Annotated in this window: 44 protein-coding genes and 1 pseudogene (1 of these 45 running past the window's edge); 37 read left to right on the top strand and 8 right to left on the bottom strand. The window is 43.7% G+C overall.

Going from position 1 to position 57671, the window contains the following annotated elements; genetic code table 11:
* From ACJAT7_RS01335 to ACJAT7_RS01300, 8 genes are all read left to right on the top strand, one after another.
* A protein-coding gene (locus ACJAT7_RS01335) for a type IV pilin protein (protein ID WP_415224992.1) crosses the window boundary here: on the top strand, window positions 1–136 show its final stretch. 251 nt of this gene lie to the left of the window's left edge; only the last 136 of its 387 coding nucleotides appear in the window; its start codon lies off the left edge, out of view; its stop codon occupies window positions 134–136.
* An 18-nt stretch (window positions 137–154) separates the two neighbouring features.
* A complete protein-coding gene (locus tag ACJAT7_RS01330) occupies window positions 155–4570 on the top strand; it encodes a pilus assembly protein (protein ID WP_415224991.1) in 4416 nt (1471 codons plus the stop codon).
* A 356-nt stretch (window positions 4571–4926) separates the two neighbouring features.
* Window positions 4927–5499: a type IV pilus modification protein PilV gene (pilV, locus tag ACJAT7_RS01325; protein ID WP_415224990.1), complete on the top strand. Its 573-nt coding sequence runs from the start codon at window positions 4927–4929 to the stop codon at window positions 5497–5499.
* On the top strand, window positions 5496–6506 hold the full coding sequence (locus tag ACJAT7_RS01320; protein WP_415224989.1) for a PilW family protein: 1011 nt from the start codon (window positions 5496–5498) through the stop codon (window positions 6504–6506). The genes pilV and ACJAT7_RS01320 overlap by 4 nt, the downstream gene beginning before the upstream one ends.
* Window positions 6499–6945, top strand: coding sequence for a hypothetical protein (locus ACJAT7_RS01315; RefSeq protein WP_415224988.1), 447 nt, complete (start codon window positions 6499–6501; stop codon window positions 6943–6945). The genes ACJAT7_RS01320 and ACJAT7_RS01315 overlap by 8 nt, the downstream gene beginning before the upstream one ends.
* Window positions 6946–6999: 54 nt before the next feature.
* Entirely contained in the window at window positions 7000–10389 is a 3390-nt protein-coding gene (locus tag ACJAT7_RS01310) for a pilus assembly protein (protein ID WP_415224987.1), read from the top strand.
* A gap of 89 nt (window positions 10390–10478) precedes the next feature.
* Window positions 10479–10880 (top strand): type IV pilin protein, encoded by a 402-nt coding sequence (locus ACJAT7_RS01305; RefSeq protein ID WP_415224986.1) that lies wholly within the window; start codon window positions 10479–10481, stop codon window positions 10878–10880.
* A gap of 27 nt (window positions 10881–10907) precedes the next feature.
* Window positions 10908–11228 (top strand): TapY2 family type IVa secretion system protein, encoded by a 321-nt coding sequence (locus tag ACJAT7_RS01300; protein ID WP_415224985.1) that lies wholly within the window; start codon window positions 10908–10910, stop codon window positions 11226–11228.
* 41 nt (window positions 11229–11269) lie between these two features.
* Here the strand turns inward: ACJAT7_RS01300 and ACJAT7_RS01295 are convergent, their stop codons facing one another.
* Window positions 11270–11761, bottom strand: a complete 492-nt coding sequence (locus ACJAT7_RS01295) for a GspH/FimT family pseudopilin (RefSeq protein ID WP_415224984.1) — start codon at window positions 11759–11761, stop codon at window positions 11270–11272.
* A gap of 132 nt (window positions 11762–11893) precedes the next feature.
* Here ACJAT7_RS01295 and ACJAT7_RS01290 point away from each other — a divergent pair, with 132 nt between their 5' ends.
* A complete protein-coding gene (locus ACJAT7_RS01290) occupies window positions 11894–12232 on the top strand; it encodes a P-II family nitrogen regulator (RefSeq protein ID WP_415224983.1) in 339 nt (112 codons plus the stop codon).
* 61 nt (window positions 12233–12293) lie between these two features.
* Here ACJAT7_RS01290 and ACJAT7_RS01285 read toward each other — a convergent pair whose 3' ends face one another.
* Entirely contained in the window at window positions 12294–13082 is a 789-nt protein-coding gene (locus tag ACJAT7_RS01285; protein WP_415224982.1) for an outer membrane protein assembly factor BamD, read from the bottom strand.
* Window positions 13083–13262: 180 nt separating this feature from the next.
* Between ACJAT7_RS01285 and rluD the strand changes: the two genes are divergently transcribed.
* From rluD to ACJAT7_RS01260, 5 genes are all read left to right on the top strand, one after another.
* Window positions 13263–14231: a 23S rRNA pseudouridine(1911/1915/1917) synthase RluD gene (gene rluD / locus ACJAT7_RS01280; protein ID WP_415224981.1), complete on the top strand. Its 969-nt coding sequence runs from the start codon at window positions 13263–13265 to the stop codon at window positions 14229–14231.
* A gap of 6 nt (window positions 14232–14237) precedes the next feature.
* Complete coding sequence (gene pgeF, locus ACJAT7_RS01275) at window positions 14238–14981, top strand: peptidoglycan editing factor PgeF (RefSeq protein ID WP_415224980.1); 744 nt, start codon at window positions 14238–14240, stop codon at window positions 14979–14981.
* A gap of 120 nt (window positions 14982–15101) precedes the next feature.
* Window positions 15102–17675, top strand: a complete 2574-nt coding sequence (gene clpB / locus ACJAT7_RS01270; protein ID WP_415224979.1) for an ATP-dependent chaperone ClpB — start codon at window positions 15102–15104, stop codon at window positions 17673–17675.
* A gap of 302 nt (window positions 17676–17977) precedes the next feature.
* A complete protein-coding gene (locus tag ACJAT7_RS01265; protein WP_415224978.1) occupies window positions 17978–19927 on the top strand; it encodes a methyl-accepting chemotaxis protein in 1950 nt (649 codons plus the stop codon).
* A 324-nt stretch (window positions 19928–20251) separates the two neighbouring features.
* The gene (locus ACJAT7_RS01260) at window positions 20252–21127 is read left to right on the top strand and encodes a hypothetical protein (protein ID WP_415224977.1); all 876 of its coding nucleotides are present in this window, start codon (window positions 20252–20254) and stop codon (window positions 21125–21127) included.
* A gap of 51 nt (window positions 21128–21178) precedes the next feature.
* Here ACJAT7_RS01260 and ACJAT7_RS01255 read toward each other — a convergent pair whose 3' ends face one another.
* The gene (locus tag ACJAT7_RS01255; protein WP_415224976.1) at window positions 21179–22774 is read right to left on the bottom strand and encodes an ABC-F family ATPase; all 1596 of its coding nucleotides are present in this window, start codon (window positions 22772–22774) and stop codon (window positions 21179–21181) included.
* Between the two features lie 258 nt (window positions 22775–23032).
* Here ACJAT7_RS01255 and ACJAT7_RS01250 point away from each other — a divergent pair, with 258 nt between their 5' ends.
* The 5 genes from ACJAT7_RS01250 to ACJAT7_RS01230 all read left to right on the top strand — a co-directional run bounded on the left by ACJAT7_RS01250 (window position 23033) and on the right by ACJAT7_RS01230 (window position 26951).
* Window positions 23033–24319, top strand: coding sequence for a DEAD/DEAH box helicase (locus ACJAT7_RS01250; protein WP_415224975.1), 1287 nt, complete (start codon window positions 23033–23035; stop codon window positions 24317–24319).
* A 116-nt stretch (window positions 24320–24435) separates the two neighbouring features.
* A complete protein-coding gene (locus ACJAT7_RS01245) occupies window positions 24436–24909 on the top strand; it encodes an NYN domain-containing protein (RefSeq protein ID WP_415224974.1) in 474 nt (157 codons plus the stop codon).
* Between the two features lie 51 nt (window positions 24910–24960).
* Window positions 24961–25659 (top strand): DNA alkylation repair protein, encoded by a 699-nt coding sequence (locus ACJAT7_RS01240; protein ID WP_415224973.1) that lies wholly within the window; start codon window positions 24961–24963, stop codon window positions 25657–25659.
* Between the two features lie 135 nt (window positions 25660–25794).
* On the top strand, window positions 25795–26415 hold the full coding sequence (locus ACJAT7_RS01235) for a LysE family translocator (RefSeq protein ID WP_415224972.1): 621 nt from the start codon (window positions 25795–25797) through the stop codon (window positions 26413–26415).
* Window positions 26416–26507: 92 nt separating this feature from the next.
* A complete protein-coding gene (locus ACJAT7_RS01230) occupies window positions 26508–26951 on the top strand; it encodes an FKBP-type peptidyl-prolyl cis-trans isomerase (RefSeq protein ID WP_415225020.1) in 444 nt (147 codons plus the stop codon).
* A gap of 91 nt (window positions 26952–27042) precedes the next feature.
* Here the strand turns inward: ACJAT7_RS01230 and ACJAT7_RS01225 are convergent, their stop codons facing one another.
* On the bottom strand, window positions 27043–29958 hold the full coding sequence (locus tag ACJAT7_RS01225) for an alpha-amylase family glycosyl hydrolase (RefSeq protein WP_415224971.1): 2916 nt from the start codon (window positions 29956–29958) through the stop codon (window positions 27043–27045).
* Window positions 29959–30219: 261 nt separating this feature from the next.
* Here ACJAT7_RS01225 and ACJAT7_RS01220 point away from each other — a divergent pair, with 261 nt between their 5' ends.
* The 8 genes from ACJAT7_RS01220 to ACJAT7_RS01185 all read left to right on the top strand — a co-directional run bounded on the left by ACJAT7_RS01220 (window position 30220) and on the right by ACJAT7_RS01185 (window position 43946).
* On the top strand, window positions 30220–31251 hold the full coding sequence (locus ACJAT7_RS01220) for a LacI family DNA-binding transcriptional regulator (protein WP_415224970.1): 1032 nt from the start codon (window positions 30220–30222) through the stop codon (window positions 31249–31251).
* Between the two features lie 623 nt (window positions 31252–31874).
* Complete coding sequence (locus ACJAT7_RS01215) at window positions 31875–33029, top strand: diaminopimelate epimerase (protein WP_415224969.1); 1155 nt, start codon at window positions 31875–31877, stop codon at window positions 33027–33029.
* Window positions 33030–34724 (top strand): MFS transporter, encoded by a 1695-nt coding sequence (locus ACJAT7_RS01210; protein WP_415224968.1) that lies wholly within the window; start codon window positions 33030–33032, stop codon window positions 34722–34724.
* A gap of 1 nt (window position 34725) precedes the next feature.
* Window positions 34726–36315, top strand: coding sequence for a hypothetical protein (locus ACJAT7_RS01205; RefSeq protein ID WP_415224967.1), 1590 nt, complete (start codon window positions 34726–34728; stop codon window positions 36313–36315).
* A gap of 257 nt (window positions 36316–36572) precedes the next feature.
* The gene (locus tag ACJAT7_RS01200; RefSeq protein WP_415224966.1) at window positions 36573–37727 is read left to right on the top strand and encodes an ABC transporter substrate-binding protein; all 1155 of its coding nucleotides are present in this window, start codon (window positions 36573–36575) and stop codon (window positions 37725–37727) included.
* Window positions 37728–37778: 51 nt separating this feature from the next.
* Window positions 37779–38933 carry an ABC transporter substrate binding protein gene (locus ACJAT7_RS01195; protein ID WP_415224965.1) on the top strand — a complete coding sequence of 385 codons (1155 nt, stop codon included), beginning with the start codon at window positions 37779–37781 and terminating at the stop codon, window positions 38931–38933.
* On the top strand, window positions 38930–41797 hold the full coding sequence (locus ACJAT7_RS01190; RefSeq protein WP_415224964.1) for a cache domain-containing protein: 2868 nt from the start codon (window positions 38930–38932) through the stop codon (window positions 41795–41797). Before ACJAT7_RS01195 ends, ACJAT7_RS01190 begins: the two co-directional genes overlap by 4 nt.
* Window positions 41775–43946, top strand: a complete 2172-nt coding sequence (locus ACJAT7_RS01185) for a putative bifunctional diguanylate cyclase/phosphodiesterase (RefSeq protein ID WP_415224963.1) — start codon at window positions 41775–41777, stop codon at window positions 43944–43946. Before ACJAT7_RS01190 ends, ACJAT7_RS01185 begins: the two co-directional genes overlap by 23 nt.
* 94 nt (window positions 43947–44040) lie before the next feature.
* Here ACJAT7_RS01185 and ACJAT7_RS01180 read toward each other — a convergent pair whose 3' ends face one another.
* Window positions 44041–44946, bottom strand: coding sequence for a LysR family transcriptional regulator (locus tag ACJAT7_RS01180; RefSeq protein WP_415224962.1), 906 nt, complete (start codon window positions 44944–44946; stop codon window positions 44041–44043).
* A gap of 200 nt (window positions 44947–45146) precedes the next feature.
* Between ACJAT7_RS01180 and ACJAT7_RS01175 the strand changes: the two genes are divergently transcribed.
* The 7 genes from ACJAT7_RS01175 to ACJAT7_RS01145 all read left to right on the top strand — a co-directional run bounded on the left by ACJAT7_RS01175 (window position 45147) and on the right by ACJAT7_RS01145 (window position 50843).
* On the top strand, window positions 45147–46094 hold the full coding sequence (locus ACJAT7_RS01175) for a glutathione S-transferase family protein (protein ID WP_415224961.1): 948 nt from the start codon (window positions 45147–45149) through the stop codon (window positions 46092–46094).
* A 29-nt stretch (window positions 46095–46123) separates the two neighbouring features.
* Window positions 46124–46840, top strand: a complete 717-nt coding sequence (locus tag ACJAT7_RS01170) for a pirin family protein (protein ID WP_415224960.1) — start codon at window positions 46124–46126, stop codon at window positions 46838–46840.
* Between the two features lie 475 nt (window positions 46841–47315).
* Window positions 47316–47708 carry a type IV pilin protein gene (locus ACJAT7_RS01165; protein WP_415224959.1) on the top strand — a complete coding sequence of 131 codons (393 nt, stop codon included), beginning with the start codon at window positions 47316–47318 and terminating at the stop codon, window positions 47706–47708.
* Between the two features lie 22 nt (window positions 47709–47730).
* Window positions 47731–48168, top strand: coding sequence for a GspH/FimT family pseudopilin (locus ACJAT7_RS01160; RefSeq protein ID WP_415224958.1), 438 nt, complete (start codon window positions 47731–47733; stop codon window positions 48166–48168).
* On the top strand, window positions 48165–48575 hold the full coding sequence (locus ACJAT7_RS01155) for a type IV pilus modification PilV family protein (RefSeq protein ID WP_415224957.1): 411 nt from the start codon (window positions 48165–48167) through the stop codon (window positions 48573–48575). The genes ACJAT7_RS01160 and ACJAT7_RS01155 overlap by 4 nt, the downstream gene beginning before the upstream one ends.
* Before the next feature lie 3 nt (window positions 48576–48578).
* On the top strand, window positions 48579–49142 hold the full coding sequence (locus ACJAT7_RS01150; protein WP_415224956.1) for a PilW family protein: 564 nt from the start codon (window positions 48579–48581) through the stop codon (window positions 49140–49142).
* A gap of 66 nt (window positions 49143–49208) precedes the next feature.
* Entirely contained in the window at window positions 49209–50843 is a 1635-nt protein-coding gene (locus ACJAT7_RS01145) for a PilX N-terminal domain-containing pilus assembly protein (RefSeq protein WP_415224955.1), read from the top strand.
* A gap of 74 nt (window positions 50844–50917) precedes the next feature.
* On the opposite strand, the gene ACJAT7_RS01140 is transcribed toward ACJAT7_RS01145, so the two are convergent.
* The 3 genes from ACJAT7_RS01140 to queG all read right to left on the bottom strand — a co-directional run bounded on the left by ACJAT7_RS01140 (window position 50918) and on the right by queG (window position 53035).
* Window positions 50918–51319, bottom strand: coding sequence for a DUF2750 domain-containing protein (locus ACJAT7_RS01140; protein ID WP_415224954.1), 402 nt, complete (start codon window positions 51317–51319; stop codon window positions 50918–50920).
* 135 nt (window positions 51320–51454) lie between these two features.
* Window positions 51455–51784: an antibiotic biosynthesis monooxygenase family protein gene (locus tag ACJAT7_RS01135; protein WP_415224953.1), complete on the bottom strand. Its 330-nt coding sequence runs from the start codon at window positions 51782–51784 to the stop codon at window positions 51455–51457.
* Window positions 51785–51898: 114 nt separating this feature from the next.
* The gene (gene queG, locus ACJAT7_RS01130; protein ID WP_415225019.1) at window positions 51899–53035 is read right to left on the bottom strand and encodes a tRNA epoxyqueuosine(34) reductase QueG; all 1137 of its coding nucleotides are present in this window, start codon (window positions 53033–53035) and stop codon (window positions 51899–51901) included.
* A 73-nt stretch (window positions 53036–53108) separates the two neighbouring features.
* On the opposite strand from queG, the gene ACJAT7_RS01125 reads away from it, so the two are divergent.
* From ACJAT7_RS01125 to ACJAT7_RS01115, 3 genes and pseudogenes are all read left to right on the top strand, one after another.
* The gene (locus tag ACJAT7_RS01125; RefSeq protein WP_415224952.1) at window positions 53109–54611 is read left to right on the top strand and encodes an NAD(P)H-hydrate dehydratase; all 1503 of its coding nucleotides are present in this window, start codon (window positions 53109–53111) and stop codon (window positions 54609–54611) included.
* Window positions 54611–55069, top strand: a complete 459-nt coding sequence (gene tsaE, locus ACJAT7_RS01120; protein WP_415224951.1) for a tRNA (adenosine(37)-N6)-threonylcarbamoyltransferase complex ATPase subunit type 1 TsaE — start codon at window positions 54611–54613, stop codon at window positions 55067–55069. The genes ACJAT7_RS01125 and tsaE overlap by 1 nt, the downstream gene beginning before the upstream one ends.
* Window positions 55066–56397: pseudogene (locus ACJAT7_RS01115) on the top strand (N-acetylmuramoyl-L-alanine amidase); the annotation flags it as partial. The gene tsaE and the pseudogene ACJAT7_RS01115, both read left to right, overlap by 4 nt.
* Window positions 56398–57671 lie beyond the last annotated feature (1274 nt).

Genomic DNA, 57671 nt, shown 5'->3' with positions numbered 1-57671 from the left:
GTTTACCAGCATGGCGGCAAGTACATTTACAGTCACAGCTTCGCCAAAACCGGGATCGCAAAGTACAGACAGTTGTGGTGATTTAACCCTTAACAGTCAAAATGTGACTACGCCTACTACCGGCGGCTGTTGGTAATATAAAAGGAATACTATTTTGTTTAAATTCACATTAAATTTTACTGCCGCAGCTGTTTTTTTGCTTGCATTACCCGGCGCATTGGCTACTGATTTAGACTTAGCGAAACAACCTCTTTTTACTGAAAAAGTATCGACGCCAATGATGATGCTGGTAATGGGGCGCGACCATACCCTTTATTATGAAGCCTATACTGATGCCTCAGATCTCGATGGTGATGGGGTACTAGATATAAGATTTAAACCCTCTATCAGTTATGATGGCTATTTCGATCCTAAGAAATGCTATGAATACAATACGAATAATAAAGTTTTTAAACCGAAGGAAAAATTAAATCATCATAAAGATGCCTGTACAGATAACGCACAACCGTGGAGCGGTAATTTCCTTAACTACTTAACCATGACGCGCATGGATGTACTACGCAAGGTACTTTATGGTGGCTATCGTTCAACAGATAACGCGGGTAACACTAAGTTAGATCGTGTATATATTCCTCAAGATGGTCATAGCTGGGCAAAGGGTTACACTTCTATTGACAATGATAAATATGATATTGCCGATTACACCCCCTTAAGTGTTCCAACGGCAGCGGACCGTCGGCATTTTTTTGGGACCGCAAGCTTTAATAGCGATGTCAGTGTACCAATATTAGCCGTGGTTGAAGATCAGCCGCAGCCTAGTGGATCATTTTATACAGATTGGGGACCATGGAGCTGGGCATCAAAAGAAGCCTGGGTTCTACAGGACAGTAATATTACTGTTGATCACAATTATGAGGTACGTGTTAAAGTCTGTGTGACTGATTTTATGGAAGAAAATTGTAAAAAGTATATTGATGGATCGACTGTCAGTTATAAACCCACCGGCTTGCTGCAGGACTATGGGGATACAGATAAAATGCTCTTTGGCTTGCTAACCGGCAGCTATGACAAACACCTTTCCGGTGGTGTACTGCGTAAAGCGATCGACAAATTTTCTGAAGAGGTTAATGCTGACGGAACTTTCAAATCTACAGTGGGTATAGTTAATACCATTAATAACCTGAAAATTTCCGGTCACCCATCTAATAATAAAAACTATCAACCAAGCTGGGGTGATAAGTTTACTAAATCCTTAGTTCAAGGGAATTACAAGGACTGGGGAAACCCAATTGGTGAAATGTTATATGAAAGCTTGCGTTATTTCTCAGGTGCGGGCAGCCCCAGCTCAACTTATAACACATCAGGAGGCGTTGATGGAGAACTCGGACTGCCCAATGCAACATGGGATGATCCCTATGCAGCGGGGAATGGATCTCGAAAGTGTTTAGATGCGACTAATTTAGTAATCAGTGATATTAATCCCTCTTATGATTCCGATCAGTTGCCTGGCGCCAATGGTACATTTGCGAAAAGTTACAGTGGGTCAACTTTATCCAGTTTTAATCTCAGCACACTGCTAAACACTATTTCTGACGGCGAAGGTAAAACATCAGGTGAATATTTTATCGGTGAGGTAGCAGGCACCCCCACTGATAATGCACCGACTGCAAAAGAGATCACAGGTTTGGGAAATATTCGCGGGTTAGCCCCGGCGGAACCGACCAAAAAGGGCAGTTATAGCTCGGCAGGGGTTGCTTATTACGGTAAAATTAATGATATTAGTACTCAAGATGGCAAACAAAAAATCAATACTATGGTCGTTGCAATGGCCTCTGCCCTGCCGGAAGTAATGGTCGCTATTGACGGGAACAAAATTAAAATAGTGCCTTTTGCTAAATCGGTTAAAGGCGGTGGAATTAGTGCCGCAGAAACTGCTTTTCAGCCGACCAATACCATAGTGGACTGGTATGTTGAAGTGAGTTCCCCAAGCGGCGGTAAGTTTCGAGTTAGTTTTGAAGATGTGGAACAGGGTAATGACCACGATATGGATATGGTGGTTAAATACAGCTATCTAGTAACAGATCTATGTCCAGTTGCAGGAGTGGCGTGTGCAGCATCTGAATTAAAGAAAGGCGTGCAGATAACCCTTGATAATATTTATGCTCAGGGAGGCGTTACTCAGCATGCGGGTTATATTATTTCTGGTACTAGCGATAATCACGATGGTCTCTACTTGGAAGTTAAAGATGAAACTTCAACAAGTAACGATGTAAAATATTATTTAGATACGCCCGACAAAGCTGTTTATCAAAAACGCTCACCGGTTAATAATGGCAAACTTACGCGACAAGCCACACGTAATTTTTTCCCAAGTGCAAGTGTAGGTGCAGCTGCAAATTTCTTACCTTCACCGCTCTGGTACGCGGCCAAATGGGGGGGGTTTAAGGACAGTGATGATGACAGTATTAATGAAGATGGCAAACCCAATATTCTTGCAGAGTGGGATAGCGATGCTGATGAAGTACCTGATACTTACTTTCCGGTGACTAATGCCGGTGAATTAAAATCACAGCTAGCGCAAGCATTTGCTAGCGCTTTTGCAACGAATGGCTCAGCATCCGCCGCGGTATTCAACAGCCTCATTCTGACGGCAGGAACATTGCAGTACCGCAGCTATTTTGAGTCTGCTAGATGGAGTGGTGATGTTAAGGCATATACTGCAGACGGAAACTACAACTTCGACCCAACTTCTGGTTATAAATGGAGCGCCGCCGAAAAGCTGGATGTTCCAGCTCGTCACACAACACGTCATATATTTAGTCGCCCGAGTGCCGCCGGCGCAACCTTTGTATTTAAACAACCAGCGTCAATAACGGCTGGAACAGATGACTATACACAAGATCAATTGGATCTGCTTTTGGATGGTTATACAGGTAGTGATCCCTTGACCTACTTGAAAGAGGTGGTTAATTATATTCGTGGTGATCGAGATAATGAGACTCCACCCTCGAATAACCCGATGCGTGTACGTGACTCTGTGCTTGGCGATGTTATGCATGCAGCCCCCTATTCGGTTACAGCAAGTAATGGCCATCCTGTAGGTAAAGAGGTGCTGGTTTTTGGGGCCAATGACGGCATGGTGCATGTTCTGGACGTGGACGATGGCGAAGAGCTAATGGCTTACATACCAAGTGGTGTCTATGACAAATTGGCTAATTTAGTTAGTCCAACTTATACACATCAATACTCGGTTGATGGGGGGATCACAGCTTATACAGATGAAAATGGCAAAACCACTCTCGTTGGTACATTAGGTCTAGGTGGGAAAGGGCTTTATGCAATCGATGTATCTAATATGACCACGCCAGCCACAGGCATGATTGAGTGGGAAATTACCCCTGATACAGCCGGTTATAGTGATTTAGGATTTACCGCGGCAGCGCCGACGATTGTGAAGCTTAATAATGGCGAGATCGGTGTTATTTTTGCCAATGGTTACAATTCAGAGAGTGACGAAGCAACGATCTATATTGCTAAGCTTTCTGATGGCAGCTTAATTAAGAAACTGACCACCGGAACGACAGTCGCTGATGACCCTGCTGGTCGCGCTAATGCGATGGCCAGTCCCGCTGTGTTAGATAGTAATAATGATGGCAAAGTGGATTATATTTATGCCGGCGATCTGTATGGCAATATGTGGGTCTTTGATATCACAAATGACAGTGATCTGGCTCAATGGAAGAATAAAAAAACTGGCGGCAAGCCGTTATTTAAAGCAACCAGCCCAACTAAAAATGCAGCAGATACAGACTATTTATCTCAGCCTATTACAACCCAACCACAATTATCCTATGTCATTGACCCTGTTGTCGCTACTAACTCGTATGTGCTGGTCGCATTTGGTACGGGCAAGTATATTGAAACAACAGATAATAGCCCAACTGCTCAGGCAACGCAGAGTTTTTACGTTATTAAAGATAAATTGAATACTAGTAACATAACCAGAGTTAGAGATTCCAGCACTACTCAGTATAGCAATATAGTTGCGCAACAGATCTTAAAAGAAGAGAATAATAAACGCCATTTAACGGCTAATGCTTTTGATTGGGATGACGATGATGGTTTTTATCTCGATTTGGTGAATACCATGGGTAATTCCACGACTGCTGGCAGCAACACGGACAATGAAGGAGAGCGACAAGCGACGAACAGTGCGCTGGTGGGGAATAAAATATTTTTTACCACCATACTGCCTGATAATGATGTGACCTCTTGCACACCAGGAGGCGGTAGCTGGTATATGGCGCTAGATTTGAACACAGGAACAAGCTTGGACAGCGGAGGGAAAAAAGCTGATCCAACTATACCTGGTGATGAAGCAAAAGACACTTCTGAAGATACCACTAATGATAAGGACGAGGATAAGGTAGCGATAGGTGTGAATGCTGTCTTGGATGAGAAAGGTGTTCTGCATGTGGTTACATGCTACGACGATGGCAGTTGTAAAACGTATACTTATGATGATGGTTCACCTATACTTGGGCGTATTTCTTGGCGACAGCTCTACTAGAGATGCTGTGCTAGTTTTTTGAATAGATGGCAAGAAGGGGAACGCAGGTTGCCTTTTTTGTTCATTTTTCTTTTTCAGGGGGGGAAGCACAGGTATTGTTTTGCAGGACCAATGCAAAATAAATTTCTTTATCTATCCATCTGAATTGTAAACTTTTATTTTTCCATGCTGAAAAGATTGCAATAAAGACGCTTTTTACGCCAGACAATCTCCTCTTTTATACTCGTTTACTCTCCTTTTCTACCTCTGATAATCTCTTTTCTTTATACCGGTTTACTCTTTTGTTGATTTATATTCTCACACAAACGCTATACTTAATTGTTGCGAACATATTTTGCATTTGAATGGACTTTTTTATGAAAATGGGTGGTTTTAGCTTAATTGAAATTATGATTAGTAGCTTTATTTTAGCCTTGGGACTATTGGGGTTAGCGGGCATGCAATCTACAGCGGTAAAATCGGCCATTGAGATTCAGCAACGCACATTAGCCAATTCTCTTGCCTCCGATCTTAGCGAACGTATGCAGTTAAATCGGGTGTGGTTACAGGAAGCCGGAAATGACTATACCATTGACAGCTTAATGAGTGCCTATTTAACTGTGCCCAGTTGTGTCGCTGTAGGTGGCGTCTTTGACAACTGCAGCGGTGAAGATATAAAAAACAACGACCTATATGAGTGGAAAGATAAATTTATCGGGGCAAATGTTGTTAGTGATGCAGGCAATAACGCCGGCTTGATAGAAGCTGATGCTTGCATTGAACTTGATGCTAAAAATAGACATGTCATTATTTTAACTTGGTTTTCTACGATTGAAAGTACAGATGCTGCCGCTGGAGTTGCGCCTACTGAGTTAACATTCAAGTGTGGCACGGCCAGCGCATCCCGACGCCAGTTAATGGTAACAACCTACACGGGCAAATCATTATGAAGCACTGTTTAGATAGCTCGCTACCATTGCGCAAAAGCCAATTGGGTTACTCAATTGTTGAGTGGATGATTGTTATTATGCTGACGCTGTTTTTAACCGCAGGCGTATTAACTATTTTCGTTTCCAGTCAGCGAGCGACAACTGCATCATTGGGCAGTAGCGAACTTCAGGAAAATGCGTCCTTTGCATTGCAGCTTCTAACGCGCGATTTAAAACAATCCTATTTTTTTGCGCAAGCGACAGGTGAAAACAGAGAATTATGGAATCTAAATGGCGCCGCTATCGCAACCAGTCTGGATTGCCTTGATGATATCTCCAGTGGCTCCTTTCCTGCATCAGGTCAATATCGGCAGCTTTGGGCTGCAACAGTCCCCTCTGTTATTAGCAATTTAAAAATGGCATGCGTTAACGATAGCGACAGCGCGACCTCACTTATTACAAATACAGATTATATATCAATCAAACGAGCAAGAGGCTTAGCACAGACGGGCAGTTTTCTAGCAGACAGATACTATCTTGATCTAAGACCTTCGGGAATAACGGTTTATCTTGGCGATGCGAGTGCACTAACAACCGCTGCAATATCGCCTGCCTGGGAGTATATCCATCATGTTTATTATTTAGATAAAGAAGCTGATATTCCGAGGCTGCGCCGTCTGCGTCTCGAAAAAAATAAGATGGTAAGAGAAGAGGTACTGGTCGAGGGTATCGAGAATATGCAGTTTATGTTCGCGTTAGATAAACTGATTGCCAGTGATAGGGATGGATCAATTCATGCCTTTGTGGGGGCATCACAAGTTACCGCTAATGATTGGGATAGCAACCGGGTGATTGGAATCAAAATTTATCTGCTTGTTCGGGCGTTAGAAAAAACGGCTGGTTATGTTAATAATGATACTTATCAGTTAGGTACAGAATCTTTTACCGCCCCTGGTGATGCCTATAAAAGAGAATTGGTTTCACATGTATTAACTTTTCAAAACAGCGTGGTATTAGTTGATGATTAGCCTACAAAAACAAAATGGTATGGCGCTGTTTATTGCCATGATGATTCTGCCGCTGCTTTTAGTGTTGGGTGTTTTGGTCATGAATAGCTCTTTTTTAGGGCTGAAAATAATCGATACACGCGTGATGCAAGGGGAATCAAACATCAAGTTAAATGGCGCGGCCCAGCATATACTGCAGCAAACAGGGAGTGCGACAACATTTGCTGCGGCACTGAATTTAGATAGTCTTCCATCAGCATTATATGATGATGTTAATGCAACGGTTATCTTGCAGGGAGAGCTGAATTGTAGACGAAGAATGCAGGCCAGCGGCAGTAACTTTAAATGCAAATATTTACAGCTTAATTTAGATAATTCCTACGGCCGAGAGAAAGCGGGCGTGAAGTCGGCTGTTAACTCTATGGGACTTGGAGTTGAACAGCCGATTATTGTTGAATAGAACAGGTTATTCAAATCAGGATGATTGTCGAATAAGACAAATGGAGTAAAAATTATGTTATTAAAATTATTTTTAATTGGATTATTGAGCCTGCACTGCGCTTTTGCAAGCGCGGACGATACCGAGCTTTTTGTGGCAGATGTCACTGCGCAAAATGGTATCCGCCCACAAGTACTTATTATTTTTGATACTTCTGGCAGTATGACAAGCTCAGAAGAGGTAGTGCAAGAGCCCTATGATCCAGGACACGATTATGGTGCAGGAGGAGATGCCAATAAGATTTATTGGACTAGAGTCGGTGGGGATATCCCTAGCACAGACAGCAACCAATATTTTTTAACCAGTAAAAATAACTGCCAGGCATCGTTAGCGCTGCTTGATTCTGTCGGGCTATATAACGGTAACCTGCGCCGATGGGAGCGTTCTCGCTGGAGAAGGTTATTTAAAAACAGTGGCGACCTCTTTGAATGTAAAGAGGATGTGCTAAATGCTGATCCGAGTAATCCTGCAACGACAAATGATCTTGGTTTCCCAAAAGACGGGCGTCCTGGCCCTTATATTTCGACCGTTAATAATGTCTTTTCTAGTAAAGACGCCGTTACGTTATATTCAGCTAATTATATCTATTGGGATAACACCGCTGGCGTGACCAATAAAAGCCGTTTACTAATTGCCAAAGAAGCGATTGAAACTCTAATTAAAAGTACACCCTCGGTTGATTTTGGCTTAGAGGTGTTTAACTATAACTACGGAACTCCTGCTCGAAATGGCGGTCGTATTGTTAATTCAGTAATGACCAGAGATGTAGGGCAATCACAAACCCTTATTAATCAAATTCTTAATCTTAATGCCAGTGGTAATACACCACTTTGTGAAAGTATGTATGAGGCCTACCTTTATTATGCGGGTAAAGCGGTTTATTACGGCGATGATGACTCATCTTCAACACCTGCGCGTGATACCAGTGCCGAAGATGGTGGGGTTTATTTATCGCCATTTGAAACTTGTCAGGAGCGGTCATATATTATTTTAATGACTGACGGTGTGCCAACCAGTGATACAGACGCAAATCCATTGGTAGGCGCACTAACGGGCAATGGCGCTATCGAAGACAGTTATATGCCGACGCTGACAGAGTGGATGAATAACTTTGATATTGATGGTGATGCCGAAAATGGTGATCAGCATGTTACCACTTATACTATTGGATTTGGTCAAAGCGCAGTTGATGATGCGGGAAAATTGTTGACAGAAACCGCGGTTAGAGGGGGGGGGGAATATTATCCTGCGACCAACTCAACTGCATTGCAAAACGCGTTTCAGGCAACTATTTTAGATATTTTAAACAGTTCATCCAGCTTGTCTTCTCCTGCCATTGCGAATAATAATTTCGATAGAACACGCAGTTTAGATTCTGTTTATTATTCTATGTTTATGCCAGGCAATAAATCAGTGTGGCAAGGCAATATTAAAAAGCTAACCATGAATGCCTCGGGAATACTGGTTGACAGGTTAGGCGCGCCGGCAATAAATGCCGATGGTAATATCAAAGATAATGCCTCCACCTATTGGGGAGGGATCCAAGATGGTAATGCGGTTGCTGAAGGTGGGATCACATCAATGTTTGGCGATATTACTACCCGGAAAATAGTTTCTAATATAAGCAGCAGTGGACTGCTAGAGCCAAATCTGGCAAACCTTAAAACTTATTATGGTTTAACAAGCGATGCCGAGCTTGCTCTGCAGTTAGGCGTAACTGAAACTGATTTGAGCGACTCTTTGAACTGGTTAAAAGGGCTGGATGTTGATGATCAAAACGGTGATAACTCCGTCATTGATTATCGCAGTGATCTCTTTGCTGATCCTCTGCATTCTAAACCATTAGCCATTACCTATACTGAAGGGGGGACACAAGTGGTACGCTTGCTGGTGGGCACCAATGCCGGATTTTTGCATATGTTTACCGATAACGGCGATACCGTTAGTGAAAATTGGGCGTTTATTCCGGATGAATTGCTAAACCAGGGGATCTCTTTAAAAGATGCGGCTGATTCAAGTGTGCATCAATACGGTATGGATCTCTCCCCAATTGCAATTAAAATATATCAATCAGGTTCAGTGCAGAAAATTATTGCAATCGTAGGAATGCGACGCGGCGGCAGTAGTTATTACGCATTAGATATAACCAACCCTGATGCACCTAAACTAGCATGGAAAATTGACTCAAGTACACCCGGTTTTGGTGAGTTAGCACAGACGTGGTCAATGCCAAGCATCGGCACATTCTCTTATAAAGTCGGCAGTGTTGTAACAGTTAACCCAGGTTTAGTGTTTGGTGGAGGATACGATACAAATAAAGACACCTGCACTCCATCAGAGAGTGAGGCCTGTGATGATGTGACGGGCCGCGCTGTATATATTGTCAACGCATTAACCGGGGATAAAATTTGGTCGGTTGATGGCGCGAGTTGTGCTGTTGATGATAAACACTGTATTCGCGATAGTATTCCAAGCAAAGTTGGAATATTGGACAGTGATGATGATGGCTATATTGATCGCATCTATAGCGGAGATACGGGCGGCAATATATGGCGTATGGATTTAGCTGGTGCGGATACGAGTAAATGGTCGATAATTAAGCTGGCCAATTTAGGCGGAGATACTGCGAGTACAGACAGGCGTTTCTTTACCGCCCCTGTGATTGTGCGCAGCTTTGAAAACAATGTGGTTAAAAGTGAAAGTGGGCAGTTTTCTTATAATAAAGTCCCCTATGATGGCCTTTTATTAGGTTCGGGTGATCGTGCTCATCCTGCTTCGAGTACGGACGTCGATGATGCGTTTTACCTGCTCCATGATTATGCAATAGCGCCGACACTGTTTGGCGAAGTTGGCTTTCCCGCAAAACCAACCTCGATTGGCGTTACTAATCTTTACGATATTACCAGCGATCCTGTGACCTCATACACAGGTGAGCAGGTGCTCAATGTGTTTGCGGATATGAGCAGTGCATCTGGCTGGCAATATCGTTTCACATCAGTAGGTGAAAAATCACTAGGGCAAGGTGCGGTACTCGAAGGGACTGTCTATTTCACCTCGTTTGTTCCTAACTCGACAGTTAATATTGACTGTGGTGTAGGGGATTTAGGAACAGGATGGTTATATGCGGTTGATTTACATTCAGGTCAAAGTCGATTCACTGATGACGCTGGAGAGCCTGTGGCTAAAAAAGATATCGGCTCTCGTGTACCTGATTCATTAGTAATTCATGCCGGTGTTGATGAAGAGGGTAATAGCGTCATCCGCTTACTCGGGGTTGGTCAGGGCGATAAAATAATAGTGACCAATGCTGAGACAAATGAAAAAGAGATTGTTCATACGGGAACGGTTGATACTCAAACCGATATGATGCCACGTCGAATTTATAGTTATTTTAAAGAGAAATAATGTCATCAAATGCTAACCGGCTTAACTGGCCTGTTAGCATTTTTTGTAAATCGATTGTTTTTAAATAGATTGTTTTCAAAGGTAAATGAATGAAAAATAGAGGGTTCACTTTAATAGAGTTGCTAATTACAATTGCCATTATCGGTATATTGGCGGGCGTTGCCTACCCAAGTTATATGCAGTACGTTTTAAAATCTAAGCGCAGTGAAGCCCAGTCTGCATTGCTGGATCTCGCTAATCGCCAAGAGATGTATTATTTAGATCATCATAAGTACGCTGTTAATTTAAACACTGAATTAGGGCTGTCTGCTAACCCTTTTATTACGGATAATGGTTATTACTCGATAGCGACAAGCTCTGCAAAGGCAACTGAAGATTTTACTTTAACGGCCACTGCTATTAGCACGCAAGCCGCAGATACAGATTGTGCCACACTAAGTATTACTCATGAACTTGCTAAATCAGCAACCAATACAACTTGTTGGAAGTAATCATTATTTTTAGATAAGGAGAAACAGATGAACAGTAAATTATTACTGCTAATGATGACCATGTTTTTAGTTAGTCCGTTTACACTTGCTAAAAGTTTGGACAAAAACGGTGTACGTACATATTATAAATGCTATTTGGCACTGAATGATAAAAGTGATGTTGTTCATGGTTTTGTCAGTGTCGGAAAAACGCAAAGTGAGTTTGAGAGTGAGTTAGAAGGGCGTATTGTTTATTACGCAGACGGCGTGACGGGCTCTATAATAGAAAGCGTTTATGAATGTGTTGCAGCCGATAAACTTTTTAAAAGTAAAGAGGCGAGAGAGTTAGAAGCTAAAACCCCTTTTTAAAACGCGTCATCTTATTACTATAAAATACCGTATGTCATTGATTAATTACAATCAGTGGCATCGACAATTTTAGCACGGCCGCTGTAAGCAACGTGCACGCCGATTGCGCCGTCACCATTACAGTATCGAAACTGTGCCGAGCTTCCGGTTATTTGGCCATCGGGCGTGTAGGTGATGCTCGATGTTGGAAAAACCAGTGTATCGTTAGCATTAAAAGCTTCACCCGACTTGAGCAACACTTCTCCGCTGTCGTAGGTTTTACTTTGGTTGGCATCAATAAAAATATCCATCCCTTTTATCCAGTTGGTTGTGCAGCTATTGCTCTCCAGTGGGCAGACTGTGACATAATTAATCAGACCAACAGACTGGCTGCGTGCAAATAAAAGCTGGTATTGAATGGTGCTGGCGACCGAGGTTAAGCGATTATTTTGTATTAATGTTTGAAAGCCGGGGATACCAATAGTTATTAACAACATACTAATGATTAATACAATAATAAGTTCTAGAAGTGTGAAACCTCGCACAGGTGCCATATTTTTTCCTAGCGGTAGAGCATAAACTACTAGTGTAATGTTATTTTACATTTTGTGCCTGTATATTTAGCCTAATTGTATTACAGTTAGCAATTATTATTAGTTTCAAAATCATATAAAGAAGAGACCGCGATGAAAAAAATAGAAGCAATTATTAAACCGTTTAAAATGGATGATGTTAGAGAAGCGCTTGCAGATATTGATATCACAGGAATGACAGTATCAGAAGTAAAAGGTTTTGGCCGTCAAAAGGGGCATACCGAACTATACCGTGGTGCTGAGTATATGGTCGATTTCTTACCAAAAGTAAAAATCGAGCTGGTTGTTAAAAAAGAAGATGTGGACCGTTGTATTGAAGTGATTATAGCGACCGCTCAAACGGGTAAAATCGGAGACGGTAAAATATTTGTTATGCCAGTTGAACGTGTTATTCGCATTCGCACAGGTGAAGAAAATGAGGAAGCGGTTTAAACCTCATTCGGTAATAAAGGAGAGTCAGACTCTCCTTTATGGCGATTATTTTACCAATCTATTATGCATCTTTATCCCAAGACTCAGGACCGGTTAAGAGTCGGTTTGTCGGGAAGTTTAACTTCAACACCGCCAGTGCATTATCCTTGGGCTCTTTAATGCCAAGTGCATCATACCCTTCAATCATTATTTCCAGCGCATCTTCAACAGATGCAGTATCAGGATAGTTATTTAATACTATTTTACCGCGATTAATGGCTGCAATATAAGCTTCTCGTTTAATATACCATTGTGCAATGGCCACTTCATAACGTGCTAATCTGTCTTTAATAAAAATTAAGCGTTGCAGCGAATCCAGCGCATATTGACTGTCTGGATAGCGTTTTATCAGGAATGCAAAGTCTTTGAATGCCTGTTGGGCATTACTTGGATCTCGGTTAAAGCGGTCAATACCAAATAAATTTTGGAAAAATTGCTGATCGGTTGCCATGTAAGTTAAACCGCGCATGTAATAGAGATAATCAAGATCTTCATGGGTTGGGTTAAGGCGAATAAATCGGTTAATACTTGCAAGCGCTAAGGCTGTTTCATCACGTTTGTAATAAACATAGATAAGATCTAATTGCACTTGATCTGAATGCGGGCCAAAAGGGTAGCGACTATCTAAAGCTTCTAGTATTTCTGTTGCTTTTTCGAAATTTGCTGATTGTAATGAAACTTTTGCATCCGCATAAAGTTCCACGGGAGGCTTATCACTCACTTTAGGCTTTTCATTTTTTTTAGAGGAACAGCCCGTGGCTAAGAAAACAATAAAAACGGAGGTCGTTAATAGTCTGAGGATCTTTTTCATAAGTGATATAATGCCAATGCAGATAAAAGTACAGTATCTTATATCGACTATAAAAAGAAAAGTTAAAAAAGTTAAAAAAGCTAAAATGTGACAAGATTGCAGTGTAAACAATCAAATTAAGCTTATTCATCCAATTGCATATAACTAAAGCACTAGTAATAGAGAAAAGAGAACAAATATATGAGTCAACAGTTAAAGCTCAGCGCAGAAGTTACTGACGAACAATTAGGGTTTCGTTTAGATCAGGCATTAGCCTCGTTATTTCCTGATTATTCACGTACGCGCATCAAAGAATGGATTTTGGCGGATATGGTCAAAATTGATGGTGACGTTATTGCCCGCCCTCGTGAAAAAGTTTATACAGGCCAGATGGTTGATGTTGATGCCATATTAGAAGACGAAGTCGTATTTAAAGCGCAAGATATTAAATTAAATATTATCTATGAAGATGATGATATTTTAGTTATCAATAAACCTGCAGGTTTAGTGGTACATCCTGGCGCAGGAAATCCTGATGGCACGATTTTAAATGCATTGTTGCACCATTACCCCGAAATTGCAGAAGTGCCACGAGCGGGCATTGTACATCGCTTAGATAAAGATACCACTGGCTTGATGGTGGTCGCTAAAACAGTACCGGCACAGACACACTTAGTCGCAAATTTACAAGCGCGTGAAATCACCCGTGAATATGATGCTATTGCAATGGGGTGCTTTACAGCGGGTGGGCGTGTTGAAGCGGCAATTGGCCGTGATAAAGCAAATCGTGTAAAAATGGCGGTCAATGAAACGGGTGGCAAACCTGCGGTAACGCATTATCGTGTTGCCGAAAAATATCGTGCTCACACACGTCTGCGCTTACGTTTGGAAACAGGGCGTACCCACCAAATTCGCGTGCATATGGCGCATATTGGACACATCTTGGTCGGTGATCCGGTTTACGGCGGTCGCCCTCGTCCACCTAAAGGTGCATCAGAGGAATTAATCACTACGTTACGTGCTTTTAAACGCCAAGCACTGCATGCCATTATGTTACGTTTAGCGCATCCCATTACAGGTGAAATGATGGAATGGCATGCGCCTGTACCAGATGATATGGTCGAGCTTGCACGCATATTACGCGCGGATGCTATTTTCTTTTCCAAGTAAAAGTCAATGCTGAAGTTGCTCAAGCCAAATTGGTCAGCACCTGCACATGTTCACGCTTTTTCAACAACACGATTAGGCGGAAGAAGTTTAGGTGCTTACCAGGGATTGAACTTAGGTTTACACGTTGCAGATAACCCCTCTGTTGTTTTAAATAACCGTGCACTGCTTGCAGAGCAACTCTCTTTACCCCCTTCATTATGCTGGTTAAAGCAAACTCATAGCACAATATTACATAAACTTGAAAATAATAGTGGCAGCGGCCATGAAGCTGACGCTGTCTGGACGTCGTCTAGTAATAAACCTTGTATTGTGATGACTGCAGATTGCTTGCCGGTGTTAGTGACCGATAAGCAAGGTAGTTTTGTTTGTGCTATTCATGCCGGCTGGCGCGGTTTATGTGATGGTATTATTGAAAAATCGCTCTCCACTATTTGTGACGCATTAAAAATAGATTCAACCGAGTTGCTGGTGTGGCTCGGTCCCTGTATTGGCAAAAGCGCTTTTCAGGTGGGCGATGATGTCCGCTCCCAATTTATTACCCAAAACAAAGATGCGGAATCTGCTTTTATTGCTGTTAATGGGCGCTGGCTTGCCTATCTGCAGCTGTTAGCAAGATTGCGTTTAGCGCCTTTTAATGTTGCACAGATAAGCGCAAGCGAACACTGCACCTTTAATGAGCCGGATCTTTTTTACTCTTACCGCAGAGATGGACAGACTGGGCGGATGGCGAGTTTGATCTGGCTAGATTAATTTATGACAATAAAATGCGTTAAAAGCCCTTATCTACGCCATTTTTGAGCCTCGATCCTTGATATATTCTAAATAAACCTCCATCTTCATTACTATAGATGATTGTTGGAGATTCAAGTCATGCGTTTAGATAAATTAACCAGTAAGTTTCAATTAGCCCTTTCCGATGCGCAATCCATGGCATTAGGGAGAGATCACCAATATATTGAAGCTACTCACCTGATGTTGGCGCTGCTAAATCAAGATGGCGGCTCGATTCGTCCTATTTTAGCAGATTTGGAAGTTGATATTAATTTACTGCGCTCGCAGCTCTCTACGGAATTAGACAAAATACCAAAAGTGATGGGCATTGGCGGTGACATTCAACTTTCCGCCCAGTTAGGTATTCTTTTTAATCTCTGTGACAAATACGCACAAAAATCAAAAGATAAATTCATCTCTTCCGAGCTTTTTTTGCTTGCCGCCTGTGAAGAAAAAGGCCGATTGGGAGAGATCTTAAAACAGTTAGGAATAACTAAAGAAAAAGTTGCCGCGTCGATTGATAAAATTCGTAACGGCCAAAAAGTAGACTCGCAAAATGAAGAGGGTCAGGATCAGGCATTAGCTAAATATACTATTGATTTAACCGAACGTGCAGAGCAGGGCAAGCTGGATCCGGTTATCGGACGTGATGATGAAGTGCGCCGCATGCTGCAAGTGCTGCAGCGACGCACCAAAAATAATCCGGTGATTATTGGTGAAGCTGGTGTGGGTAAAACCGCTATTGTTGAAGGACTGGCACAACGAATTGTGAATGGTGAGGTGCCGGAAGGATTAAAAAATAAACGGGTTTTGTCCTTGGATATGGGCGCTTTGATTGCGGGGGCTAAATATCGGGGGGAATATGAGGAGCGTTTAAAATCTGTCTTATCGGAACTGGCAAAAGAGGAGGGGCGGATCATTCTCTTTATCGATGAGATCCACACCATGGTCGGCGCGGGTAAAACAGAGGGCTCAATGGATGCGGGCAATATGTTAAAACCGGCCTTAGCACGTGGCGAGCTGCACTGTGTCGGGGCCACTACGCTTGATGAATATCGCCAATATATTGAAAAAGATGCCGCCCTTGAACGCCGTTTCCAGAAAGTATTAGTAGAAGAGCCCTCTGTTGAAGATACCATTGCCATTTTACGGGGGTTAAAAGAGCGTTACGAGCTGCACCATAAGGTAGAAATTACCGATCCTGCCATTGTTGCTGCTGCCACGCTTTCGCACCGTTATATTGCGGATCGCCAGTTACCGGATAAAGCGATTGACCTGATCGATGAAGCGGCATCAAGTATCCGTTTGCAGATGGACTCTAAGCCGGAAGAGTTAGACAAACTCGAGCGTAAAATTATTCAGCTGAAATTAGAGCAGAAAGCGCTGCAAAATGACAATGATGAAGCCAGCATTAAGCGTCTGCAAGATATCGATAATACTTTAGCGGAAAAAAATAGAGATTTTCAAGAGCTTGATGAAATTTGGAATACAGAAAAAGCGGCCCTATCAGGTACGCAAAATATTAAACAGGCATTGGAGCAGGCACGCTTAGATCTTGAGGTTGCCAGCAGGGCAGTTGATTTAACGCGTATGTCAGAACTGCAATACGGTAAAATTCCCGAATTAGAAAAACAGTTGGATTTTGCCACACAAGCAGAAATGCAGGAGATGACTCTGTTAAAGCACAGCGTCACTGAAAATGAAGTGGCAGAAATTCTCGCGCATTGGACAGGTATTCCAGTAACCAAAATGCTTGAAGGTGAGCGGGATAAATTATTGCAGATGGAAAACAAGCTGCATTCACGTGTGATAGGTCAAAATGAAGCGATTGATGCGATTGCCAATGCAATTCGCCGCAGTCGGGCGGGATTGAGCGATCCAAACCGTCCTATCGGTTCATTTCTTTTTCTCGGACCAACCGGTGTGGGTAAAACCGAATCCTGTAAAGCATTAGCCAATTTTCTTTTTGATAGCGAAGATAATATGGTCCGTATCGATATGTCTGAGTTTATGGAAAAACACTCCGTCTCTCGTTTAGTCGGTGCGCCTCCCGGCTATGTGGGCTATGAAGAGGGCGGTTATCTGACCGAGGCGGTGCGCCGCAAACCCTATTCGGTTATCTTGTTAGATGAAGTGGAAAAAGCACATCCTGATGTATTTAATATTTTATTACAGGTTTTGGATGATGGGCGTTTAACAGATGGACAAGGGCGTACCGTAAGCTTTAAAAATAGTGTGATTATTATGACCTCCAATATCGGCTCAGAACTGATCCATGAACGTTTTGATAAAATAGGTTATGAACAGATAAAATCGCTATTACTCGATGAGTTGAGCAAACATTTTCGCCCTGAATTTCTCAATCGAATTGACGAAACAGTGGTTTTCCATCCGCTCGGACAGCAACATATTAAATCAATTGCGACCATTCAGTTACATGAATTAGAGCAACGCCTTAAAGCTCGGGATTATCAGTTGACCTTTTCAGAGCAAGCAATCGATCTGTTAGTGGCGGCAGGTTACGATCCTGTCTACGGCGCTCGGCCGTTAAAACGGGCCATTCAGCAATTATTAGAAAACTCTCTGGCGCAAGAGATGCTTTCGGGAAGATTACTAACAGGCAAAAAAATAGTGGTGGATGTAAAAGAGGGAAAAATCCATTTTGTGCAGTGAGTAAATCCGCCGCTCGAATTTTTCTGTAGCAAGGCAAACGGGCCGCTATTTTCCAGCCTGTTTGCTTATCTTTTTGCATGTGCTTAACCTCGAGAATAAGGGCCTTTCAGGGGGCTTGTTCATTATCTCTGCACTCTTCCATCTGAAATTTAAACACTTATAAAACAGTTTGTTTATCATCAATATCTGCCAACGGAGATTGATGATTCCTAAAAACTGGTCAGATCATGTCACAAAACTGCAATGCTATTGAAATAGACTCTCCTACCTTAATCATCTATATATCTATTTGAGCAGGGATTATGAATTTAAAAACAGTAAGCAATGCAATATCACTCTTAATTATTGTATTTACATTGTGTTTAATCGTGATTGGGGGATGGGGCTGGAAAAAAATGGATCGGCCTTATCAAATAAACCAAGAGTTTTATGATGTAAAAAATATTATCGATACGCAGGTGCACATTAAATTAGAGCAGTACCTAAATTCAGGTAACGCGAATTATCTGCATTTAGCGCAAAACGCATTAAAGGCGCTTTCTGATAAAAATATAGACTGGTTATCAACGGATGAAAATGCAGCTATTAAAGTGCTTATTAATAATCTTGATATAAATATATTAGCGGTGCGTGCCGCTGGTAAATTATCAGCAAATCCCAGTGCGTTATTGATTAATAATGAACGTGGCAGGTCGGGTGATCTCAATAGTCTGATGGGCTATGTGGAAAAATCAACGATTACAGAAACCGATAAGCTAAAATATTTACAACTGTTATTAACACTCAGCCATAAACTGCAAACTATTACGCAGCTCAGAGCCCGTTTTATAATTAGTAATAAAGATCTTATTAAAAATGATTTATTAAAAGAAAACAGTGCAATGGAAACGTTAACGTTAGCATTGGCCAAGTTGCCGGATCTGGGCATTATACAAGCCGCAGATGAAGATGATTTTAATCCAGAAGAGATTAATTTGGGTCGTGAAGCCTTGCTGAGCCTGCAATCACTTAATAAGCGCTATAGCAAAGAGTTGAATACAACGCAAAAGATGCAGAGTAAAGTGATAGAGAGCAGAGTGTCACTGATAGCTGCATTAGAGGCATTAACAGAGCAATTTGGTTTATTTAACGGCAAAGTTAAAGAGATTAAAATAGAGATAGCCAAACAGGTTTCATGGGCTGTATTAACGGCCGTTTGTGTGATTATCTTACTGCTGGTTATCTCATTTTTACTGCAAGGGTTAACTTTCTCCTTTCTATCTCAGTTGGCCCCCTTCTTTTCCGGCATGACACGAGGAGAGTTTGACAAAAAAATCAATAATAAAATTAATTTTAAAGAGATCGAACTGGTTAAGAGAGCAGGACTGCATCTGCAGAGTTACTTGCAAGATATGATTGAACAACTGCAGCAACAAGCCGATCTTATTTTGAGTTCGGTGCAGGAGATGCAAAGCATATCCAACAATGCCTTGCAGGCATCAAATCTACAAAGCCAAAAAACCGAAGTTGTTGCAGAAACCCTTCAGCAGCTTTCAGATTCGTTTTCTGAAGTAGTGGAAAATGCAGCAGAGATATCATTAAGCACACAAGAAACAAGCTTGGCTATCAATGATGCCAATAAAAAACTTAATGATGCCGCTACAAAAACTGAACATTTAAGTCATGAAACCTTATCCTTAAATACTTTTATGAAACAGCTAGAGCAGGATAGTGGGGCGATAGAGTCGGTATTAGATGTTATAAAAAGTGTTGCCGATCAAACCAACTTACTAGCACTCAACGCAGCGATCGAAGCCGCCAGAGCCGGTGAACATGGACGGGGATTTTCCGTGGTTGCGGATGAAGTGAGACAACTCGCACAACGTACAGCTAATTCTACACAAGAAATTCAAACCATTATTGTTAACCTGGTAAAAACCACAAAATATGCAACGTCAGCGGTACAAACTCAAAGTGAAAATGCCAATGAAAGTTTAGCGCAAACTCAGATTGTGCAAAATAGGCTCGCGCCCGTCGTAAGTTCTGTCGCGCTGATCAGCGATTTTAATACAGGTATTGCCACTGCAATGGAAGAGCAATCCATTACGGCGGCGGAAGTGACTAAAAGTACAGTTGAAATTCAGTTACAAGCTCAACAGGTAACGCAAAATATGCAGCAAGTGCAAGCTTCTAATGAGAAATTAACCAAGGTAAGTGAATCACTGAATGCGCTGGTAAATAAGTTAAATATCAACCACTTAATGGCAGGTTAGAAGCTGCGATTATTATTCATTCTAATATCGCCTCGGAATTTTGCTAGCTACAATAAAGGTAAAAGAGAATGAACCATCATGGTCGAGGGTTCATTTTTCTGTTATCAAAAGCGCAATAGTAGGCTATATTTAACTTCACGCCTAGTCTGCTCATCTCACGATTTACTGGCTTTACCTCTTCGGCTGTATAGCAAATTACTTTAAAATTCCGCTTCGACATTTTTAAGTAATTTGGGCATATTTAGCGTTATATTAAATCGCCACTTGCCGATCTGCGGTAGTTCAAGTAGCTTGGGCGTAAAGCTTATTTATTCAGGAAAAAAGATGCTTGATGCTATTTGTACGTTCGATCAAGACAACCCAAAAACGTATTCAATTTTTGAGTTTAAAGGATTACCTGAAACACAAATCGATAAGTTACGTTATTCGCTGCTATGCCCCGTTTGTAAGCAAAAAGCATATTTCCGCCGAGCCTCCAAAGATGGCAAACAAGCTTGTTTTGGTTCGCGTTATCATAAAATAGATTGTCAGGAATTTAACCCTTCCGCCCGAAAAAGCGAGGAAGAGAAGCAGGTCGCGGAACTGGAAAAGATCTTATTAGAAGACGATGCGTTAGTGATCGACTTTAATCAGCCGATGGTTAAGAGGAAGAAAGAGACGCAGATAGTTTCGGATGACCTCTCAAGTACAGGCGATGTGTTAAATTCGTCAATTCCGAGTGCCAAATCGGGAACAAAAGAGACGCCGCTGGCACCCTCTAATGATCAGCCCAAGTCTATAAAGCAAGGTTTAGCAAAACTGCTCACTAGTTTATTACGGGGCAGTTCGCTCGCGGGATCCGATCTTTGGATCTATACCAGTGAAACTCATAAATGGCGTGCTAAAAATTTATTTGTCAATATTGGCGATGCGCAGCCCACGGAGAACGGTGCGCCGCGTATGTATTGGGGGACTATTTCTCATGCAGATATTGCGCTTAACTGGTTAAATCCTGCGGAAGATCGCAGTGTCGGCATACCTATTGCAAAATATCGAGATCTATTACTGAGCCGTTTTGCAATTGAAAATCAGCACGATGTCGAAGGAGCGGGCATTATTTTATTTGGCAAGTGTGTCGTGAGCAAAGATAAAAAGCGCAAATACATCTATTTATGGGGAAATGATTTACGTTACCTGTATTTATCCAAAGCCACTGAGTAATAAATAAAAAAAGGGCATTAAGCCCTTTTTTTATTGTCACGCGAGGAGGAGTTAACCGCCTATAATACCTTGGCTTTTCAGGTATTCGCTGTATGGACCATGGAAATCGATAATTTTATCTTCTTTAATTTCAATAATTCGGGTCGCCAGTGAAGATACAAACTCACGGTCATGACTGACAAACAGTAATGTGCCAGCATAGTTTTCCAGTGCCAGGTTTAATGATTCGATAGATTCCATATCCAAGTGGTTGGTTGGTTCATCCATTAATAGGATATTAGGCTGATCCATCATTAATTTACCGAACAGCATACGCCCCTGTTCACCACCTGAGATAATTTTCACCGACTTACCGATATCATTTGAGCCAAACAGTAAACGGCCTAATGTACCGCGGACAAACTGCTCGTCATCACCCGGTTTCATCCACTGCCCCATCCATTCCATTAAGGTTTGGTCTTTTTCAAATGCGTAAGCATGATCCTGCGCGTAGTAGCCTAAGTTGGCATTTTCAGACCACTTGAATGTACCTGAATCTAATGCCACTTCGCCCATTAACGCACGTAATAATGTGGTTTTACCGACACCATTCTGACCGATAATCGCGATACGTTCACCCACTTCAACCATCAGGTTAAGGTCTTTGAATAAGGTTTTATCAAATGCTTTACTAAGATTTTTTACTTCAAGCGCGTTACGGAACAGTTTTTTCTCTTGTTTGAAAATAATGTATGGATTGACACGACTCGACGGTTTAACTTCATCAAGTACGATTTTATCCATCTGTTTGGCACGCGAGGTTGCTTGTTTGGCTTTTGATGCGTTTGCAGAGAAACGGCTTACGAAATCCTGCAGTTCAGAGAGTTGTGCTTTTTTCTTGGCGTTATCAGAAAGCAGACGTTCGCGAACTTGTGTTGCTGCCGTCATATATTCATCGTAGTTACCAGAGTATAAACGCAGTTCGCCGTAATCTATATCAGCCATATGATTACAGACTGAGTTTAAGAAATGACGGTCATGCGAGATAATGACCATAGTACATTGACGCGCTTTTAATTCACCTTCTAACCAGCGGATAGTGTCGATGTCCAAGTTATTGGTCGGCTCATCGAGTAACATCACCTCTGGATTTGAGAACAGTACCTGTGCAAGCAGTACACGCAGTTTCCAGCCGGGGGCAACTTCTGACATTAAGCCGTAATGTTGAGCAAGTGGAATACCTACGCTCAGTAACAGTTCCCCAGCACGTGCGTCTGCTGTGTAGCCATCCATTTCCGCAAATTCAGTTTCCAGATCGGCAACTTTCATACCGTCTTCTTCACTCATATCAGGAAGATTGTAAATACGGTTACGCTCTGCCATCACGGCCCACATCTCTTTGTGACCCATCAATACTGTGTCTATGACAGAAAACTCTTCGAAAGCGAACTGGTCTTGATTTAGTTTTGCGATACGCTCGTTAGGATCTTTTGCGACATTACCTGAACTTGGCTCAAGATCGCCGGTCAAGATCTTCATAAATGTCGACTTACCACAACCGTTAGCACCAATCAGACCATAGCGGTTGCCGTTACCAAATTTAACAGAGATGTTTTCAAAAAGAGGTTTTGCACCAAACTGCATGGTGATGTTGTTAGTACTAAGCAATATTGTCTTCCTATAATATGTGTGGATTGCAGCGGATAATGCAGCGCTGCTTTTTTACAGTGCACTATTATACAGAAAATGTGATTTTAATCACCTTGATTTGTACATTGTTTATGCGATTTTTATTGATACTCAAACTAACTCTGAATCTACATCTTGAGCTGGCTTGGGTATATAACCGCGGCGTAGCACAAAATGCGTTGTTGCTGTAAGCTACGCGCCTGTTTTATGCATTCCATCACCTTAAGAGAGCCAGTTATGAGTTTTGATTCATTAGGTTTACCCGACGCGCTGATAAAAGCGGTCAAAGAGCAAGGTTATACAACACCTTCACCGATTCAATCTCAGGCAATTCCTGCTATTTTAGAGGGTAAAGATGTCATGGCTGCCGCGCAAACCGGTACCGGTAAAACGGCGGGTTTTGCCCTGCCTTTATTGACCTTACTGGAAAAGGGGGATCGCCCTAAGCCCAATCAGGTACGTGCACTTATCTTAACGCCGACACGCGAGCTAGCGGCGCAAGTGCATGCCAGCGTTGCGACTTACGGGCAGCACACTAAACTACGCAGCGCCGTGGTTTTTGGCGGCGTTAAAATTAATCCGCAAATGCAGATCTTACGTGGCGGAGTCGATATATTAGTGGCCACACCGGGTCGTCTACTGGATTTGTACAACCAAAATGCGGTACGTTTTAAGCAGTTAGAAATATTTATTTTAGATGAAGCGGATCGCATGCTGGATATGGGATTCATCCACGATATTAAACGTGTTATTGGATTTTTACCGAAACAACGTCAGAATCTGCTCTTCTCTGCCACTTTCTCAGAAGATATTCGTAAACTGGCAAAAGGGTTAGTGAATAATCCGGTTGAAATTTCGGTTAGTCCGCGCAATACAACTGCAGAAAACGTGACGCAAACGCTCTATGAAGTCGATAAAACTAAAAAATCGATTCTTTTAAGCACCCTGATTAAAGAGAAAGAGTGGAAGCAAGTGTTGGTATTTGTAAAAACCAAACATGGTGCCAATCGTTTAGTGAAGAACTTAGAAGCACGCGGTATCCGCTCTGCAGCGATCCACGGCAATAAAAGTCAGGGCGCACGCACCAAAGCATTAGCCGAATTTAAAGCCGGGCAAATTCAAGCATTAGTGGCAACCGATATCGCTGCGCGCGGAATTGATATCGACCAGTTGCCGCAGGTAGTTAACTTTGATCTGCCGCATGTCAGCGAAGATTATGTACACCGTATCGGCCGTACAGGTCGTGCGGGTAATGAAGGGCAGGCTGTTTCACTTGTTTGTAATGAAGAATTTAAACTGCTTAAAGATATTGAAAAACTGATCAAAAAAGAGATTCCACGCCTTACGCTAAAAGGTTTTGAACCGGGCGAGCCGTTACCTCCTTCAGTGTTGGACACGCGTCCCGCTCATCCTAAAAAACCGAAAAAAGCACATCTGGATCATCGTGATGGGCAGCGTTCAGGTGAAAATACGGGCAGTAACAAAAAGCAACGCTCAGCACGTCATAATTTTGTTGGCTCATAAGCGCGGTTATTTTTATTGTTCATAAATAGATAAAAAAAGCCTTAATATTCTTAAGGCTTTTTTATAGCAGTGTTTCTGTTTTTGTAGAAAATAAAACGACTAAGAGAAGGTTTTTAATGAAGAAAATAGCCCTGTTTGCGGATGTGCAAAATATCTATTACACCAGCCGGCAAGCTTACGGAAAACAGTTTAACTATCGTAAACTGTGGCAGCTTATTGAGCAGCAGGGGGAGATAGTTAGCGCCTTTGCGTATGCTATCGATCGCGGTGATAGTCAGCAGCAAAAGTTTCAAGAAGTACTGAGGCATCTTGGCTTTACCGTAAAGCTAAAACCTTATATCGAGCGCAGTGACGGCACCGCTAAAGGTGACTGGGATGTGGGCATTACTATCGACATTATGGAGATTGCAGCGCAAGTAGATACTATTATATTGCTCTCGGGTGATGGAGACTTTGCTATTTTATTGGACCGGGTAAAGGACCATTATGGGGTAACCACAGAGGCTTATGGCGTACCTAAATTAACGGCAAAAGCATTAATTGATTCCTGTACTGTTTTTCATCCTATCGCAGGTGAACTGTTACTCTAATAAGTGCAGGGTGTTTTCCCTATAAAATTCACTGGTTAGAAAGGCAATGCAATGCAGCAACTTATAGATGAATTAAAAACTTATATCGAGCCTGAAAAAGCGTTTTTTTTTCCTCAATTTTTTAAAGCGTTTCCCGGTGGCTATGGTGAGGGCGATCTGTTTTGGGGAATACGCGTTCCACCTCTTCGTAAGCTTGCCAAAAAACAGCAACAGTTAACACTTAATGAGCTGATCCCGTTAATCACTTCCAAGATACATGAGCAACGTCTGCTGGCGCTGTTTATCTTACGTTTACAGTTTGAAAAAGCAGAGGAAGATGCAAAGGAGAAAATTATCGCTTTTTATCTTAAATATCTTGATGGTGTGAATAACTGGGATCTGGTGGATAGTTCCGCCCATTATTTATTGGGGACCTGGCTATTAGATAAAAATGATAAGCAAATTTGGGCATTAGCGAACAGCGGAAATTTATGGTTTCAGCGTATTGCGGTAATGAGCAGTTTTGCTTTTATACGTGCAGGCCGTTTTCAACTAACGCTACAATTAGCCGAGCATCTATTACACCACCCTCATGATCTGATGCATAAGGCGAACGGTTGGATGCTACGAGAAATTGGCAAGCGTGATTTTAGTGTCGAGATGCAGTTTCTCGATAAGTTCTATACGCAGATGCCCCGCACTATGCTGCGTTATGCGATCGAAAAATTTCCACAACAGTTGAGATTAGATTATTTAAAAGGACGCCGTTAGCCAGCTACTCAGTGGCTTGACTTGCGCTTTTGTTTTTCTTTTCCTATCAATGTGTAAAATTTGCCTAGCCCAGCTTGTTGACTGCAGACAATTTGCCATTACACTGTTCATCGCCTTTACAATCATGGAGCTTCGATGGACACCTCTGTTCTGATACTGTTTATACCCACTTTTTTCGCTGTCTCGGCCACCCCCGGGCTTTGTATGACGCTAGCAATGACCTTAGGTATGACCATTGGCGTGCGTCGCAGCCTGTGGATGATGGCGGGTGAGCTGGTGGGCGTCGCACTGGTTTCTCTCTCTGCCTTGATTGGTGTCGCGACCATCTTGTTGGCCCATCCGAATCTGTTTCTTGCGCTGAAATATCTTGGCGGAGCTTACCTTTTTTATCTGGGGCTGCAGATGTGGCGCTCACGCGGTAAAATGGCCATTTCGCCAAATATTGAAACGCAAGAGAACGTTGCGCCATTGACGCTTGCAATGCAGGGATTTGTCACCGCCATCGCCAATCCGAAAGGGTGGGCATTTATGATCTCACTGTTACCACCCTTTATCGATGCCAGTCGGCCACTGCTCCCTCAGGCCACCATTTTGATTGCGGTTATTTTATGTTTCGAGCTTCTCTGTATGCTTCTTTATGCCACTGGAGGGCGCAGCCTGCGCAATCTGTTGCAGCAGCGAGGCAGTTTGATGATTTTGAATAGGGTGGCTGGCAGCATGATGTTAGCCGTCGCGTTATGGTTAGTTATTGCTTAACTGTTCCACTGCGGCTGTAAATTTAGTAAAGTCAGTTTTTAAATTTATTGAATAAGGTCTGCAGTGTGCCAAAAATAATTATAATCGCCCTGATATTAGTTGCTCTGTTTTTTATCTTTCAACGTTTTTCCAGTGATAAAAATGCACCGCAAAACATTCAGATTGGCGTTGATTTTCTTGCTGAAAACGGACAAAAAGAGGGCGTCAACAGTACTGCGTCCGGTCTGCAGTATAAAGTATTAACCCAAGGAGAGGGTACTGTTCATCCCACCGCGAGCAGTAATGTAAAAGTGCATTACCATGGCACGTTAATCGACGGCACTGTCTTCGACAGTTCAGTGAACCGTGGCGAACCAATCTCTTTTGGCCTCAATCAAGTTATTGCCGGCTGGACGGAAGGAGTGCAGCTGATGGTTGCTGGTGATAAATTCCGCTTTTATATCCCCAGTAATTTAGCTTATGGGAATCGCGGCGTGGGAAAAATCCCCGCTGGTTCATTACTGATTTTTGATGTTGAATTAATTGCTATTAATTAATCTTGCGTTGGTTTCCTTCATATTGAAAAAAATCCCCAAACTACGATATTCAAGTAGCTTGGGGATTTTTAATATAAAACCTCAGAGAGGGTTAGTCGGCGATCAACACCTGTCCGAATAGAGCTGGTGCTGTCAATTCAACATTACCGTCGGCTGCGATAACTACACCGGTGCCGCCAAGGGCATCTATATAGTTACCTGCAAGTGCTGCTGGCAGAGTGAAACTGATCGGCTTCGCTTCGGTTGAGTTATTAAGTACCACCAATGCCTTAGTACCTCCATCTTCACGCACTAATACAATCACATTCTGATCAATATAAGCGGGTTTATCGATACTGCCATCACGTAATACAGGGTTGTCGTTACGCAGTTTAATCAGTTTCTGGAAGTCAGCGAACAATGCATTGTCCGGTTCACCACCCGTATCTGCCCAAGGATAAGTAGCGCGGTTGAACGGATCATCACCACCTGTTACACCGACTTCGTCCCCGTAGAAAATAGATGGAGCCCCCGGGTACGTCATTTGGAACAATACTGCCAGTTTGAGGCGTTGCTTCGCTTCAGCAATTGTTGCTGGAGCGGTGCTCTCATCTAGGTAGCCAAACTGGTGTAGGGCGCGTGCTGCATCATGCGTAGACAGTAAGTTCATCAGTGCATAGAAAGCGGGTTCCGGGTAGTTCTCACGCATCATCTCCATATTGCTGTTGTATAGCGTTGCGGCGTCACCACCAGCTGCATAGTCGAGCACTGTATTGCGGAAGATGTAATTCATGGTACTGTCGAAGGTATCGCCTAGGAAGTACTTAGATGCATCAAACCAAGTTTCGGCTACGGTAATCGCATCGGGATTTTTGGCCTTAACTTCAGTGCGCCATTCACGCCAGAATTGATCGCTCACCCAAGGAGCAACATCCATGCGCCAGCCGTCAATACCCATATCAAGCCAGAACTTAGATACAGAGTCAGAATTGCCGTAGGCGAAGGCTTTCCAGCTATCAGATTCAACTAACTCGGGTAAAGTCTCTACCCCAACCCAACCTAAATATTGGTCAATCAGTTCAGTGTTTTCTGGAAAGAATTGGTACCAGCTGGCATAAGGCGATTCAGGCTGTATTACGCCACCTTCAAAGGCACCTACTCCCGGGAACTTACCGTAACGGTCGAAATAGACGGAGTCATTACCTGTATGATTCAAAGAAGTATCCAGAATTACTCGGATATTGCGTGTAGCCGCTGCTTTAACTAGTTCAGCGAACAATGCGTTATCACCGAAATTATCATCAATATTCATATAATCAGCGGTATCGTACTTATGATTACTTGGTGCTTCAAATAGCGGGTTAAAGTAAATTGTATTGATCCCTAGGTCGACCATGTAATCCAGTTTTTCAATTACACCTGCCAAATCGCCACCGAAGAAGTCGTTGTTGTAGGCCTCGTCGTCTCCTTCGTAGGCATCGCGTGCGTCCGGTACCCAAGGCGTATCGTTCCAGTTATTGTGGAATTCAACATCAATGTCTAGGTAAGAGTCTTTGCCCGGTGTCGGATCGTTGACAAGATCACCATTGCGGAAGCGCTCGGGAAATATGTAATAGTAGACTGCGTCATTGGCCCATTCTGGCACCTTAAAATCAGCTGCATAAACTGTCTGGCGGTAGCGTCGGATAGACTCTTTTTTACTCGGCATAGCCGAAATAACGCCAGTTCCGTTGGAGCCTTTTTCTGTCGTCCAGTAGATGCCATCATTGTTATTTTCGTAGATGAAAGTTTGCTCACCTATGCTGACCTCAAAGTAATAACCATAGATCGCTTTATTATCGAAGCTATAACTGCCGTTCCAGCGTTCGTTATCGCCATCGACTGCTTTATCTAATGGGATACGATCAACTTCTGTGTATTCGATGAGATCCTGATTACCTTCCAGAAGACGGGTTTCCACCACTAGAGTCACACCATCAATACCGGGCAGCGCATCGAGTGATAAGTCAATTTTAGTACCTTCAGTGACAGCGCCAAACGGTGCTTTAGAGATAAGAGAACGAGAGTCGAAATGCGTACTGAGGGCAATAGGGTCGGTTACCACAACATCCCCATTACCAGCAAAGGTCTTCTCTGCAATCGTTAAAGTTGGATTTTGTCCATTTTCGTCGAATGCGAGTTTGACTGTGTGTTCACCGGTGAAGGCAAAATTTAGATTAGCAGAACTGCCAGCCAACTCATCAGAAATCAGGTTAAAGGTTTCGCCAAATTCCAATGTGCCGCTTTCGCCTTCTGTTACGCTAAAGCTGAGCGCTGGGGACCATCCGCTATCGGCCACTTTGAAGCCGTAGTCACCGGTTTCATCGACATTGAGATAAAAACCGTCACAGCTGTAAGTAAAGGCTTCGTCAGAAGATGCCGTCCAGTCATTAAATCCGCCACGTAGGAAGAAAGTTGTATCGGGAAAGGGGTTATTCGGACAGCTTTCAATGGTCAGCTTCGGCGTTTCTACCGATTCGGATACATCCAACACCACGCGGTTCATTCCTGTGAAGGTGAAGTCAATGTTTCCGCCTGCGAGCGCCAGTAGAACTGCTGTATCTGCCACTAAGGGGTCGGCGCCGCTGCCGAAGTTAGCCGTCTCTGACCAAGAGGAGTCTGCTACCTTGAAGGTATTGGTACCGGTTAGCTCAGTAACCAATTCGAAACGGTTACAGACATAATTAAGCATGTATTCCGAGGGGGCGGTCCAGCCGTTGAACCCACCACGCAAGTAGAGGTCGGTATCGCCCAGAGGGTTGTCGATACATGTTTTTTCTACTGGTACAGTAACTACCGGCTCAGTAACTACTGGTACAGTAACTACTGGTACAGTAACTACTGGTACAGTAACTACTGACTCTGGATCCGGCGTTTGCGGCTCAGTGCTACTACTGTTACAACCGGCTAGTACCAGCGTAATAGAGGCTGCCAAAACAGACATTGCAAAGTTGGAGCGCGGACGCAACCTATGATGTTTTTGATTCATTATTTATTTCCTTATTAATGGTCAAGCAAACAAGGTTAATCGTTTAACCTTATGGCGACGCAACCATACAGACAAGATATAATTCAGGCAAAAGAGAAAGTGTATATATTGAATACAACTCACATTTTTTTATTGTTGTAGATATCTCATTGCCACTGAGCCTACAATTCGAGATTGTTTCGATTCCTTTGAAGTGCAATAATTTAGAAGTCGAATTACAAGGGCTCTCTTTTGTAATCTAATTATCAGCTAGGTGAAAAAATGAAAAAACCGACCCTCAAAGATGTTGCATCACTGGCTGGCGTTTCTGTCGCAACAGCTTCAAATGTGATTAATAACAAACTCAGCAAGGTATCTAAAGAGACGGTAAGCAAAGTATTGGCTATCGTCGAGCAATTAGGCTACCAAAAAGATCTCAATGCGCTTTCATTAAAAAAGGGCATCAGCAATATGGTGGTAGTACTAATGCCTGCCGTTGAGCATACCGACCCCTTTGAAAGCCTGCTGGTTGATGGCCCATTTTTTAGTGATTTTCTGGCCGGAATAGAATGTGGCGCGACTGCTCAAGGACTATATTTTAGTTTTATGCGGATAAAAAGTGTGCGTCAGATAGAAATGTTAGAGGGGGGGGCTCGCCCTACTGGGGTGATCGTCATTGGTAAATTGAGTGATCAAGTGCTTGCCGCTATTGCGGCTTGGGAATTTAAAACGCTGATCGTTGATGATAAGCCATTTTTTAAGCTGCATTCACCTGCTGCAAACCTTATCGACTACAGCATTGATGACTTCTACCTGGCGAAAATAGCCACTGAACATCTGGTCGAACGGGGCCACAAACGCATCGTGTTGTTGTTTGGTTCATTACCGTTATCCGAGGTGCATAGGGAGCGTTTTCAAGGAGTACAATCTGCTTTGAAGTCTGCCGGGATTGCTAACGGTTATTGTCCGCTGATCGAAACCAATCTGAATATAGAGGGAGCGCAGCAGGTTTTTACGCAGATTAAAAGTGCTATAGAGCAGGGCGCGACTGCCATTTTGTGCATGTCGGATATTCTAGCTATCGGTTGTTATCGACAGTTAAGCCTATGCGCAATCAAGGTGCCGCAAACTGTTTCTTTGATTGGAATGGACAATTTGCGGATATTGAAATACTTGCCATTTCAGTTGACCACTGTCAGCCAGGATATCGCCAGACGTGGTTACCGAGCGGTGCAGCTTCTGATCGATGATAGTCTACCTGTAGTTACCGATATCCGTCTAGTTGAAGGAGAAACTACAGCATTTTTGCTTTAAAAACATACAGTAATGAATACAGGGCTTACGCTTTATTCACTGGGCGGCGCATGATGAATGACCGCCAATCCACCGAGTGATGTTTTCCGATAGTTTCTGTGCATATCTTTACCCTTCAGGCTCCTGATAAATTTAGCTGTAGATTGAAATTTTTCGCAAAGTGATGATCAGATCAGTACATAATTCAATTTTAGATACATGGCATGCGCACTACTTTCTTAAAACACTTTATTCTATTACTGATCCTAGAATTGAGTGTTGTAAAAAACATAACCTCTTAGATACTTTCCTTCTTGCTATTAGCGCCTTAGCTCTTATATTTTCTATCTAGTATTTGTTCAAATAAGGACGTTAGTGATAGATCCGTACGGATAATTATTTTAACTACATGTTTTAATTTGTTATTTCGGTTGTTTTACTGAGTGACAAGGCAGTAAAAAAAGGGAACAGGAGTTCAGCCTTGCCTCCTTCATTTATCTATAGCTGACAGAATTTTATACGGCTCATGTGAAAATCAGGTTATAGGTATACTATTGTTGAAATAGTGCTGCTGGAAACATAATAAAAACGACTTTGAGAGTTGTACTCAAACCACAAAAAAAGAAACCGGATACATACGCACAATGCAGTTGATCCCTTTTGTTAAATATACATCCTGCGGCAATAGTTTTGTTATTGTCGATGAGACCGAGCGGAATTTTCTCAGCGAGGATGAGATGTCTCGTTTTGCGTTTCAGGCGACCAATATAAGTTTCGGTGTAGGTTGTGATAATCTGCTGGTCATTCAACGTTGTAATGAATCTACACTGCAATCGATTGATCAAAGCAGGCCTTACTGGATCCAGCCGCCACAGGCTAAAAAGGCTGAATTCTTGTTTCGAATGTTTGAACCGTCGGGAGAAGAAGCGCTGTGCTGCGGGAATGGTCTGATGTGTATAGCGAGTCATTTGTTGCACCAACATGGCATAAGCTGTGCTTCCATAATGACAGAAATTCCTCTGGCAACACCTAAGGTTATCAAGATCGGTGCAGACCATGGTCTATCCGGTAGTTGGGTTAATCTCGGACATCCACGATTAACGCCACCGGAATTGGTGAACTATGAGTATGCAGGGCAAATTGCTCCGGCAATTCACCAGATGCAGGAACTGCTAGTTAAGTTCCGCGCCGATGACCTGAAAGCTTTCACAACCGAGACAGCGTTACGTATTAGGGCGTCCTTGGTGTTCACCGGTGAACCTCACTTGGTGATATTCCCCGATAGTGGCTTCTCAGTGCCGGAACTGGCGGAGCATATCTTTGCCGGTTCAGCTCATGGCGCGATGGCTGATCGTCGCGAAAGTTTTGGTTCCTGGCTGATCGAACATATCGGCAACTATATGAACAACCGGATGCGGCATATTTTCCCTGCGGGCATAAATGTTAATTTTGCCCGTCGTACGGATCCTGCAGTGATAGAAAATCGCTGTTATGAACGGGGCATCAATAGGGAAACTCTGGCTTGTGGGACCGGCGCGTTGGCTGTGGTGTATATCTATAGTCGAATGCAAAACCTGAATATCTCAGAGATTGATGTATTACCTCATCGTTGCCGTTGGCATGATGATCAAGCAAAAATTCGTATTAAACAGACTTCTGACGGGTGGCAGATAATCTCTAATCCGGTGATGTTATTTGATGCTTTGTACCGTCTGCCAGCTAAAAATAACGGGCAGGCTCAAGTGTTAAATAAAGGGCAGGATATCGTGGTTCCTGAAAACGAAAAGCTGGAGGTTTAAATGGTAATGACCAATTCCATCTCAACACGTCCAGGCACTATTACTGCATTGATAGTGTTGCCTCTGAGTCTGTTTATCACCTATCTACTGCTCAGTATGGGATCTGCTCTCTCTGACGATCTGACTTATCTTGCTCGAGGTGTGGGAGAAGCGGCAGAACTTCAGGCTGTGTTATGGTCTCTGTTGGCAGGTGTGTTGGTTCTGGCAATATTTAACCTGTATCGCCCGGCGGCTCAATTCTGGCTCGGACGCAAGCCTTTTGCTGGCATAGGTCTGGTACTGTCCGCAGCGCTACTTACGCTCCTTGGTCTCTATATAAACCCAAAGGCTATGTCTGGTGTCTTGCCTGAGTTGCTGGCTGCCGGAGTTACCGCTACCTTGATTGCTGCACTGATCTGTTTCGAAGTATCCTTTGTGTTGCTCTCTAGGCTAACCGCCCGGGCGAAGAGGACTCTGCCACAAAAGGAGGCAGTGGACTACCGGCTGATGCGGCCGGCGATCTTCGTTTTTCTGTTTGGGATAGATCTGTCGATGGCTTTTATTCCGTTGTATATGGGGAAGATGGAGCAAGATTTTTTCGGGTTATCACAAAATGTGCTGATGGGGCTGCCCATTTCAGTTGAATTTTTTTGTGTCGGTGTGGCGATTCTGCTGGCAGGCGTCTGGTTTGACCGGCGCGGCTGGCAGGAGCCTTTCTATGCGGGACTGGCACTGGCAACGCTCGGTGCGCTGTATTCCTGGATGGCTCCCGATGCCCTGCATTTCATCCTCTCCCGAGGGCTGGTTGGTTTGGGTTACGGCCTGGTACAACTATCCTCTCACGGCTTCGTAATTCGTAATACGGATAAATCCACCAAGGCTCAGGGAATGGCTCATTTGGCTGCCGGTCTCTATGCCGGCAGTATTTGTGGTGCTGCCACTGGTGCGGTGATGGCCGAGCATTTCGGTTACGAGGTAGTGTTCCTCAGTGGTGCGTTGATTATTATCTCAGTGGTGTTGTATAGCCTGCTGATACTGGGGTATCCCGCCACTACGCCAAGCAAGACAGAAACCGTGCCGGTAAAACATGCCGGTAAGTCGGTTTTGCGCCGCTTCCTGCTGGATAAACGGGTTCTGGCTGCAATTTTTTTCAGCAGCATGCCGGCGTCTATTGCCGTGGTTGGTTTTCTTAACTATTTCAGTCCGGTTTATTTGGATCGACAAGGTATCTCTGAATCCACTATAGGTCAGGTGCTGATGCTCTTTGGTGTCTGTCTGGCGGTGCTCGGCCCAAGAGTCGGGAGGTTGATAGATGCAACTGAAAATAAACAACAGCTGGTGTTGTTCGGCAGCTTGCTGGGTGCCGCGGCATTTCTTACTTTTAGTATCTGGGATGGGCTGCTGGCGACAATAATTGCTATTCTTTTATTGGGGCTTTCCAATTGTCTGGTGCTGTCGGCGCAGAGCGTTTTCCTGCTGAAACTGGATATCACTCAGCAGTTGGGGGAAGGCAAAGCGATGGGGATATTTCGTTCTACCAGCCGTATCGGCCAGATGCTTGGGCCGATCATTTTCGCCTGGCTGTTCCTGTTCGAGGATGTACGTATTGGTATCACTTATCTGGGGCTGGCGTATATCGTCATGGCACTCGTTTTTATCTGGTTGACAGGTCGTGATGTCGATCATCTGCAACAAATACAGGAAGGGACTCAGTAGTATGAACAACCAGAAGAGTGATGACTCCTTGATCGATCACTACATGGCAGAGATCAGGAAGCGACTGCCGGTTGTCGACAGAGCATTGGCGTTGTACGGTGATATGCCGCTGAGCGAGTATCTTAACGTGGTGACCGAAACCGCCAGCGAGCGCTATCAGTCAGCCGACGATCTCGGTGATGCTGTTTATGAATATGCCGCACCGCTGCTCGGTGAAGAAGCTGCCGCAATGGCGCGGGAAGAGCTTAAACAGAGTCCTGTGGTTCTGACGGCGAACCATCATGGCGTAGACTACTTCGCCCAATCAGTGCAGGGAACGCTGCTCTTCAGCCAGCGAAAACTGCCCGATGGTCAGAGGGCCAAGACGGTGCCGGTAATGGCTTGTGGTAGCATTTCCATGAATAACCTGACCTATCCGCGCGGGATGCTGGCTTATGATTGGCACCCAGAAAAAAAATCAGCTGTTATCACCAAGATACCGATCTTCTCGAACCAGGTGACAGGGAAAGCGGTTACCTGGGTACCTAACTATGATTCAGACTCTATCAAAAGAACGGAAAAGTCAGTGTTGCAGATGGTGCGGGAAAAGCGACTCTCAGAGCAGAGTGCAAACGTGATAATTGAGATCCTCCATAATGAGTATTTATCACCAGATTTACTTGCGCTCAATAAATATTCGGATCAGGCCGTTATACTGAATTCCCAGCTGTGGTCAAGGATGTTTGCCTCTATTTCTCCTCGCCCGGAGCTCCTTTATCTGGAGATGGAGAAGGTTTGCAGCATACTGTTGAAGAAGGATCTTATGAATGTTCAAAGTTTGCTCAGTTTTATTTTATTCGATTATGAACTACGCAAGATAGTGCTTACATCTCTTAATCAAGTTAAAGGGTGCTGGGTAAAAGAGGAGCTGGAGCAACGGTGGTTGGATAAAGATTGTCCACAAAAATTAAAATCAAAGTCTTGCGGAACATTTCTGTTCTGGTGGATTGATGAAGAGGGACGTAGGGTACCTTTACTTCCTATGAAAATACAAGGGCGTGAGCTATTAAGGGGAGTCGACGACCGAGGCAAGACAGTTGAATTGCTGCTTGAGAACAAGTCCCTTTCAGCCCTATTGGATACCGGACAGCTATTGCCTTCAGTGTTTGCCTGTTTTCTTGCAATGACATTGGCAAGAGGGATTACCTGTGCCGGGGGGTATTATCAAGCTGAATATCTAGCCTTGATGAAGCAGGGGCTTTGCAACGCGCTGAAAAATGTTCAGGGTTACGAGGAGCTTGCCGCTATCGTCGTTCAGGCAAGGACTGATTCCTATTTGTCAGGAATGCAGACAATAATGGCTGAATCAGGAGGCAATGGTGTCTATCCGTTAGGACCACTGGAGCTAATAGGTAAAAATGCTTTGACAGCAAAGGCGCTTTTACAGTTTGACAAAATAAGTGTTATAGAGGCTCATAGAGCTTCAATAGTTGATACATTCACCGATGCGGCCTCGGATATTCAAGTAAGTGAAGAGCAATGGCTAACTGTGGCCAGAGAGCTAGCAAAGAATGAATCATTGATAAAAGTCGCAAATTCATCTTATGGTTAGGATTGCGATCCTAACAGAGTGCTTGTGCACTTTCGTTGTGTAGACTAATAGATTGGACATTAAGAAAAAATCGGATTTAATTCATATTGTTATAGATCCGTGTTTTTATTCTTTCGGGGGACTATAATTTTCGTTATTAGGTGTAATTCAGTATTGTTTTACTCATTGATGGTAGTTTTTGATTACTTTCACATTAAATTCAAAGTCTGTTTTTAATTTTCTTTTTGCTTAAGATCCAACCCATGAAGAGGTCATAGATGATTAAGAAAATTGTGCTGCTATCACTTTATCTGATCGTAACGATCAGCTTTTCCGCAAAAGCTACTGATAGTCAGGAAGCAGATGCTGCTCCTGTAACCAATGAAGGAAAACCATGGCGTATTGGTTACTATGAGGGCGGTGAGTATATTGACTACCAACAGGAATTCGTGGCAATGATTCGCGCTCTTATGGATCTTGGTTGGATAGAGCCTAAAGCGATGCCTAAACTGTCTGGTGAAACCACCAAGCCTCTTTGGCACTGGTTGGCGAATGAGGTAAAAAGCGATTATATCGAATTTATTGAAGATGCTCACTATAGCGCATCATGGGATGATGAAAAGCGAATAGAAACAGTAGCTACCGTTTTAAAAAGGCTTAATACTAAGAAAGAGATCGACCTGATGCTGGCATTTGGGACTTGGGCCGGTAAGGATATGGCGGCAGGGAAGCATCATACGTCGACCTTGGTGGTTTCTACTAGTGATCCACTGGCCTCGGGTATAATTAAAAGCCTGAAGAACTCCGGAGCAGAACATCTTCATGCGACTATTGACCCCTATAGATTTGAGCGTCAGTTAAAGGTATTTCACGAACTAGTTGGTTTTAAGCGGCTTGGTGTAGCCTATGAGAATTCGGAGTTGGGGCGCAGTTATGCCGCCATAGAGTTTGTTGAAAAGGTCAGTCAGGAGAAGGGCTTTGAGATAGTGCGCTGCTATACCAAAAGTGATATCAGCGATAAGAAAACAGCTGAAGACAGCGTAGTTGATTGCTTTAAATCACTGGCTAAAAACGTAGATGCAATTTACGTAACTAACCAGGGCGGTGTCACAATGGATAGCATTCCCCGTTTGGTAAATATTGTCAACGAGCAGAAAATACCTACATTTTCTCAATCAGGAGAGCAAGAAGTTAAATATGGCTTCTTATTTAGCTTATCTCGTTCAGGTTTTCGTTATGTCGCTGAGCACAATGCCAACGTTATTGGAAAGATATTTAACGGCATGGCGCCAGGTGCAATACCTTTGATTTTTGAAGAGCCATTAAAAATAGCGATTAATTTGAAATCTGCAAAAATCGTCGGCTTTAATCCTCCACTTCTGCTGCTGGGGGCCGCCGATGAGATCTACCGCGAAATTCAGGACAGCAAATGATATGCAAAATCGCCCATTAATATTATCTGCAGGCATGGAGCAGCAGAAATAATGCAACAGATAAAAGGTTTTTTTATTTGGATGTTGTTGTGCTGCAGTTTTCTGGCAGTGAGTGTCAATGCTGCGGATTTCAGCAGTAGTCCGCAAGCTCAGCCAGAAAAACGCTGGCGTATCGCTTATTATCATGGCGGTGAGTACGCGTATTATTATGATTATCTGTATGCCATGAGCGAAGGTCTGAGCCGTTTAGGCTGGATCGAACCACTATCATTGCCTGACTTTGCCGATAAAGATACCCGAAAATTGTGGCTGTGGTTGGCGCATAATGTAAAGAGCCATTATTTGGAGTTTGTCGCGGATGGTTATTATTCAGCCGACTGGGATAATATTGCCCGGCAAAAAGTTCGCAATAGCCTGATCGCCAGACTCAATCAGAGCAAGGATATCGATATGGTTTTTGCTCTGGGAACATGGGCAGGGCAGGATCTGGCGAATAATCGTCATCGCGTGCCCACGGTTGTAATATCTACTAGTGATCCCCTGAGTTCTGGCATTATTAAAAGCCTGGATGATTCAGGTTATGACCATCTTTTTGCCAGTTACGATCCTGGGCTTCAGTCACAGCAGATACAGGTTTTTCATAAGTTGATTGGATTTAAAAAACTGGGCGTTCCTTATGAGAATACAATCAGTGGCAGAAGCTATGCGGGTATGATACTGATCGAAAAGGCATCGCTGGAGCTGGGATTTGAAATCGTGCCTTGTTATACCCTGAGTGATATTGCTGACCAACAGTTGGCAGATCAGAGCGTCCTAGAGTGCTTTGATAAGCTGGCACAGAAAGTGGATGCTATTTTCGTTTCCAGCCAAGGGGGAGTAAACGCCGGAACCATCCCCAAGCTTGTTGATATTGCTAATCGTTATGCCGTTCCAACATTCTCTCAGAATGGTCAAGAGGCAGTTCGTTATGGTTTCCTGCTAAGTCTGATCCGGTACTCTGGATTCAGGCCTGAAGGGATGTTTCTGGCTGAAAATGTCGGGAGAATTATCAATGGCGCCAAACCGCGCAATCTGAAACAGGTATTTAATGGTTCGTTCAGCATGGTTGTGAATATGAAAACCGCTGAAAAAATAGGTCTGTACGTGAATTCAAAGCTGCTTGCTACAGCGGATAAATTATTATGGACGATTGAGGTCCCAGAATGATGTTGACTTCGCTGAAATTTAAGTTTCTTGCGCTGATCCTGTTGGTGCTGGTGATGACCTCCCTGAGTACTTTTTACTTTACCCAACGTGATGTCGGCAGCGCTATGCTTCGGGCAGAGCAGTCATCAGCGGAAAATGTGCTGCAACTGGCGGATCTTAATATTCGCGGTAGTTATGATCAGCTGATCAGTGAAAAAATTGAGCTGTTAATGCAGTTAAAAGCGGAGATGGTACATACTGCCAATATAAGCAACTCTGTTCTGCACGAATTTATGCTGCTGAGCAGAGGTAGCCGTTTGTCGGAGGAGGAAACGCAGCAAAGAGCAAAGAGCTGGTTGCGTAAAGTTGGTTACGCTAGTGGTGAGCTTATGCTCTTTGATCACAATGGTAAGATCCTCGCTGCTAGTAAATCGGAGCTGGATGGGACGTCGATTAAAAATATTCGGGATGTTAAAGGGCGTTTGCTCTATCAAGCGATGCGGGATGAACAGTTGGGCCCGCAGGGGGATACGGCTATCTTTTCCTGGCAGAAACCAGGAGAGACAACGCAGGGGCAATTTATGGGGCAGTTTCTACCCGTCAATGGCTGGCCCTGGACCCTGGCTGTCATTGTCAACTTTGATAATGTTGAGCAAGAAAGCCTGCGTAAGATGGAGGGCATTATTGCCAGCCTGACCCAGACCTTTAGTAATATTCAGATAGCAAAAACCGGCTATGCTTTTCTCTTCAATGGCGATAAAGAGATCCTTATCACCCCTCCGGGAGAGAGCTTAGATAATTTTAATGAACAGTCTCTGCCCCGATACAGCGTAGTGCTGGATAATATTATTTCCGCAAAGGGTAAAAATGAAAACGCCATCAATTATAAGGATCCCTTTTTCGGTGATCGTGAAGTGGAAGTTTTTATCAGCTACTTTAAAGCATTTGACTGGTATCTGGGGGTGGTCGTTCCGGTGGCCGAAATAGAAGCGCCGGGTAAAAGTCTGATCAAACGGCAGAGTCTTGTTATCGGCCTGATTTCGCTGCTCGGTTTAGCTGCCGCACTGATTTTGGTGTTTCGTATATCCCGTCCGCTGAATACACTGACATCTTATGCTAACGCATTGCCTACACAGAATTTTAGTCAGAAAAACCCCGATACAATAAAAATTAAACGTCTGGCGATGGAATACCGTGATGAGGTCGGGCGCCTGGCAGAGTCATTTGTCTTTATGGAGGCATCTATTCGCCAGAATATTCAGCAGGCGCTGCATGAAAAAGAGATCGCAGAGAAAGCCAGCCAGGCAAAAAGTGAATTTCTGGCGACCATGAGTCATGAGATACGCACTCCAATGAACGGCGTGCTGGGTATGACTGATCTGGTGCTGGAAACAGAACTAAGCACAGAGCAGCGTCGTTTTATGGAAATGATCAAATGCTCTGGCTTCGGATTGCTGGAGATTATCAATGATATTCTGGATTTTTCTAAAATTGAGGCGGGTAAACTGCAGTTGGACAACCGCCCTCTGCAATTGCAGGAACTGATTGAAAATTTGCTTACTATGCTTAGCCCTCAGGCGGAAAAAAAGGGGTTACAGCTAAGTTGCCGTTTGCCCCGCGAGATGAACAGCTGGGTGTTGGGTGATGCGCTTCGCTTGCGTCAGGTCTTAACTAATCTGATCGGCAACGCGATTAAGTTTACTCACAGCGGCGAAATTTCAGTATCGGCGTTTATTGTTGATCAGTCGGCGGCTGAATTATCATTGCAGATACGGGTGCGGGATACTGGCATAGGTATTGCGGCTGAACATCAGGATCGGATCTTTAAGTCATTTTCTCAGGCTGATAGTTCGACCACCCGTCATTATGGCGGTACCGGGTTAGGTCTGGCTATATCCAAACAGCTAATAGAAATGATGGGAGGAAGCATCGGCTTTAGCAGTGAGTTAGGCCACGGAACTACCTTCTGGTTTGACCTTAAACTGAAAAAGACTGCTCAGACTTCGAGTGGTAATGCTTTGCCTGTAAGCGCTGTAGAGGAACAACAGATAGAACTGCAGGGTAAGGTGTTGTTAGTGGAAGACCATCCGGTTAATCAGGAATATGCTCTACAAGCGTTGATTGGTTTGGGTGTTGATGTGGATTTGGCCGGGAATGGGGTCGAAGCACTGAAACGATTAAAAGAGCAAAACTATGACTTGGTATTAATGGACTGTCAGATGCCTGAGATGGATGGTTATCGGGCAACGGAGCTGTTCCGTCAGGGAGAACAGGAAAACGGATCGCGGCGTTTGCCGATCATTGCTCTTACCGCAAACGCTATGCTAGAAGACCGGCAGCGCTGTATTAGTGCCGGTATGGATGATTATCTGTCCAAGCCCTTCAGTAAAGCACAAATCGCAATCCTACTACAGCGCTGGCTTCCTGATGCTTCAGGCTCTGTTGCAGTTGTTGGACCTGTGATCATTACAGAGCCGACTGTTGCCGATGCTGTTGAGCCTGCAATGGCTGTGGCCGATGCGCCGTTGCTGACGACGGCTATTGAGGAGCTGCGTGAGATGGATGATGACGGTCGTTTCTTTAATCGTATTATTGATGCGTATCTTACAAAGTCCCCTGTCGATATCGAACAGTTAAGTCAGGGAGTGACGCTCTCTGATGCTGAAATAGTGCGCAAGGCTGCCCATAGTTTCAAATCCAGTAGTTATAATCTGGGGGCTCATCGACTGGCTGAAATGTGTAAAACGATGGAAATGATGGGACGGGACAAAGATCTAGATCAGGCAATATCCCTGTGCGTCAGTATTGACGCAGAATACCAGCGGGTCCGGGAAGCTCTCATTAAAATTAAAGAGAATAATAATGCAGAAAATTCAGATCAATAGCGAACCCGTTGAATTGACCAAAGTATTAGTGGTTGATGATGATATCACTGCACGACTTCTGGCCCTTCAGGCGTTGGGCAAAGAAAATTTCGTTGTTATAGAAGCAGAAGATGGGATAGCGGCATTAGCGTTATTTCAGGCAATGCAGCCGGATATTGTACTGCTGGATGTTGCCATGCCGGGCCTGAACGGTTTTGAAGTCTGTCAGCAGCTGCGCCGTTTACCCTGCGGTAACTTAGTACCGATACTGATGGCGACAGGACTGGACGATATTGACTCGGTACGCCAGGCTTATGAAGCGGGTGCTACTGATTTTGTCACTAAACCGTTCAATTGGAAGATTCTGGCGCACAGATTGCGCTATATGGTAAGAGCCAGTGACACTACAGAGCAGTTACAGGAATTGCAGAAAAGTGAGTCACGCTTGGATAATGCACAGCGTATTGCTCGCTTGGGCAATTGGGAGTGGAATCTCAATAATAATGAAATTTACTTGTCAGAACAGCTTTATCAGATGCTAGAGATGCGTCGGGGAGTTACCAAGCTAAGTTATCGCGGTTTTCTCAGTAAACTGCCCCATGGCGAACGAAAGGAGTTCCGGCACTGGATTCATTGCCTGGTGCATGGTAATCAGAAGGATCTGCGCCAGGGCTGGAATCACAGTATTTCTCAGAGCGACGGCAGATACTTGGATGTACAGCATCAGGCTGAAGTGTTTTATGACGAAAATGGTGCAGCAAAGCAGGTCTCAGGTACCGTACTTGACGTGACTGAATTGAAACGGGCACAGAACAAGATCCTTCATATGGCTCACTTTGATAGCCTTACTGGATTGGCTAATCGCAATGTATTCCGGGAACGGGTAGAGGTGGCGATGGAACGGGCAAAACGGCATGGTCTCATTGGAGCCGTATTATTTTTGGATTTGGATAACTTCAAGAGAATTAACGATACCTATGGCCACAGTATAGGTGATCAGCTTTTACAAGAGGTAGCCAGGCGTTTAACCCACACTGTGCGCAGCAGCGATAGTATCTGTGATATGCATTTACACTCTGCAACAGATCTTAATATGATTGCCCGTCTCGGCGGCGATGAGTTTACTGTATTACTGCCAGAGATCCGGCATATAAAATCTGCCGAAAATGTTGCCAGACGAATACTGGATTCCATGGAGTTCTGTATTAACCTTTCTGGACATGAATTCGTTGTAACTTCCAGTATTGGTATTGCTATCTTTCCCGATCACGGAGAGGATGTTGAAAGCCTGCTTAAAAATTGCGATGCTGCAATGTATTGCGTTAAGCATGCGGGCAAGAATGGCTATGAATTATTTGTTAAATCTATGAATGTTGTGGTTAAACGTCGGCTGGAAATGGAAACTTGTTTGCGCCGCGCGATGGATGATAACGAGCTGTCGATCAACTATCAGCCTCAGGTGGATATTCAAACCGGGCGCATTATCGGTGTTGAAGCGCTGCTTCGCTGGAATAGTGCCGAGCTGGGAATGGTTTCTCCAGTTGAATTCATTCCGGTTGCTGAGGAGAGTGGATTGATTTCGCCGATCGGTGAATGGGTACTCAGAGAAGCGTGTCGGCAGATAAAAAAATGGCGAGATGACGGCTTGCCTGAGATCCGAGTTGCAGTGAATTTATCAGTACGGCAGTTCGCCAAACAAAGTATTGATAAACTTGTCTCCCAAGTGTTGTTAGAGACAGGCCTGCCTGTCCATTGTCTGGAGCTTGAGATCACCGAAAATATGTTAATGGACGATGTCGAGGGGTCTGTCGAGACCTTGCATAAACTAAAAGCCTTAGGTGTCTATCTGGCGATTGATGACTTTGGTACCGGCTATTCAAGCCTGAGTTATCTGAAACGTTTCCCGATCGATAAGCTTAAGGTTGACCGCTCCTTTATTACCAATGTGACGACTGATCCTGGAGATGCGTCTGTCACTCAGGCGATTATTGCTATGGCGCATAGTCTGGGGTTGACGGTGACAGCAGAAGGTGTCGAAGAGGTCTCTCAACTGGCGTTCTTACGTCAGAATAATTGCGAAGAAGTGCAGGGTTATTATTTCAGTAGGCCCCTGACTACAGGGGATATGGAGCATCTATTACAAAGCAGTAAAGGCTATCTCGAGGTTTGATACTAAGTTAATGGCGATTTTATAGATATCAAAAATGGAGATCATGGATATTCATCTTTATAATTTATAGACTGCAGGGGATTTTATTCATTTTTCAACACCTGATCTCAGCCTTTCTGGCGATCAGCATGTCACGAATCGTTTTTAATGCTTTGCCTTGATTAACGATTTTCCACGCTAAAAAAAGAGGTAGCGGCTGGTGAATTTCTGCTATCTGCAGTTCAATCAACTCGCCACTGTCTAAATACTTTTGAATACGCTGGCGCGGTAAAAAACCGCAACCGATACCTGCTAGCTGGGCATTTATCTTGTATTCTATGGTCGGGACATAAAAGAATTTATCTTCGCTTATCACCGCTGAGGTATTCGCTATCCATTGCCGCGCCGTATCGTGCGCGACAACTGCGCGGTGGGCTGCAATGATCTGATCGCTTAATGGTTGCGGCTGCCGGGTGAGTGGATGGTCTGAACTGACCACAAAAACAGGATCAAAATCGCACAGAGACAAGGTCTGAATCCCTTTTTGTTTGGGGATGGGATGGGATGCGCCGATGATCATATCTATTTTATCATCCACCAGAGACTCCCAGGCGCCGTTCATTATCTCCTCGCTAATATCTATCTCAACACTGGGATGCGATTTTAAAAATTCATTAAGCACAGAAAATATCACGTTGCTTTGTAATATGGATTCAATGGCAATATTTAATTTAGGCTCCCAGCCATTGGCGATGGTTTGAGTTTTCACCGTCAGTCGCTCTACGGCCTCAAGAATTAAGCGTCCTTCGCTGAGCAGGTGCTTTCCGGCGGGGGTTAACACTGATCGCCTTCCCTGTTTTTGAAAAATAGTGACCTGTAACTGCTCTTCCAGTTTTTGCACTATATAGGAGAGTGCGGAGGGCACTTTACCCAGTAGCTCGGCAGCGGAGGCATAACTGCCGCGTTTCTCAATTGCATCAAGTACGGTGATCGCTTCAAGGGTAATAGGCAACTGTGGCATCTTGGGGGACCTTATGGATTACAAAAAAAATTATTGTTCAAATATTTTGAACATATAGCATTAATTTAATGCCTTATTAAAAAAGAAGCAAATCCTATACTGTTGTTATAGAAAAAGAGCTTTATATCTAGGTTATTTGAAGATCCATCTGCGAATAATTTGGGTATAAAACCATTGGTATAATTGCTGGGGTTTGTAGTATGGGATTAATTGTAAAAGGTCAGTGGGTCGATAAGTGGTATGACACTGCAAGTAGCGGCGGGGAATTTATTCGCCAGCAAAGCCAGTATCGCAATACTATTTCCAGTAAGGCGGGCAGTCAATATCCGGCAGAGCCCGGGCGTTACCATCTCTATCTTTCACTCGCCTGTCCGTGGGCGCATCGGGCCTTGATTTTTCGCCAATTAAAGCAGCTGGAAAATATTATCTCGGTGAGTGTTGTTGAACCTGAAATGTTAGATAAAGGCTGGGTTTTTGGCGCGTCAGGTGATGAGCTATATCAGCTGAGTGAGCTCTCGGCGCTTTATTTAAAAGGCGATGAAAATTATCAGGGGCGCGTTACCGTGCCGGTTTTGTGGGATAAAAAAACACAAACGATTGTGAATAATGAGTCGAGCGATATTATTCGAATTTTTAATAGCGCATTTAATGAGTTAACGGCTAATCGGGATGATTATTATCCTGAGGCATTACGCGTAGAAATTGACACTGTTAATAGCCGGATTTATAACGATATTAATAATGGCGTCTACAGAGCCGGTTTTGCCACTACACAAGCTGCTTATGAAACCGCCTATTTACAACTGTTTACTACATTAGATTGGTTGGAAGCGCGTCTGGCCACACAGCGTTACTTGCTTGGAGATAAGCTCACCGAGGCTGACTGGCGTTTATTTACCACATTAATACGTTTTGATGCAGTCTATCATGGTCATTTTAAATGTAATCGGCAAAAGATCAGCGAATTTACTCATCTTAGTGGTTATCTTCGCGAGCTTTATCAAATACAGGGGATTAAAGAAACGGTCAATATGAGCCATATTAAAAACCATTATTATCGCAGCCATAGTTCCATCAACCCGACCGGGATTGTGCCATTAGGGCCCGATTTAGATTTTTGTGCCGCGCATAATCGCGCTTATTTATAGTATCTATTTATAGTTCATAAGGAGCAGTGATGATTAAACATATCCGCTATAACGACTTGGGGCGAGCAGATCATGGCTGGTTACAAAGCCGTTTTCATTTTAGTTTTGCAGATTATTACAATGTCCAGCGTATGGGGTTTGGCAAGTTACGGGTGATTAATGACGATCTTATAAAACCGGGTTACGGGTTTGATCTGCATCCGCACAAAAACATGGAAATAATCAGTTATATCCGCAGTGGGGTCGTTTCTCATCAGGATAGCGTAGGCAATAAAGGGCAAACAAAAGCGGGCGAAATTCAGGTAATGAGTGCGGGTTCGGGGATTCTTCATTCAGAATATAATTCAGGCATCGAACCATTAACTCTTTACCAAATTTGGATAGAAACGAATAAACCGGAAACGCAGCCGCGCTGGGAAACACAAAAATTCCCGATCCAGCCGGTGACAGACGATTTACCTTTATTAGTCTCCGGGTTTGCAGGCGAGCAAGAGCAGGCGTTATTTATTAATCAGAAAGCGCGTATTTTCGGTGGGCGTCTACAGCAGGGAGCAAAAATCAAGCAGAAGATAACAGTGCAAGCTTATATATTGGCATCGCAAGGGCGATTCGAAATTTCCGATAGCGAGTATTTGCAAACCGTTAGCCTCAATCAAGGTGATGGCGCAGAGGTGACAGAGATAAGAGAGTTAACCATAAAAGCATTAAGTGATTGTGAGCTTGTTTTAATTGATCTGCCTCGTTGATTGCTGAAATGATGTTTTTGTGCGCAGGTTTTTAGCTTGTGGCTGAAGTTGAAAAGCAAACGAATGTGGAACATATCAGATCTGCACTGTTTTGAAAGGGGAAAAATCACTTGTTTGCGCATCATCTTTTAAAGCATGTATAGCACATATCGGTAGTGTCATTTTTCTCTAAAGATTGCTGTAAGAGGGCCTCTAAGAACTAAATATATCCTATAATATATTTAGGGGAATTGTTAACTCGTTGTGTGGGGTCTGTAGGCGTTAACATTGACTTGGTTTTATTAACTTCACTGTTTTAGCATTAGTGATCTATTCCAACTTTAAATACTTGCAAAACTAGTGGCTAACTTAACCAAATATAGCAAGTGTCAATTAGTGACAACTATCACCCTTGCTTTTCTCCCTTATAAAACAACTTGCTCAGCTTTGGTGCTTATTGCAGGTATGAAATATTTTTAATGGGATATTTGCTGTTATGAAAATTAAAGGTTTTACCTTAATTGAACTGCTTATCGTGATTGCAATTATCGGTATTCTTGTCGCTGTGGCTTTACCGAGTTATCAATCCCACGTTCAAACTGGCAACCGCGTTGCAGCGCAGCTTGCCTTAACGAAAATTTCCCAGCAGTTTGAACGTACCAGTGCGCGTCAGGGGAATTATCCGGTAGGCACGGCCGGCTCTGCGATTATCAATGGGGTCGATAGGCCCGATAGCTATACTTTCACACTATCAAGCAGTGCCGTCGACACCTTTACGATTACGGCGACGCCAGTTGCTGGCGGTATTAACGCAAGCGATAAGTGTGGCACGCTCAGTATTGATCAAACCAGTAAAACAACCGCTAGTTCCGGTAGTGACTGCTGGTAATTATAGGAAATAATATTATTCAATGAATAATTCACAAGGGCTGACATTACTCGAACTGTTAATTGTAATGGCTATTGTGGCTATATTTGCGGTGATTGGTGTACCCAGTTTTAGCTCCTTTGTGGCCAAGGAACGACTTGCAGTTGCGACGAATGAACTTTATAACGGCTATCGTTTTGCGCGTAATGAGGCACTGAAAACATCGAGTTCAATGACATTAGATGCTGTTTCAGGTGACTGGTCGCTGGGCTGGCAGGTAAAAAATAGCGCTGGCACTGTGCTTTTTGAAAGTAAAGTGCCGCATTCAAGTATCACGGTTTCAGCGAGTGCTGTGACAGTTAAGGGGATGGGCTCGGTTAGCAGTGCAGTTAATTACAGTATTACCGATGCTACTGATACAAACTGTATTCTTATACTTACAAGCGGACAAAGCAAATCACAAAACGGTAACTGCCCATGAATAAGAGAACAAATGGATTTTCCTTATTTGAAGTGCTGATCTCTATGTTTATTACGGGGGTCGCGTTATTAGCGTTAGCTAAGATGGATATTTATATATTGAAATCATCACAATCCAGCTTTAATTATACGGTTGCAACGATCCGCGCTAATAGCTTTATTGATTCGGTATGGCTTGATTTATGTAAGGTACAGACTAGCGGAACGGGCACTTATGAAGCTATTCGCAGTAACTGGTTAAGTGAGTTAAGTGCCGCGAATATGACGGCTGATGCCAATTATCCTCCTGCTACCTATACACAGGAGACGTCGGTCACTATTAGTTGGAGCGATTCACGTTTCACTGATGACGATGCCAATAATAAAGTCACTATGGATGTTAAATTTCCTGATAGTGGTTGCGGGTAGTATATGAAATTTGAATATGCGGATCGTTTTAAAATGAAAGTCAGACAAACTGGATTTACACTGATTGAGTTGTTGGTTGCTATGCTGATAAGTTTAGTTTTAATCTTTGCCTGCACATCACTGTACAGCTCATTAAAAAGTAGTATTACTCTTGCGCAGGGGTTAGCGACGGCACAAGAGTCATTACGTGGCTCATTTTATTTAATGTCCCGCTCAGTACGTCAGGCGGAAAAATACGATATCACCGGTACTAGCGGTGCCGTCTTAACCACTACCTATGCGCCAACGAGTAATACTGTATACAGTTGTTTGGGACATACTGTTTCCTCCGCAGGGGGGACTGACACCTTTAGCTTGGTTGGTGGTGATCTCTCTTGTGATGATGGCATTGCTAACGAATTAATTGCATTGGGTGTTAGCTCTATCTATTTTGAAAACATTACCGGTACTAATGGTGACGGAGTAAAAGTGACCATAAAAATAGAGGGGATGCCGGACTCTTATGCGAGCGGGCTTTCTTTTGCACTGGCATTGCGGCAAAAAGTATTATTAGATATTACCAATTAAAGCGCGTTATTTTGTAAAAAAAGTGACTGAATATTTATTTTAACTATGTAATAAAAAGGAGCCACTATGAAACAACAATCAGGATTTGTACTGGTATCTGTGCTTATCATTACCACTATTACCACTATGCTGGCTTTTTCTCAAATTAATGAAAATAGACTGCAGGAGCGCATAAGTGGTAATCAGCAGAAAGAATTAAATGCACGACTAGCAGCCGAAAAAGGGCTGTTTACCGCTTTTGAATATATAGATAGCAGAAATAAAGCGAATGCTAGCAATGCGCAGATATTAGCTGAACTGAATGGCTGGTCCGTACCAACGGATGAGCATTACTCTTTTCCGGAAACAATTGAGCTTGATGCGACAACTCATACCTTTACCTTGTTAAGTAAGGGAGAGGTTAACGGTGCCATCGCTTATTTAAAAACACAAATAGTCGCAAGTGAAGAGATCGGCAGTAGTCTTTTTGATGATGCGGTTGCGGGCTGTGAAGGCGTTGCGATTGGCAGCGGCGGCGGACTTGTTGATAGTTATAACTCTCAAAAGGGGGACTATGGCGTAGTTTTGGCAGATGGAACGGTTAATAAATCGAATAATGGCAGTGTCGCAACCATCGAGGCAGGTGCGGATATTGAGCTGTCGGGGACTGGAAAAGTCTATGGAGATATAGTTTCTAACGGGAACATTTCAACCGGAACGTCATCGGCAACTGAAATAACCGGAAATATTACGGCAGCTGGAGACATCCAACTTAAAGATATTACTAGTGGTGGCGATATACACGCAGGTGGTGATTTCCAATTCCAGGCATTAACGGCAACCGTTGCAGACACAGCAATGACGGTTGGAGGTGATATTTCCGACAAAGGTTCTAATACCATTGGCGCGGGTGTACAGGTGACCTATGGTGGCGTCGATAATACGGGCAAGTTTGGCTCTCCGACTAGCGGAATTGTTGCGCCTGATACTGATTTGGGTGAATGTGATTCGATTCATATCGCGTCGGTTATGACTAATATAACGGAGGAAATAACCGCAGAGAGTTTATCTGCCGCGAGCTCACCGATGTCATCCGGGAATGCATTTATATTCACTGATGACTCGGTCTCAGCTGATGGCGCTGCAATAGCGGGCGTCTCATCAAGCACCTTAGATGCATTAGGTGTGGACGGATTCGGCGTAGTTGATGAAAATACCAAGGTACTGATTTTTGATGAAGACTTTAATATAACAGGTAAAACAATTGAGATTAACGGCAATGTGACGCTTCTGATAAAAGGAGATATTGCTATAAAACAGGCAATATTTTCATTTACCGATCCGGCTGTAAGCTCATTAACCATTATTACTGACGGCAAGATTGATATTGATACGCTTACGGAGATGTTCAGCGGCGAAACCGTAAACGCGCAAGGAAACCCACCATTGACCATCTATTCCTCGTATGAGAGTGCTAGCGAGGATGATTATGCACTTGAGATCACATCTAATGCTGATATGTATACAAAACTGTATGCCCCCTTAGGGAATTTAGCATTGGGCGGCGGAGCTGAAATCATGGGCGCGGTACGCGGAAAAAATGTGACGGTCAGTGCAGGAACTGCAATTCACTACGATGAAGTCCTGTCAGATTTTAATGATAGTATAGAGACAGAGGCAATACCTGCCTCATATTCCTCTGTTTATTACCATTATGAGTGATAGTCATTAAAGAAAGTATCTTAGTCAATGAACTGTCGAGGTGGTTGCGGCCACCTGATTGGAAAAGTACAAGGTTATTTTTTATGCGCTATTTTTTTAGCCTGTTGCTGCAGTTCAAAATCAAATTCATCAGGAAAGAATATAAGGCCTTCACAGCTTTGATCGGGAAAAACCACAATTGCCAATTCATCATCCTCTAAACCATGTGTCCAGCGGTTATGCCATTTTTCCAGTGAAATAGATTTGGCGCTGCAATGAGACCATTCCTCTGTTGCCCAAGCTTGTGCAAATTCTTTATTTGGCCAAACTGGGACACAATCTTCATCCTCGGTATTGAGCATTACACAGCCGTGCTCATCAACCAATAACCAAATTTCTCTATTTTTAACCACTTCTTTAATAAGATAGGTATAACGCTGCTGCGCGTCATATTGTTGAATTTTTTTGATTTGCTGATCGCTTAATGAGTCACTCATAATCGCTGTTCCTGTACATAAAAAATCTTCAATGAACAGGATAATTGAAAATTGCGGGTACGTCTGTATATTTTTGAAAGCGGATAAGGATTACGTTCGTTATCCGTATACTCAAACTACTTCAAGATGCATCAACTAAGGTAGCAGATGTGGATGTGACAGTTCTGTTGCCATTAAGTGATCCAGCATAGGCACCATCACAATGGGATCATAAGCCTTGCTGATCGCATTGATCATTTTAACACGCGCTTCTTCATGTTTATCTTTTAAATTCTGCGCGTTGATGAAATGTTCCTCGCTGATCCATTGACTGTAAGAGAGCCAGTGATTGTCTTTTGTTTTGTGTAGCCGGGAGCCAAGAGCACCATATTTTTCAATATTGCGGTGGATTATTTCAGACCACCCCTCTTTAAAAGGTTGTTCACAACCGGGTTTGATTTCCCAACGAAAAAGTACGGCGATCATAAAACCTCCAAACTGTGGCTGACAGATAGTTATGCAGTACATAAGTCTTTTCTACAATGGCATTTATGTCAAGTTAACAGGGGATAAAAGCCTGAAAACCTCAGGTTTTTGTTATTAGGCATCCCGTGGCAGCCCTTTTTCAATCGCCTTGACCAGTCGCATGCTAAGGCGCTCATTGACTATTGGAATCTGCTCTTGATGCTGGGCGAGAGCCCATTCAATATGTTCATTCACTAGTTCGGAGTCACTATTCTGCAGTTTATTCTGCAGTGCGCTAATCAGCACCGTACTTGTTGGGGCATTACCCAATGCAACCGCGATATTGCGTAACCAGCGCTGATAACCGATGCGCCTAATTGGCGACCCCTCTGTGTTGCTCAAAAATTCAGATTCAGTCCAACTAAAGAGATCCAATAAAGGCTGTTTTTCAAGTTGCTGGCGCGCTTGATAGTCTTTTTCCTCAGTGGGACTGGCAAAACGGTTCCAAGGGCAAATTAATTGGCAGTCGTCACAGCCATAAATTCGGTTGCCGATTGCTTTACGAAACTCAATCGGAATGGCGCCTTGCAGTTCGATAGTGAGATAGGAGATGCAGCGCCGTGCATCAACAATATAGGGGGCAACTATCGCTTGGGTCGGGCAAATTTTAAGGCAGGAAACGCACGAGCCACATTGGTTTTCGACTGGCTTGTCAACGGGTAAAGGCAGAGCAACCATTAATTCGCCGAGGAAAAACCAAGAGCCAGCTTTCGCATTGATTAAAAGAGAGTGTTTACCTACCCAGCCAAGCCCTGCTTTTTCAGCAAGCGGTCGTTCTAATACTGGCGCGCTGTCAACAAAGGGGCGGTAGCTAAACTGACCGACTTCCTGCTCAATTTTTTGCCCTAACTGTTTGAGTTTTTTACGTAACACTTTGTGGTAATCACGGCCCAGCGCATAGCGGCTGATATAAGCACTGCTTTTATCTTTGAGGGTACGTGCAAATGCGGCATTTTCGGGCAGGTAATCCATACGCACAGAAATCACCCGCAGCGTGCCCGGATGAAGTTCAGCTGGGCGCGCTCGCTTCATGCCATGTTTTTCCATGTAGTCCATTTCACCCTGATATTTTTTATCCAACCACTGCTGTAATTTGCTCTCATGCTGTTTGAGATCGATATCTGTGATACCCACCTGTTGAAAACCTAGAGCTTTGCCCCATAGTTTGATATTTTCAGACAGAGCAACTAAATCGAGCTGCTCAATTTCCAACCTGTTTTTAATTGCTGAGCTTTCAACTATATTTGTAGGACTTGTCATTTGTACTCTCAATAGGACGATAACCATGCTTTCTGATCAGATAAAAACTAAATGCACTTTACCACATTCTTTATACCGTGCTCAGCAGATCAAAGATTTTGAAGGTGAAGCGGCGGCCTTGGCCGGAATTACCTTATACAGTTTGATGGAACGAGCCGGGCAGGCTTGCTATGACGTCTTCAACACCCATTTTCCCGATGCCAGGCAGGTCTTGATTTTATCCGGCAAAGGTAATAATGGTGGTGATGGTTATATATTTGCGGCCTTAGCTAAAAATGCCGGCTTATCTGTGCAGTTATGCCAAATGGGCGTTCCTGATGATTTGAGCGGTGATGCACTGCTGGCCTGTAGTGCATGGCAAGCCAAGCAAGGCGTGGTTGAAGGAATTGAACAAGCCGACTTTGAAAAAGCCGATATCATTGTGGATGCCTTATTGGGCACAGGTTTATCCGGCGCTTTGCGGCCGGAATATCAGCGTTTGATTTATAAAATAACTGCAAGCGGTAAACCCGTTTTGAGTGTGGATCTTCCCTCCGGCCTAAATGCCGATACGGGTGCTGTCAGCGACGTTGCAGTCAAAGCAGATGCAACAATAACGTTTGTGGGGTTAAAACAGGGGTTATTTACGGGGCGAGCAATTGATCATTGCGGACAAATCTATTTTTCAGGACTGGGTATCACTAAGCAGTTTGACTCTTTATGTTCAAGTAGTGTTACACGGATCTCATATCAAGATCTAAGTGATCGGTTAACACCCCGCAGCCGCACCAGTCATAAAGGTTTTTTTGGTAAGACATTAATCTTAGGTGGCAATCTGGGGATGCCTGGCGCGGTGCGTTTAGCTGGCGAAGCGGCTTTGCGCACCGGCTCCGGTTTAGTCAAAGTTTTAACCCGGCAAGAAAATCAGCTAGCAGTCATAGCAGGGCGTCCTGAATTAATGGTGGCAGATTTTGATCTAAACAAGATAGATGACAGTGCGATTCGCGATTGGGCGACAAATTTAGTGATTGGCCCCGGGCTTGGCAAAGATAATTGGGCAAAAATGCTGTTAGACTTTGTTTTGGCAAGTGATTTACCGACCGTGGTTGATGCCGATGGTTTAAATCTGCTGGTGGATAAACCCGCTTGGAAAGACACCTGGATTTTAACGCCACATCCTGGTGAAGCTGCGCATCTACTGGGCTGCTCAATCAGTAAAGTAGAAGACAACCGTTTTAGTGCGGTGCGTAATTTGCAGCATAGTTTTGGCGGCGTGGTTATTTTAAAGGGGGCCGGCACATTAATTTGCGACGGTAAACAAACCTATCTGGCCAATGTGGGCAATCCAGGTATGGCAAGTGGTGGCATGGGGGACGTGCTTTCTGGTATTATAGGTGGTTTATTAGCACAAGACTTAAACTTACAGCAAGCGGCAACGCTTGCTGTGTGTATTCATGGTCAAGCAGCCGATTTAGCAGCGCAGCAAGATGAACGCGGCTTATTAGCCAGTGATCTGTTCCCTTATATTAGAAAATTAGTTAATCCATAATGTTAAATTTGTTTAAAGAAGAATTGCTAGATGCCGATCAGACGGTTGCTTTTGGCGGAAGATTAAGTGCGGCTTGTGATGAGCCTACCTGTATCTATCTGCACGGTGATTTAGGTGCGGGTAAAACGACCCTATCACGTGGATTTATCCAAGGTTTGGGTCACCAGGGAAATGTGAAAAGTCCTACCTATACTTTGGTTGAACCCTATGAGCTCGCGGATTGGCAAGTTTATCATTTTGATCTGTATCGTTTAGGTGATCCTGAAGAGCTTGAGTTTATGGGCATTCGTGATTACTTTACCGATAGCAGTCATTGTCTTGTGGAATGGCCTGAACGTGGTGAGGGTATTTTACCCAAACCGGATATTGATTTAACACTGTCTTATGTTGGTCTGCAGCGAACCGTCGAGCTGCAGGCAAACACAGAGATTGGTTTACGAGTTTTAAATAAATTATGAAATTAAACGCACGTTTTTTTATCCGTTCTCTGTTTTTGCTGACGTTGTGTGCAGCAGGTTTTTTCACGCTTGCCAGTGCCGCGCAAACCAATCAATTGAAAGGGGTGAGGGCATGGCCTTCGCCGGATAATACGCGTGTTGTTTTAGATCTATCCAGCAAACCCGATTATAATATTCATTATTTAAAGCGGCCTGATCGTGTGGTTATCGATCTTAAATCAACCACCAGTCGAATTAATTTAAAAAAAATCATCAATGATGGTCCTTTGGTTAACAACTTGCGTGAAAGTGCCAGCAACCAAAAAGGAACTTATCGGTTAGTTGTCGATCTCAACCGAGCCAGTGAAGCGCAAATATTTACACTGCCCCCTGAAGCACCTTATGGTCACCGTTTAGTGCTCGATTTACCGCATCAGCAATCGACCAGGAAGCCTATTGTAAAACCGCAGGCAGCGCAGTCGGTAGGACGAGATATTATAATCGCCATTGATGCCGGACATGGAGGAGAAGATCCTGGCGCCTTGGGTAAATATACCTACGAGAAAAAAATAACGTTGGAAATAGCGAAGCGATTAAAAAAGAGAATTAATCAGCAAAATGGGATGAGTGCTTTTCTAATTCGCACGGGCGATTATTTTGTAAATTTGAATAAGCGTTCAGCGATTGCGCGCAAGGGAAAAGCTGATTTTTTGGTGTCAGTTCATGCGGACGGTTTCACTTCAAGCCGACCTTATGGCGCCTCTGTTTGGGTCCTATCAAACCGTCGCGCCACCACAGAACTTGGCCGTTGGATGGAAAAACATGAAGCGCATTCCGAACTTTTAGGAGGGGCTGGTAATTTGATTCAAGACTCAAGCAGCGTACCCTTTTTAACGGAAATGTTTTTAGATATGTCTATGGGGAATGCCATGGATGTCGGCTATAACGTTGGTAGTTTGGTGGTCAATGAATTAAAACAAGTTACTAAACTGCATAAAAAAAGGCCCGTTCACGCGAGTTTAGCGGTATTAAAATCACCCGATATCCCTTCTATTTTGGTAGAGGCGGGGTTTATTACCAACCGTGCAGAGGAGAGGTTATTAAATAAACCGAGCCATCAAAATAAAATTGCCAATGCCGTATTTAATGGGATTTATAAACATTTTACAGAAGCGCCACCGCAACAAACTTTGTTTGCACAGAAAAAACGTGCTATCAAACATACGGTGCGTGGTGGTGAATCGTTATCAATATTAGCTGCGCGTTACAGCGTCACTACAAAAGAGTTGCAAGAATATAACAATTTAAAATCCAGCTCGTTAGCGATTGGTCAGGTGGTAAAAGTACCACCTAACTATCAGCTAGTCGTGAAGCAAGATCCTGTCCGGCAGTTTGCCTCGGTGCCACAAAAAGCGCGTGTTCATCAAGTTAAACGCGGCGAGTCATTATCTGTAATTGCCAGCCGTTATGACACGACTACAAGCGCCTTAAAAAAATATAATAATCTGCGCTCCACCTCGTTAGCTATTGGTCAGAAAATCCAAATTCCGGGAGGCTTTATTGCGCTAGCGCCGCAACCTAAATCAGATCTGCTGGTTATTCAACTGCCCTCTGTGCATCGCGTTACAAGGGGCGAATCGTTATCGGTAATTGCCAGCCGTTATCACACTACAACGGATGCCTTAAAAAAACATAATAAGCTGCGCTCTACCGTTTTAGCGGTTGGTCAGAAAATCCGAATCCCGGGAGATGCCATTACGCCCACACCTAAAACGACTGTTGTGGTCAGCAAGCCGCCATCTGTGCATCGCGTTACAAGCGGCGAGTCGTTATCGGTAATTGCCAACCATTATGGTACAACGACAAGTGCCCTAAAAAAACATAATAATCTGCGCTCAAGCTCGTTGGCGATTGGTCAGAAAATTAAAATCCCGGGAGATGCTGCTGCGGAGTCTAACGCGGATATCGTGGTAAGCAGACAACCCTCTGTGCACCGCGTTGCAAGGGGTGAGTCGTTATCTGTGATTGCCAGCCAGTATGACACTACGATGATACTATTAAAAAAACACAATGATCTGCGCAGTACCGTTTTAGCCGTCGGTCAGAAAATTAAAATCCCGGGAGATGCTGTTGCGGAGTCTCACGCGGATATTGCGGTCACAAGGCTGCCATCTGTGCATCGGGTTGCAAGCGGCGAGTCGTTATCTGTGATTGCCAGCCAGTACGACACTACGATGAAACTATTAAAAAAACACAATGATCTGCGCAGTACCGTTTTAGCCGTCGGTCAGAAAATTTACATTCCGGGAGATGGTGTTGCGGAGTCTAACGCGGATATTGCGGTCACAAGGCTGCCATCTGTGCATAGGGTTGCAAGCGGCGAGTCGTTATCTGTGATTGCCAGCCAGTACGGCACTACAATGGATATATTAAAAAAACACAATGATCTGCGCAGTACCGTTTTAGCCGTCGGTCAGAAGATTTATATTCCGGGGGATGTTGTTGCGTCAGATCCTCAGGTAGATATTGCAGTCACAAAGCAGCCGTCTGTGCATAGGGTTGCAAGTGGCGAGTCGTTATCTGTGATTGCCAGCCATTACGACACCACCACTAATATATTAAA

Source organism: Psychromonas sp., from assembly GCF_047632995.1.
Lineage (GTDB): Bacteria > Pseudomonadota > Gammaproteobacteria > Enterobacterales > Psychromonadaceae > Psychromonas.
Note: the sequence above shows the minus strand (reverse complement) of the source record. Positions and strands in the feature narration are given on the sequence as shown.

What these genes read in the sequence shown, in the direction of transcription:
- pilV (WP_415224990.1), top strand. Translation starts at nt 4,927, where the DNA reads ATGAAAATGGGTGGTTTTAGCTTAATTGAAATTATGATTAGTAGCTTT.
- ACJAT7_RS01320 (WP_415224989.1), top strand. Translation starts at nt 5,496, where the DNA reads ATGAAGCACTGTTTAGATAGCTCGCTACCATTGCGCAAAAGCCAATTG.
- ACJAT7_RS01315 (WP_415224988.1), top strand. Translation starts at nt 6,499, where the DNA reads ATGATTAGCCTACAAAAACAAAATGGTATGGCGCTGTTTATTGCCATG.
- ACJAT7_RS01310 (WP_415224987.1), top strand. Translation starts at nt 7,000, where the DNA reads ATGTTATTAAAATTATTTTTAATTGGATTATTGAGCCTGCACTGCGCT.
- ACJAT7_RS01305 (WP_415224986.1), top strand. Translation starts at nt 10,479, where the DNA reads ATGAAAAATAGAGGGTTCACTTTAATAGAGTTGCTAATTACAATTGCC.
- ACJAT7_RS01300 (WP_415224985.1), top strand. Translation starts at nt 10,908, where the DNA reads ATGAACAGTAAATTATTACTGCTAATGATGACCATGTTTTTAGTTAGT.
- ACJAT7_RS01295 (WP_415224984.1), bottom strand. Translation starts at nt 11,761, where the DNA reads ATGGCACCTGTGCGAGGTTTCACACTTCTAGAACTTATTATTGTATTA.
- ACJAT7_RS01290 (WP_415224983.1), top strand. Translation starts at nt 11,894, where the DNA reads ATGAAAAAAATAGAAGCAATTATTAAACCGTTTAAAATGGATGATGTT.
- ACJAT7_RS01285 (WP_415224982.1), bottom strand. Translation starts at nt 13,082, where the DNA reads ATGAAAAAGATCCTCAGACTATTAACGACCTCCGTTTTTATTGTTTTC.
- rluD (WP_415224981.1), top strand. Translation starts at nt 13,263, where the DNA reads ATGAGTCAACAGTTAAAGCTCAGCGCAGAAGTTACTGACGAACAATTA.
- pgeF (WP_415224980.1), top strand. Translation starts at nt 14,238, where the DNA reads ATGCTGAAGTTGCTCAAGCCAAATTGGTCAGCACCTGCACATGTTCAC.
- clpB (WP_415224979.1), top strand. Translation starts at nt 15,102, where the DNA reads ATGCGTTTAGATAAATTAACCAGTAAGTTTCAATTAGCCCTTTCCGAT.
- ACJAT7_RS01265 (WP_415224978.1), top strand. Translation starts at nt 17,978, where the DNA reads ATGAATTTAAAAACAGTAAGCAATGCAATATCACTCTTAATTATTGTA.
- ACJAT7_RS01260 (WP_415224977.1), top strand. Translation starts at nt 20,252, where the DNA reads ATGCTTGATGCTATTTGTACGTTCGATCAAGACAACCCAAAAACGTAT.
- ACJAT7_RS01250 (WP_415224975.1), top strand. Translation starts at nt 23,033, where the DNA reads ATGAGTTTTGATTCATTAGGTTTACCCGACGCGCTGATAAAAGCGGTC.
- ACJAT7_RS01245 (WP_415224974.1), top strand. Translation starts at nt 24,436, where the DNA reads ATGAAGAAAATAGCCCTGTTTGCGGATGTGCAAAATATCTATTACACC.
- ACJAT7_RS01240 (WP_415224973.1), top strand. Translation starts at nt 24,961, where the DNA reads ATGCAGCAACTTATAGATGAATTAAAAACTTATATCGAGCCTGAAAAA.
- ACJAT7_RS01235 (WP_415224972.1), top strand. Translation starts at nt 25,795, where the DNA reads ATGGACACCTCTGTTCTGATACTGTTTATACCCACTTTTTTCGCTGTC.
- ACJAT7_RS01225 (WP_415224971.1), bottom strand. Translation starts at nt 29,958, where the DNA reads ATGAATCAAAAACATCATAGGTTGCGTCCGCGCTCCAACTTTGCAATG.
- ACJAT7_RS01220 (WP_415224970.1), top strand. Translation starts at nt 30,220, where the DNA reads ATGAAAAAACCGACCCTCAAAGATGTTGCATCACTGGCTGGCGTTTCT.
- ACJAT7_RS01215 (WP_415224969.1), top strand. Translation starts at nt 31,875, where the DNA reads ATGCAGTTGATCCCTTTTGTTAAATATACATCCTGCGGCAATAGTTTT.
- ACJAT7_RS01210 (WP_415224968.1), top strand. Translation starts at nt 33,030, where the DNA reads ATGGTAATGACCAATTCCATCTCAACACGTCCAGGCACTATTACTGCA.
- ACJAT7_RS01205 (WP_415224967.1), top strand. Translation starts at nt 34,726, where the DNA reads ATGAACAACCAGAAGAGTGATGACTCCTTGATCGATCACTACATGGCA.
- ACJAT7_RS01200 (WP_415224966.1), top strand. Translation starts at nt 36,573, where the DNA reads ATGATTAAGAAAATTGTGCTGCTATCACTTTATCTGATCGTAACGATC.
- ACJAT7_RS01195 (WP_415224965.1), top strand. Translation starts at nt 37,779, where the DNA reads ATGCAACAGATAAAAGGTTTTTTTATTTGGATGTTGTTGTGCTGCAGT.
- ACJAT7_RS01190 (WP_415224964.1), top strand. Translation starts at nt 38,930, where the DNA reads ATGATGTTGACTTCGCTGAAATTTAAGTTTCTTGCGCTGATCCTGTTG.
- ACJAT7_RS01185 (WP_415224963.1), top strand. Translation starts at nt 41,775, where the DNA reads ATGCAGAAAATTCAGATCAATAGCGAACCCGTTGAATTGACCAAAGTA.
- ACJAT7_RS01180 (WP_415224962.1), bottom strand. Translation starts at nt 44,946, where the DNA reads ATGCCACAGTTGCCTATTACCCTTGAAGCGATCACCGTACTTGATGCA.
- ACJAT7_RS01175 (WP_415224961.1), top strand. Translation starts at nt 45,147, where the DNA reads ATGGGATTAATTGTAAAAGGTCAGTGGGTCGATAAGTGGTATGACACT.
- ACJAT7_RS01170 (WP_415224960.1), top strand. Translation starts at nt 46,124, where the DNA reads ATGATTAAACATATCCGCTATAACGACTTGGGGCGAGCAGATCATGGC.
- ACJAT7_RS01165 (WP_415224959.1), top strand. Translation starts at nt 47,316, where the DNA reads ATGAAAATTAAAGGTTTTACCTTAATTGAACTGCTTATCGTGATTGCA.
- ACJAT7_RS01160 (WP_415224958.1), top strand. Translation starts at nt 47,731, where the DNA reads ATGAATAATTCACAAGGGCTGACATTACTCGAACTGTTAATTGTAATG.
- ACJAT7_RS01155 (WP_415224957.1), top strand. Translation starts at nt 48,165, where the DNA reads ATGAATAAGAGAACAAATGGATTTTCCTTATTTGAAGTGCTGATCTCT.
- ACJAT7_RS01150 (WP_415224956.1), top strand. Translation starts at nt 48,579, where the DNA reads ATGAAATTTGAATATGCGGATCGTTTTAAAATGAAAGTCAGACAAACT.
- ACJAT7_RS01145 (WP_415224955.1), top strand. Translation starts at nt 49,209, where the DNA reads ATGAAACAACAATCAGGATTTGTACTGGTATCTGTGCTTATCATTACC.
- ACJAT7_RS01140 (WP_415224954.1), bottom strand. Translation starts at nt 51,319, where the DNA reads ATGAGTGACTCATTAAGCGATCAGCAAATCAAAAAAATTCAACAATAT.
- ACJAT7_RS01135 (WP_415224953.1), bottom strand. Translation starts at nt 51,784, where the DNA reads ATGATCGCCGTACTTTTTCGTTGGGAAATCAAACCCGGTTGTGAACAA.
- ACJAT7_RS01125 (WP_415224952.1), top strand. Translation starts at nt 53,109, where the DNA reads ATGCTTTCTGATCAGATAAAAACTAAATGCACTTTACCACATTCTTTA.
- tsaE (WP_415224951.1), top strand. Translation starts at nt 54,611, where the DNA reads ATGTTAAATTTGTTTAAAGAAGAATTGCTAGATGCCGATCAGACGGTT.